This window comes from Streptomyces alanosinicus (genome assembly GCF_014650595.1).
GTDB lineage: Bacteria > Actinomycetota > Actinomycetes > Streptomycetales > Streptomycetaceae > Streptomyces > Streptomyces alanosinicus.
The window spans coordinates 1-57,671 of the sequence record NZ_BMVG01000003.1 but is presented as its reverse complement, the minus strand read 5'-3'; the positions used below and the strand labels follow the sequence as shown (position 1 = coordinate 57,671).

At 70.1% G+C, this 57,671-nt stretch carries 48 protein-coding genes and 6 pseudogenes (1 of these 54 running past the window's edge); 15 read left to right on the top strand and 39 right to left on the bottom strand.

Annotated elements, in window-relative coordinates:
• The 9 genes from pssA to IE277_RS08845 form a co-directional block, all read right to left on the bottom strand.
• Window positions 1-583, bottom strand: the 5' portion of a protein-coding gene (gene pssA, locus IE277_RS08885) for a CDP-diacylglycerol--serine O-phosphatidyltransferase (protein ID WP_189950918.1). It extends 239 nt beyond the left edge of the window; 583 of the gene's 822 nt are visible here — the first part of the coding sequence; its start codon is at window positions 581-583; its stop codon lies off the left edge, out of view.
• 22 nt (window positions 584-605) lie between these two features.
• On the bottom strand, window positions 606-1,262 hold the full coding sequence (locus IE277_RS08880; protein ID WP_067127091.1) for a phosphatidylserine decarboxylase: 657 nt from the start codon (window positions 1,260-1,262) through the stop codon (window positions 606-608).
• A gap of 170 nt (window positions 1,263-1,432) precedes the next feature.
• Window positions 1,433-2,638: an acyl-CoA dehydrogenase family protein gene (locus tag IE277_RS08875; protein WP_189950266.1), complete on the bottom strand. Its 1,206-nt coding sequence runs from the start codon at window positions 2,636-2,638 to the stop codon at window positions 1,433-1,435.
• Between the two features lie 2 nt (window positions 2,639-2,640).
• Complete coding sequence (locus tag IE277_RS08870; RefSeq protein ID WP_189950264.1) at window positions 2,641-3,168, bottom strand: MaoC family dehydratase; 528 nt, start codon at window positions 3,166-3,168, stop codon at window positions 2,641-2,643.
• Between the two features lie 5 nt (window positions 3,169-3,173).
• Entirely contained in the window at window positions 3,174-4,139 is a 966-nt protein-coding gene (locus IE277_RS08865; RefSeq protein WP_189950263.1) for an HpcH/HpaI aldolase/citrate lyase family protein, read from the bottom strand.
• Window positions 4,136-6,163, bottom strand: a complete 2,028-nt coding sequence (locus IE277_RS08860) for an ethylmalonyl-CoA mutase (protein ID WP_189950261.1) — start codon at window positions 6,161-6,163, stop codon at window positions 4,136-4,138. The genes IE277_RS08865 and IE277_RS08860 overlap by 4 nt, the downstream gene beginning before the upstream one ends.
• Window positions 6,164-6,172: 9 nt before the next feature.
• Entirely contained in the window at window positions 6,173-7,510 is a 1,338-nt protein-coding gene (gene ccrA / locus IE277_RS08855; protein ID WP_189950916.1) for a crotonyl-CoA carboxylase/reductase, read from the bottom strand.
• 432 nt (window positions 7,511-7,942) lie between these two features.
• Window positions 7,943-8,782 carry a TetR family transcriptional regulator gene (locus tag IE277_RS08850; RefSeq protein WP_189950259.1) on the bottom strand — a complete coding sequence of 280 codons (840 nt, stop codon included), beginning with the start codon at window positions 8,780-8,782 and terminating at the stop codon, window positions 7,943-7,945.
• Window positions 8,783-8,924: 142 nt separating this feature from the next.
• The gene (locus IE277_RS08845) at window positions 8,925-10,739 is read right to left on the bottom strand and encodes a 3-hydroxyacyl-CoA dehydrogenase family protein (protein ID WP_189950257.1); all 1,815 of its coding nucleotides are present in this window, start codon (window positions 10,737-10,739) and stop codon (window positions 8,925-8,927) included.
• Between the two features lie 421 nt (window positions 10,740-11,160).
• Here IE277_RS08845 and IE277_RS08840 point away from each other — a divergent pair, with 421 nt between their 5' ends.
• Window positions 11,161-11,745 carry an adenylosuccinate lyase gene (locus IE277_RS08840; protein WP_189950255.1) on the top strand — a complete coding sequence of 195 codons (585 nt, stop codon included), beginning with the start codon at window positions 11,161-11,163 and terminating at the stop codon, window positions 11,743-11,745.
• Between the two features lie 87 nt (window positions 11,746-11,832).
• Complete coding sequence (locus IE277_RS08835) at window positions 11,833-12,573, top strand: hypothetical protein (RefSeq protein ID WP_189950253.1); 741 nt, start codon at window positions 11,833-11,835, stop codon at window positions 12,571-12,573.
• Between the two features lie 186 nt (window positions 12,574-12,759).
• On the opposite strand, the gene IE277_RS08830 is transcribed toward IE277_RS08835, so the two are convergent.
• Together IE277_RS08830 and IE277_RS08825 are read right to left on the bottom strand one after the other, a co-directional pair.
• Entirely contained in the window at window positions 12,760-14,322 is a 1,563-nt protein-coding gene (locus IE277_RS08830) for an alpha/beta hydrolase (protein WP_189950249.1), read from the bottom strand.
• Between the two features lie 189 nt (window positions 14,323-14,511).
• Window positions 14,512-15,340 (bottom strand): annotated as a pseudogene (locus IE277_RS08825) (radical SAM protein); the annotation flags it as partial.
• 57 nt (window positions 15,341-15,397) lie between these two features.
• Between IE277_RS08825 and IE277_RS08820 the strand changes: the two are divergent.
• Entirely contained in the window at window positions 15,398-15,592 is a 195-nt protein-coding gene (locus tag IE277_RS08820; RefSeq protein WP_189950248.1) for a hypothetical protein, read from the top strand.
• Between the two features lie 233 nt (window positions 15,593-15,825).
• On the opposite strand, the gene IE277_RS08815 is transcribed toward IE277_RS08820, so the two are convergent.
• The 10 genes and pseudogenes from IE277_RS08815 to IE277_RS08770 all read right to left on the bottom strand — a co-directional run bounded on the left by IE277_RS08815 (window position 15,826) and on the right by IE277_RS08770 (window position 27,120).
• On the bottom strand, window positions 15,826-17,172 hold the full coding sequence (locus IE277_RS08815) for a cation:dicarboxylate symporter family transporter (protein WP_189950246.1): 1,347 nt from the start codon (window positions 17,170-17,172) through the stop codon (window positions 15,826-15,828).
• A gap of 171 nt (window positions 17,173-17,343) precedes the next feature.
• A pseudogene (locus IE277_RS49175) lies at window positions 17,344-17,740 on the bottom strand (peptide-N4-asparagine amidase); the annotation flags it as partial.
• 27 nt (window positions 17,741-17,767) lie between these two features.
• A pseudogene (locus tag IE277_RS49170) lies at window positions 17,768-18,295 on the bottom strand (helix-turn-helix domain-containing protein); the annotation flags it as partial.
• Between the two features lie 250 nt (window positions 18,296-18,545).
• On the bottom strand, window positions 18,546-19,508 hold the full coding sequence (locus tag IE277_RS08800) for a quinone oxidoreductase family protein (RefSeq protein WP_189950244.1): 963 nt from the start codon (window positions 19,506-19,508) through the stop codon (window positions 18,546-18,548).
• A gap of 37 nt (window positions 19,509-19,545) precedes the next feature.
• The gene (locus IE277_RS08795; RefSeq protein ID WP_189950242.1) at window positions 19,546-21,687 is read right to left on the bottom strand and encodes a malate synthase G; all 2,142 of its coding nucleotides are present in this window, start codon (window positions 21,685-21,687) and stop codon (window positions 19,546-19,548) included.
• On the bottom strand, window positions 21,674-22,216 hold the full coding sequence (locus tag IE277_RS08790; protein WP_189950240.1) for a hypothetical protein: 543 nt from the start codon (window positions 22,214-22,216) through the stop codon (window positions 21,674-21,676). The genes IE277_RS08795 and IE277_RS08790 overlap by 14 nt, the downstream gene beginning before the upstream one ends.
• Window positions 22,210-23,349, bottom strand: a complete 1,140-nt coding sequence (locus tag IE277_RS08785) for an alpha-hydroxy acid oxidase (RefSeq protein ID WP_229881042.1) — start codon at window positions 23,347-23,349, stop codon at window positions 22,210-22,212. Before IE277_RS08785 ends, IE277_RS08790 begins: the two co-directional genes overlap by 7 nt.
• A complete protein-coding gene (gene hppD, locus IE277_RS08780) occupies window positions 23,346-24,422 on the bottom strand; it encodes a 4-hydroxyphenylpyruvate dioxygenase (RefSeq protein WP_189950238.1) in 1,077 nt (358 codons plus the stop codon). Before hppD ends, IE277_RS08785 begins: the two co-directional genes overlap by 4 nt.
• 455 nt (window positions 24,423-24,877) lie before the next feature.
• Window positions 24,878-26,068, bottom strand: a complete 1,191-nt coding sequence (locus IE277_RS08775) for an MFS transporter (RefSeq protein WP_189950236.1) — start codon at window positions 26,066-26,068, stop codon at window positions 24,878-24,880.
• The gene (locus IE277_RS08770; protein WP_189950235.1) at window positions 26,065-27,120 is read right to left on the bottom strand and encodes a Glu/Leu/Phe/Val dehydrogenase family protein; all 1,056 of its coding nucleotides are present in this window, start codon (window positions 27,118-27,120) and stop codon (window positions 26,065-26,067) included. The genes IE277_RS08775 and IE277_RS08770 overlap by 4 nt, the downstream gene beginning before the upstream one ends.
• A 202-nt stretch (window positions 27,121-27,322) precedes the next feature.
• Here IE277_RS08770 and IE277_RS08765 point away from each other — a divergent pair, with 202 nt between their 5' ends.
• A complete protein-coding gene (locus IE277_RS08765) occupies window positions 27,323-28,573 on the top strand; it encodes a PucR family transcriptional regulator (RefSeq protein ID WP_189950233.1) in 1,251 nt (416 codons plus the stop codon).
• Window positions 28,574-28,785: 212 nt separating this feature from the next.
• Here the strand turns inward: IE277_RS08765 and IE277_RS08760 are convergent, their stop codons facing one another.
• From IE277_RS08760 to IE277_RS08745, 4 genes are read right to left on the bottom strand one after another with little or no spacing between them, the layout of a single operon-like run.
• A complete protein-coding gene (locus IE277_RS08760; protein WP_189950231.1) occupies window positions 28,786-29,907 on the bottom strand; it encodes an aryl-sulfate sulfotransferase in 1,122 nt (373 codons plus the stop codon).
• Window positions 29,908-29,927: 20 nt separating this feature from the next.
• Window positions 29,928-30,938: an ABC transporter substrate-binding protein gene (locus IE277_RS08755; protein ID WP_229881039.1), complete on the bottom strand. Its 1,011-nt coding sequence runs from the start codon at window positions 30,936-30,938 to the stop codon at window positions 29,928-29,930.
• Between the two features lie 23 nt (window positions 30,939-30,961).
• The gene (locus IE277_RS08750) at window positions 30,962-31,678 is read right to left on the bottom strand and encodes an ABC transporter ATP-binding protein (protein ID WP_189950227.1); all 717 of its coding nucleotides are present in this window, start codon (window positions 31,676-31,678) and stop codon (window positions 30,962-30,964) included.
• Window positions 31,675-32,460 carry an ABC transporter permease gene (locus IE277_RS08745; protein ID WP_189950226.1) on the bottom strand — a complete coding sequence of 262 codons (786 nt, stop codon included), beginning with the start codon at window positions 32,458-32,460 and terminating at the stop codon, window positions 31,675-31,677. The genes IE277_RS08750 and IE277_RS08745 overlap by 4 nt, the downstream gene beginning before the upstream one ends.
• Before the next feature lie 144 nt (window positions 32,461-32,604).
• Here IE277_RS08745 and IE277_RS08740 point away from each other — a divergent pair, with 144 nt between their 5' ends.
• The gene (locus tag IE277_RS08740) at window positions 32,605-33,177 is read left to right on the top strand and encodes a helix-turn-helix domain-containing protein (RefSeq protein ID WP_189950224.1); all 573 of its coding nucleotides are present in this window, start codon (window positions 32,605-32,607) and stop codon (window positions 33,175-33,177) included.
• Between the two features lie 61 nt (window positions 33,178-33,238).
• Window positions 33,239-33,682: a hypothetical protein gene (locus IE277_RS08735; protein WP_189950222.1), complete on the top strand. Its 444-nt coding sequence runs from the start codon at window positions 33,239-33,241 to the stop codon at window positions 33,680-33,682.
• 252 nt (window positions 33,683-33,934) lie between these two features.
• On the opposite strand, the gene IE277_RS08730 is transcribed toward IE277_RS08735, so the two are convergent.
• Together IE277_RS08730 and IE277_RS08725 are read right to left on the bottom strand one after the other, a co-directional pair.
• A complete protein-coding gene (locus tag IE277_RS08730; RefSeq protein WP_189950220.1) occupies window positions 33,935-34,807 on the bottom strand; it encodes an NAD(P)H-binding protein in 873 nt (290 codons plus the stop codon).
• A gap of 7 nt (window positions 34,808-34,814) precedes the next feature.
• Window positions 34,815-34,955, bottom strand: coding sequence for a hypothetical protein (locus tag IE277_RS08725; RefSeq protein WP_189950217.1), 141 nt, complete (start codon window positions 34,953-34,955; stop codon window positions 34,815-34,817).
• Between the two features lie 370 nt (window positions 34,956-35,325).
• Here IE277_RS08725 and IE277_RS08720 point away from each other — a divergent pair, with 370 nt between their 5' ends.
• Window positions 35,326-36,855 (top strand): APC family permease, encoded by a 1,530-nt coding sequence (locus IE277_RS08720; protein WP_189950216.1) that lies wholly within the window; start codon window positions 35,326-35,328, stop codon window positions 36,853-36,855.
• 354 nt (window positions 36,856-37,209) lie between these two features.
• On the opposite strand, the pseudogene IE277_RS08715 reads toward IE277_RS08720, so the two are convergent.
• A pseudogene (locus IE277_RS08715) lies at window positions 37,210-37,470 on the bottom strand (Rv2578c family radical SAM protein); the annotation flags it as partial.
• Window positions 37,471-37,619: 149 nt separating this feature from the next.
• Between IE277_RS08715 and IE277_RS08710 the strand changes: the two are divergent.
• The 4 genes from IE277_RS08710 to IE277_RS08695 all read left to right on the top strand — a co-directional run bounded on the left by IE277_RS08710 (window position 37,620) and on the right by IE277_RS08695 (window position 44,123).
• On the top strand, window positions 37,620-38,063 hold the full coding sequence (locus IE277_RS08710; protein WP_189950214.1) for an SRPBCC family protein: 444 nt from the start codon (window positions 37,620-37,622) through the stop codon (window positions 38,061-38,063).
• Window positions 38,064-38,215: 152 nt separating this feature from the next.
• Window positions 38,216-40,693: an MFS transporter gene (locus tag IE277_RS08705; protein ID WP_189950212.1), complete on the top strand. Its 2,478-nt coding sequence runs from the start codon at window positions 38,216-38,218 to the stop codon at window positions 40,691-40,693.
• A gap of 164 nt (window positions 40,694-40,857) precedes the next feature.
• On the top strand, window positions 40,858-43,326 hold the full coding sequence (locus IE277_RS08700; protein ID WP_189950210.1) for a SpoIIE family protein phosphatase: 2,469 nt from the start codon (window positions 40,858-40,860) through the stop codon (window positions 43,324-43,326).
• Between the two features lie 77 nt (window positions 43,327-43,403).
• Window positions 43,404-44,123 carry a class I SAM-dependent methyltransferase gene (locus tag IE277_RS08695; protein ID WP_189950208.1) on the top strand — a complete coding sequence of 240 codons (720 nt, stop codon included), beginning with the start codon at window positions 43,404-43,406 and terminating at the stop codon, window positions 44,121-44,123.
• A 6-nt stretch (window positions 44,124-44,129) separates the two neighbouring features.
• Here the strand turns inward: IE277_RS08695 and IE277_RS08690 are convergent, their stop codons facing one another.
• Together IE277_RS08690 and IE277_RS08685 are read right to left on the bottom strand one after the other, a co-directional pair.
• Entirely contained in the window at window positions 44,130-44,954 is an 825-nt protein-coding gene (locus tag IE277_RS08690) for an SDR family NAD(P)-dependent oxidoreductase (RefSeq protein ID WP_189950912.1), read from the bottom strand.
• Window positions 44,955-45,077: 123 nt separating this feature from the next.
• The gene (locus tag IE277_RS08685) at window positions 45,078-45,458 is read right to left on the bottom strand and encodes an Lrp/AsnC family transcriptional regulator (protein WP_189950206.1); all 381 of its coding nucleotides are present in this window, start codon (window positions 45,456-45,458) and stop codon (window positions 45,078-45,080) included.
• Between IE277_RS08685 and IE277_RS08680 the strand changes: the two genes are divergently transcribed.
• From IE277_RS08680 to IE277_RS49435, 3 genes are all read left to right on the top strand, one after another.
• Entirely contained in the window at window positions 45,457-45,615 is a 159-nt protein-coding gene (locus IE277_RS08680; RefSeq protein ID WP_189950204.1) for a hypothetical protein, read from the top strand. The genes IE277_RS08685 and IE277_RS08680 overlap by 2 nt on opposite strands.
• Window positions 45,612-46,124, top strand: coding sequence for a hypothetical protein (locus IE277_RS08675; RefSeq protein WP_189950202.1), 513 nt, complete (start codon window positions 45,612-45,614; stop codon window positions 46,122-46,124). The genes IE277_RS08680 and IE277_RS08675 overlap by 4 nt, the downstream gene beginning before the upstream one ends.
• A 1,018-nt stretch (window positions 46,125-47,142) precedes the next feature.
• A complete protein-coding gene (locus tag IE277_RS49435) occupies window positions 47,143-47,223 on the top strand; it encodes a hypothetical protein (RefSeq protein WP_373310761.1) in 81 nt (26 codons plus the stop codon).
• On the opposite strand, the gene IE277_RS08665 is transcribed toward IE277_RS49435, so the two are convergent.
• From IE277_RS08665 to kdpB, 7 genes and pseudogenes are all read right to left on the bottom strand, one after another.
• Complete coding sequence (locus IE277_RS08665; protein ID WP_189950200.1) at window positions 47,216-47,734, bottom strand: hypothetical protein; 519 nt, start codon at window positions 47,732-47,734, stop codon at window positions 47,216-47,218. The two genes, IE277_RS49435 and IE277_RS08665, sit on opposite strands and share 8 nt — an antisense overlap.
• A 103-nt stretch (window positions 47,735-47,837) precedes the next feature.
• Window positions 47,838-49,664 (bottom strand): annotated as a pseudogene (locus IE277_RS08660) (APC family permease).
• 232 nt (window positions 49,665-49,896) lie between these two features.
• Window positions 49,897-50,268, bottom strand: a complete 372-nt coding sequence (locus IE277_RS08655) for a hypothetical protein (RefSeq protein ID WP_229881032.1) — start codon at window positions 50,266-50,268, stop codon at window positions 49,897-49,899.
• A gap of 25 nt (window positions 50,269-50,293) precedes the next feature.
• Window positions 50,294-51,070, bottom strand: a complete 777-nt coding sequence (locus IE277_RS08650; RefSeq protein ID WP_189950197.1) for a GNAT family N-acetyltransferase — start codon at window positions 51,068-51,070, stop codon at window positions 50,294-50,296.
• Between the two features lie 91 nt (window positions 51,071-51,161).
• Entirely contained in the window at window positions 51,162-51,239 is a 78-nt protein-coding gene (locus tag IE277_RS49430; RefSeq protein ID WP_373310759.1) for a 50S ribosomal protein bL37, read from the bottom strand.
• Between the two features lie 31 nt (window positions 51,240-51,270).
• A complete protein-coding gene (locus IE277_RS08645) occupies window positions 51,271-52,080 on the bottom strand; it encodes an SDR family NAD(P)-dependent oxidoreductase (protein WP_189950196.1) in 810 nt (269 codons plus the stop codon).
• A 381-nt stretch (window positions 52,081-52,461) separates the two neighbouring features.
• Entirely contained in the window at window positions 52,462-54,615 is a 2,154-nt protein-coding gene (gene kdpB, locus IE277_RS08640; protein ID WP_189950194.1) for a potassium-transporting ATPase subunit KdpB, read from the bottom strand.
• Window positions 54,616-55,147: 532 nt separating this feature from the next.
• On the opposite strand from kdpB, the gene IE277_RS08635 reads away from it, so the two are divergent.
• Window positions 55,148-56,656, top strand: coding sequence for a GlnX family signal transduction membrane protein (locus IE277_RS08635; RefSeq protein WP_189950192.1), 1,509 nt, complete (start codon window positions 55,148-55,150; stop codon window positions 56,654-56,656).
• 96 nt (window positions 56,657-56,752) lie between these two features.
• Here IE277_RS08635 and IE277_RS47005 read toward each other — a convergent pair whose 3' ends face one another.
• On the bottom strand, window positions 56,753-57,250 hold the full coding sequence (locus tag IE277_RS47005) for a hypothetical protein (protein WP_229881206.1): 498 nt from the start codon (window positions 57,248-57,250) through the stop codon (window positions 56,753-56,755).
• Window positions 57,251-57,257: 7 nt separating this feature from the next.
• A pseudogene (locus IE277_RS08625) lies at window positions 57,258-57,671 on the bottom strand (cation:proton antiporter domain-containing protein); the annotation flags it as partial.

Below are 57,671 nucleotides of genomic sequence, written 5' to 3'. Positions count from 1 at the left end.
GGCTCACCATCAGCCACGCCGTACCCAGGATCGCGAGCAGCGTCGCCACGAAGGGCAGCTCCAGCAGGACGATGGAGACCACCGTGAGCGCGCCGAACGGCGAGGGCATGCCCTGGAACATGCCGTCCTTGATCGTCACACAGGAGAACCGCGCCAGCCGCAACACGACCGCCAGGAGCACCACGATGGCTCCCAGCGCCGCCATTCTCTGGTGCGCGTCGTCCGCGACCATGCCGTAGACGAGCACGAAGTAGGCGGGCGCGAGGCCGAAGCTGATCAGGTCGGAGAGGTTGTCCAGCTCCGCGCCCATCGGCGAGGAGCGCAGCTTCCGCGCGACCAGTCCGTCGAACAGGTCGAAGACGGCCGCGCAGAGCATCAGGATGACGGCCGTGGCGGCGCTGTGCCGCGCCATGCCCGCGGACTCGTCATTGCCTGTCAGGTGCGGGATCAGGATGCCGGTGGTGGTGAAGTACACCGCCATGAAGCCGCACGTCGCATTGCCCAGAGTGAGGGTGTCCGCTATCGACAGGCGCAGCGAGAGGGGCATCTCCTCGTCGTCGTCCACCTCGTCGGCCTCGGGCACCCAGCCCGCCTGGGTCTCCGGATCAATCACGGTCAATGCGAGTCACCCCAGCCACGGTCTTCTGTCCGACCTCGACCGCGACCTCCACGCCCTCGGGCAGGTAGAGGTCGACACGCGAGCCGAAGCGGATCAGACCGATTCGGTCGCCCTGCTCGACCTTCGTACCCTCAGGGATGTAGGGCACGATGCGGCGGGCCACCGCGCCGGCGATCTGGATCATCTCGATGTCGCCGAGTTCGGTGTCGAAATGCCAGACTACGCGCTCGTTGTTCTCGCTCTCCTTGTTGAAAGCCGGAACAAAGCCGCCGGGGATGTGCTCGACGGACGTCACCGTGCCCGCGAGGGGCGCGCGGTTGACGTGGACGTTCAGCGGGCTCATGAAGATCGCGACGCGGGTGCGCCCGTCCTTCCACGGCATGATGCTCTGCACCACACCGTCGGCGGGCGAGATCACCCGGCCGGAGCCGATCTCGCGCTCGGGGTCGCGGAAGAACCACAGCATGCCCGCCGCGAGCGCGGTGGCGGGTACGGCCACGGCCTTGGCCGCGCCGGAGCGGCGGGCCCGGGCCAGGCTGAGGGCTGCGGTGGCGACGGTCGGGAGAAGCCACGGCGATGCTCCGCGCGCGAGGCGTACGCCGGCTCGGCTGTCGCGAGGTGCAGAGGTTTGGCTGTGGGGCATGGATGACCTTCGTAGCGGATGATGCCGCGCAGGACGGGGGACGGCGGCTTTCCGTGGGATCGTACCGGTCGCGGGCTACAACTGGGCAAGCGAGGCAGCGGAGTCGGCGGCCGAAGACCATCTACGGGGTGTGATCTTCTTCTCGAAGAAAACACCCCGTATCCGGACATTCAGCCCTGGAATCGATACTCTTCGAGCAGTCTGCGCCCGATGATCATTTTCTGGATCTCGGCGGTACCTTCACCGATCAGCAGCATCGGGGCCTCGCGGTAGAGGCGCTCGATCTCGTACTCCTTGGAGAAGCCGTAGCCGCCGTGGATCCGGAAGGCGTCCTCCACGACCTCCTTGCAGTACTCGGAGGCGAGGTACTTCGCCATCCCCGCCTCAAGGTCGTTTCGCTCTCCGGAGTCCTTTTTGCGTGCCGCGTTGACCATCATCGCATGCGCGGCCTCGACCTTGGTGGCCATTTCCGCCAGTTTGAACTGAATGGCCTGGTGCTGGGCGATCGGCTTGCCGAAGGTGTGCCGCTGCTGGGCATACTGGACGCCCAGTTCGAAGGCACGCTGGGCGACACCGCAGCCACGGGCCGCCACATTGACCCGGCCGACCTCGACACCGTCCATCATTTGGTAAAAACCCCGGCCGGTGACGCCGCCGAGCACCCGGTCGGCCGGCAGGCGCAGGCCGTCCATGATCAGCTCGGTGGTGTCGACGCCCTTGTAGCCCATCTTGTCGATCTTGCCGGGGATCGTGAGACCGGGGCGGACCTCGCCGAAGCCGGGCTCCTTCTCGATCAGGAAGGTCGTCATCGACTTGTGGGGCGCCGTGCCCTCGGCGTGGCCTTCGTCACTGCGGACGAGCACGGCCACGAGGGAGGACGTACCGCCGTTCGTCAGCCACATCTTCTGGCCGTTCAGGACGTACTCGTCGCCGTCCCTGACCGCCTTCGAGGTGATCGCCGACACATCGGAGCCCAGGCCCGGCTCCGACATCGAGAAGGCGCCCCGGATGTCGCCGGCGGCCATGCGCGGCAGGAAGTGGTCCTTCTGCTCCTGTGTGCCGTGCTGCTTGAGCATGTACGCGACGATGAAGTGCGTGTTGATGATGCCGGACACCGACATCCAGCCGCGGGCGATCTCCTCCACGCACAGCGCGTAGGTGAGCAGCGACTCGCCCAGGCCGCCGTACTCCTCGGGGATCATCAGACCGAACAGGCCGAGTTCCCTCAGTCCGTCCACGATCGCTTGCGGGTACTCGTCGCGGTGCTCCAGCTCGGTCGCGACCGGGATGATCTCTTTGTCGACAAAGTCCCGGACGGTGGAGAGGATCTCCTGCTGGACGTCGGTCAGACCGGCGGTCTGGGCGAGACGGGCCATCGCTACTTCTCCGTGTTCTTTTCCGCGGGTGCGGTCAGCTCCGGGCGGCCCGGCTGCTCGCCGCCGCGCTCCTTGATGTACGTCTCGGTGGGCACCATGACCTTGCGGCGGAAGACACACACCAGGGTGCCGTCCTGCTTGTAGCCCTTGGTCTCGACATAGACGATGCCGCGGTCGTTCTTCGACTTCGACGGCCACTTGTCCAGCACCGTCGTCTGGCCGTAGATCGTGTCGCCGTGGAAGGTCGGCGCCACGTGCTTGAGCGACTCGATCTCCAGGTTGGCGATCGCCTTGCCGGAGATGTCCGGCACGCTCATGCCGAGCAGCAGCGAGTAGATGTAGTTCCCGACCACCACGTTCTTGCCGAAGTCCGTCGTCTTCTCGGCGTAGTTGGTGTCCATGTGGAGCGGGTGGTGGTTCATGGTGAGGAGACAGAACAGGTGGTCGTCGTACTCCGTGACCGTCTTGCCCGGCCAGTGCTTGTACGTCGCCCCGACCTCGAACTCCTCGTAGGTGCGTCCGAACTGCATGACCGTCAGGCCTCCGGGATCTCGAACTTGCTGGTGCGCTGCATGCCGGCGGCCCGGCCCTTGCCGGAGACGACCAGGGCCATCTTGCGGCTGGCCTCGTCGATCATCTCGTCGCCGAGCATCGCGGAGCCCTTCTTGCCGCCCGCCTCGGACGTGTAGTAGTCGTACGCGTCCAGGATCAGCTCGGCGTGGTCGTAGTCCTCCTGGGAGGGCGAGAAGATCTCGTTGGACGCCTCGACCTGGCCCGGGTGCAGCACCCACTTGCCGTCGAAGCCGAGCGCCGCGGCGCGTTGGGCGACCGCGCGGTAGCCCTCGATGTTGCGGATCTGCAGGTAGGGGCCGTCGATCGCCTGGAGGTTGTTGGCGCGGGCGGCCATCAGGATCTTCATCAGGATGTAGTGGTAGGCGTCCGCCGGGTAGCCGGGCGGCTGCTCGCCCACGACGAGGGACTTCATGTTGATGGAGGCCATGAAGTCGGCCGGGCCGAAGATGATGGTCTCGACGCGCGGGGAGGCCTGCGCGATCGCGTTCACGTTGTTCAGGCCCTGCGCGTTCTCGATCTGCGCCTCGATGCCGATCTTGCCGACCTCGAAGCCCATGGTCTTCTCGATCTGCGTCAGCAGCAGGTCCAGGGCGACGACCTGCTCGGCCGTCTGCACCTTCGGCAGCATGATGCAGTCGAGGTTCTGGCCGGCACCCTCGACCACGGTCACGACGTCGCGGTACGTCCACTCGGTCGTCCAGTCGTTGACGCGCACCACACGCGTCTTGCCGGTCCAGTCGCCCTCGTTGAGGAACTTGACGATGGTGTGCCGCGCCTCGGGCTTGGCGAGCGGCGCGCACGCGTCCTCCAGGTCGAGGAAGACCTGGTCGGCGGGGAGGCCCTGCGCCTTCTCCAGGAAGCGGGGGTTGCTCCCGGGGACCGCGAGGCAGGAGCGTCGCGGACGCAGACGGTTGACGGGCGTGGTCATGCGGGGACCTCCAGGGGGTCGAGCTTGTTCGCTTTCCGGATCTCGTCGACGATGGCGCCGATGATTCCGGTGATGTCGAAGTCCTTCGGGGTGAAGACGGCGGCCACTCCGGCGGCCCTGAGCTGCTCGGCGTCACCATGGGGGATGATGCCACCGGCGATCACCGGTATATCTGTGGCACCGGCCACACGCAGCCGCTGGAGCACGTCCGGGACCAACTGGGCGTGCGAGCCGGACAGGATCGACAGGCCCACGGCGTGCACGTCCTCGGCGAGCGCCGCGTCCACGATCTGCTCCGGGGTGAGCCGGATGCCCTGGTAGACCACCTCGAAGCCGGCGTCGCGGGCGCGTACGGCGATCTGCTCGGCGCCGTTGGAGTGCCCGTCCAGGCCCGGCTTGCCGACCAGGAAGCGCAGTTTGCCGACGCCCAGGTCGCCGGCGGTGGCGTCGACCTTGGCGCGGACCTCGGCGAGCGGGGAGCCCGGCTCGGCGGTGACCGCCACCGGCGCGGAGGACACCCCGGTGGGCGCCCGGTACTCGCCGAACACCTCGCGCAGGGCGGCCGCCCACTCCCCGGTGGTGACCCCGGCGCGGGCGCACTCCAGCGTGGCCTCCATCAGGTTGTCCGTGCCCTTCGCGGCCTCCTTCAGCCGCTCCAGCGCCTTGCACGGGCGCGGGTGGTTGAAGGGCGGCTGGTACCGCGAGTCGCGCCAGTGCCGCAGCGAGGCGGTGACACGGGCCTCGACGGCCGGGTCGACCGTCATGATCGCGGTGTCCAGGTCGGCCGTGAGCGGGTTGGGCTCGGTGCCCTCGAAGGCGTTGACGCCGATGATCTTCTCCTGGCCGGACTCGATCCGGGCCCGGCGCTCGGCGTGCGAGGAGACCAGCTGCGACTTCAGATAGCCGGACTCCACGGCGGCCATCGCGCCGCCCATCTCCTGGATCCGGCCGATCTCCGCGAGAGCGTCGGTGACCAGCTGGTCCACCTTCGCCTCGATCACCTTCGAGCCTTCGAAGATGTCCTCGTACTCCAGCAGATCGCTCTCGTAGGCGAGCACCTGCTGGATGCGCAGGCTCCACTGCTGGTCCCACGGGCGGGGCAGACCGAGCGCCTCGTTCCAGGCCGGCAGCTGTACGGCACGCGCGCGTGCGTCCTTCGACAGCGTCACGGCGAGCATCTCCAGCACGATCCGCTGGACGTTGTTCTCCGGCTGCGCCTCGGTCAGGCCCAGCGAGTTGACCTGGACGCCGTAGCGGAACCGGCGCTGCTTGGGGTTCTCGATGCCGTACCGCTCGCGCGTGATCCGGTCCCAGATGCGGCCGAACGCCCGCATCTTGCACATCTCCTCGATGAAGCGGACGCCCGCGTTCACGAAGAAGGAGATACGGGCGACGACATCGCCCATGCGCTCCTGCGGCACCTGGCCGGAGTCGCGCACGGCGTCGAGCACGGCGATCGCGGTGGACATCGCGTACGCGATCTCCTGCACCGGCGTGGCCCCGGCCTCCTGCAGGTGGTAGCTGCAGATGTTGATCGGGTTCCACTTCGAGATGTGGGAGACCGTGTACGCGATCATGTCCGTCGTCAGCCGGAGCGAGGGCCCCGGCGGAAACACATGGGTGCCCCGGGACAGGTACTCCTTGACGATGTCGTTCTGGGTCGTGCCCTGGAGCTGGGTGATGTCCGCGCCCTGCTCCTCGGCGACGACCTGGTAGAGCGCCAGCAGCCACATGGCGGTGGCGTTGATCGTCATCGAGGTGTTCATCTGCTCCAGGGGGATGTCCTGGAACAGCCGGCGCATGTCACCGAGGTGCGCGACGGGCACGCCGACCCGGCCGACCTCGCCGCGGGCGAGGATGTGGTCGGGGTCGTAGCCGGTCTGCGTCGGGAGGTCGAACGCCACCGACAGACCCGTCTGGCCCTTGGCGAGGTTGCGCCGGTACAGCTCGTTGGACGCCTCGGCCGTCGAGTGGCCCGCGTACGTCCGCATGAGCCACGGACGGTCCTTCTGACGCTCTGTCATCTATGGCTCTCAGACGTTGCGGAAACGGTTGATGGCGTCGAGGTGCTTGGCCCGCATCTCCTCGTCGCGCACACCGAGGCCTTCCTCGGGCGCGAGGCAGAGCACGCCGACCTTGCCCTGGTGCAGATTGCGGTGGACGTCGTACGCCGCCTGGCCGGTCTCCTCCAGGGAGTACACCTTGGAGAGCGTCGGGTGGATCTTGCCCTTGGCGATGAGGCGGTTGGCCTCCCAGGCCTCGCGGTAGTTGGCGAAGTGCGAGCCGATGATGCGCTTCAGCGACATCCACAGGTAGCGGTTGTCGTACTCGTGGTTGTACCCCGAGGTCGACGCGCAGGTGACGATGGTGCCGCCCTTGCGGGTGACGTAGACCGAGGCGCCGAAGGTCTCACGGCCGGGGTGCTCGAAGACGATGTCGACGTCCTCGCCGCCGGTGAGCTCGCGGATGCGCTTGCCGAAGCGCTTCCACTCCTTGGTGTCCTGGGTGTGCTCGTCCTTCCAGAACCGGTAGCCCTCGGCGTTGCGGTCGATGATCAGCTCGGCGCCCATCTTCCGCGCGATCTCGGCCTTCTGGGGCGAGGAGACGACACAGATGGGGGTGGCGCCGCCGGCGAGGGCGAACTGGGTGGCGTAGGAGCCGAGTCCGCCGCTCGCGCCCCAGATCAGGACGTTGTCGCCCTGCTTCATCTGGGCGCCGTTGCGGGAGACCAGCTGGCGGTAGGCGGTGGAGTTCACCAGGCCCGGGGCGGCGGCCTCCTCCCAGCTGAGGTGGGCCGGCTTCGGCATCAGCTGGTTGGACTTGACGAGCGCGACCTCGGCGAGGCCGCCGAAGTTGGTCTCGAAGCCCCAGATGCGCTGCTCGGGGTCGAGCATCGTGTCGTTGTGGCCGTCGGAGGACTCCAGCTCGACGGACAGACAGTGGGCGACGACCTCGTCGCCGGGCTTCCAGGCGTTGACGCCGGGACCGGTGCGCAGGACGACGCCCGCGAGGTCGGAGCCGATGATGTGGTACGGCAGGTCGTGCCGCTTGGTGAGCTCGCTGACCTTGCCGTAGCGCTCCAGGAAGCCGAAGGTCGGCAGCGGCTCGAAGATCGAGGTCCACACCGAGTTGTAGTTGACCGAGGAGGCCATGACGGCCACCAGGGCCTCGCCCGGGCCGAGTTCGGGCACGGGCACCTCATCGAGGTGGATCGACTTGCGCGGGTCCTTGTCGCGGGTCTGAAGGTCCGCGAACATCTCCGTCTCGTCCTTGTGCACGGTGATCGCGCGGTACGACTCGGGGAGCGGCAGAGCGGCGAAGTCGGCCGGCGTCGAGTCCGGCGACTGGATCGCGTCCAGGATGTCCTTCACGGTCACGGTGTTGCCTCCGGCGGTGAGCACCCCTGAGGGAGGGGGTGCCTTGAGGGTTCGTCGGTGCTGCGGTGCGTGCTGCTGAGGGTTTCGAGGGTGCCGTCGGTTCGGCTCGGTGGTGCTTCGGCAGCGCTTTGTGGCGCGGGAGGTTGCCTGTGACGCAGGCGTCCGGGCGCGCGGGCCGTGGGCCCTCGGGGACAGCCGGCGAACGATCGGTCTCTGTCCGCCGGCCGCCCGGACAACATCAACGTATGACACCGCGTGTCAGGTGGCAAGGCACTGAGTGCCATGACTTGAGCTCAGGTGAAATCTTTACGTAACAAATGAGCGATGATCGATCGAATGGGGCTTGAAATCTGCTGGAAAACGGGCCCTGACATGGCAAAACGGCCACCCGGGCGGGTGGCCGTCGTCACACAGGGGGAGCGGGTCTCAGCGCTCCTTCAGTGCCTCCTCGATGGTCCGCATGACCTCGTCCAGCGGAGCGTCGGTGCGGGCGACCGTGACGAGCACCTCGCCGTGCGCGGACACCGTCGCCGGGGCGGTGCCGGCGGCGGACCGGGGTGCCGGACCCCGCCCGGCCCCGATACCCGTGCCGAAGGTCTTGCGCACGATCGCGAAGGCGTGGTCCAGCTGCGTCTCGACATCGCCCTGGCCGCCCGCCCGCAGCCAGCGCCGCAGGACGTGGTTGTGGGCCGTGACGACGGCGGAGGCGGCCACCTCGGCCAGCAGCGGGTCGTCGTTGGCGTCGTCGGCGTGCGCGTGCTCGTCGAAGTGGCCGAGGAGATAGCGGGTGAAGAGGCGTTCGTAGCGGGCCACCGAGGCGATCTCGGCCTCCCGCAGGGTGGGCACCTCGCGGGTCAGCTTGTAGCGGGCGACCGAGACCTCCGGCGCGGCCGCGTACATCCTCATGACTTCCTTGATGCCGCGGCACACGGTGTCGAGCGGGTGCTCGTGCGCGGGGGCGGCGTTGAGGACCGCCTCGGCGCGGATCAGCGTGTCGTCGTGGTCGGGGAAGATCGCCTCTTCCTTGGAGCGGAAGTGGCGGAAAAAGGTGCGACGGGCGACTCCGGCGGCGGCCGCGATCTCGTCGACGGTGGTCGCCTCGTACCCCTTGGTCGCGAACAGCTCCATGGCTGCGGTCGCCAGTTCTCGGCGCATCTTGAGCCGCTGGGCGGCGGCGCGACTGCCTGCGGCACTTTCCGGCGCGTCGGGCGTAGCTGGTGTACGTGAGGACTTGGCGGGCTGGGACATGACCTGAACGTACTGCATGTGCGCAGCTCGATGCGCAGGTGTGCCGTTTCCCCCGCCCGGTGGGGGCGGGGGAGAGCCCGGCCGGCCGGGCGGCGCGAGACCGCCCGGATCGAGCAGCCCGCCCCAGTCCGCCTCCGCGTGGGACCAGTCGCCGACGCCGTCAGCGGCGGGCATACTCGCGGAAGCCGCGGCCGGTCTTGCGGCCGAGGCAGCCCGCGGCCACCAGGTGCTCAAGGAGCGGGGCCGGGGCCAGGCCGGGGTCGCGGAACTCGCGGTGCAGGACCTTCTCGATGGCCAGCGAGACATCCAGACCGACCACGTCCAGCAGCTCGAAGGGGCCCATCGGATAGCCGCCGCCGAGCTTCATCGCCGCGTCGATGTCGTCCAGGGACGCATAGTGTTCCTCGACCATCTTGATGGCGTTGTTCAGGTACGGGAACAGCAGTGCGTTCACGATGAAGCCGGCCCGGTCGCCGCAGTCCACCGCGTGCTTCTTGATCTTCGCGCAGACCTCGCGGACCGTCGCGTGGACATCGTCGGCCGTCAGCACGGTCCGCACGACCTCGACCAGCTTCATCGCCGGCGCCGGGTTGAAGAAGTGCATGCCGATGACGTCCTGCGGACGTGAGGTGGCGCGGGCGCAGGCGACGACGGGCAGCGAGGAGGTGGTCGTCGCGAGGACCGCGCCCGGCTTGCAGACCTTGTCCAGTGTGGCGAACAGCTGCCGCTTGATCTCCAGGTCCTCGGCGATCGCCTCGACGGCCAGGTCGACCTCGGCGAAGGCGTCGTAGGACCCGGCCGGGGCGATCCGGTCCAGGATCTGCGCGGCGGCCTCGGCGGTCAGCCGGCCCTTGTCGACAGAGCGCGAAAGGGACTTGCCGATACGGGCCTTGGCGGTCTGCGCCTTCTCCTCGCTGCGGGCGGCCAGGACGACGTCGTAGCCCGCCTTGGCGAACACCTCGGCGATGCCCGAGGCCATGGTGCCGGAGCCGGCGACGCCCACCGAGCGGACGGTGCGGCCGGCGGCCTTGGTGTCCCCCTCCGCCGGGGTCAGCGCGTCCGGCACGACCGTGGCGCTGCCCGGCGCCGCGTAGCTGTAGAAGCCGCGCCCGGACTTGCGGCCGGTCAGGCCCGCCTCGCTGAGCTGCTTCAGGATCGGGGCGGGGGCGTGCAGCCGGTCGCGGGACTCGGCGTACATGGCCTCCAGGACCGTCCGCGCGGTGTCGACGCCGATCAGGTCCAGCAGTGCGAGCGGGCCCATCGGCAGACCGCAGCCGAGCCGCATGGCCGCGTCGATGTCCTCGCGGGAGGCATAGCGGGCCTCGTACATCGCCGCGGCCTGGTTGAGATAGCCGAACAGCAGGCCGTCGGCGACGAAGCCGGGGCGGTCGCCGACCGCGACCGGCTCCTTGCCCAGCTCGATCGCGAGGTCCGTGACCGCGGCGACGGCCTGCGGCGCGGTCAGCACCGAGGAGACCACCTCGACCAGCTTCATCGCCGGCGCCGGGTTGAAGAAGTGCAGGCCGAGCACCCGCTCGGGGCGGGCCGAGTCGGCCGCGAGCCGGGTGACGGACAGGGCGTTGGTGCCGGTCGCGAGGATCGTGTCGGGGCGGACGATGCCGTCCAGCTCGCGGAAGATCTGGTGCTTGGTCTCGTACGACTCCGGGGCCACCTCGATGACGAGGTCGGCGTCGGCGGCCGCGGTCAGGTCGGTCGTGGTGCGGACACGGGCCAGTGCCTCGGCACGCTCGGACTCGGTGAGCCGGCCGCGCTCCACACAGCGGGCGGTGGAGGACTCCAGAGCGGCGAGGGCGCGCGCGGCCTGGGCCTCGCTGACGTCGATGCCGATCACCTCGCGACCGGCCTTCGCGAGGACCTCGGTGATGCCGGTGCCCATGGTGCCGAGGCCGACGACGGCGATCGTCGTGAAGGCGGACAGCGGGGTGCCGGACTGGGGGGACAGGGGAGTGGCCATCGCGGGACTCCAGGAATGAGGGTGACGACGAGGAGCGCGCCGGGTGCGCCGGGCGGCGCACCACGGTGCGGGGAAGGAGTGCGGGTGTTGCCGGGCTGCGAGCGCACACGCCCGGTGCTGCTGCCGGTGCCGCGGGCGTGCACACGCCCGCGAACGGCAGGGATTCCGACCGGCCCTGTCCCGGAGCCGGGTCGTACTGCGGTACACGTCGTACCGAACCGACCGAGTCTCCCATCGCCCCGAGAGGGTGGGAGGTGTCCCCGACGACGACTGCGTCACCAAACCGCCGCCGGTGGAAGTGCGAGTGGGTAACTCGCTCGTCTGAGCTTAACCGGCGAGTAACGAGCGCGCCAGACCTGAGTCGCACCGGACTTTGTGATGTAGCTCCCGCCGCCCCCACGACCCGCCTACGCTGGACTTCGTGGACGAAGAGTTGCGATCGCTCACGGAGCGCTTACGGCAGGAGTCGCGCGGCCCGGCAGCGTTCGACCGGCTGCTGGCGACCGAGGACCACGACGAACTCGCGGAGGTGCTCACCGCGCCCGGACAGCCGCTGTGGGCCAGGGAGCTGGTCGCGTTCCGGCTCGGTGTCGCCCGCGACCGGCGGGCCTTCGAGTCCCTGGTGCTGCTCCTCAACCACCGCGACCCACCGCGCTGCGCCTCCGCCGCCTATGCCCTCGCCCGGCTCGGCGACCCGCGCACGGCCAGGGCGGCGGCAGCGCTGGCGACGAACGAGCTGCGGGTGGCCTACGCCCTGCACCCCGTACGGCTCCTGGTGGAACTGCGCGCTCCCGAGTCCGTCCCCGCGCTCATCACCACACTGGAGCGGCGGCTGCGCCCGCACGACCCCTACCACCGGGTCGCCCTCTCGTGTGTCGAGGGTCTGGGCGCCCTCGCCGACCCCCGTGCCCGCCGTGTCCTGAAGGAGGCCCTCGCCCATCCGGTACTGGCCAGGGCGGCGGTGCGGGCGCTGGCGGGCATCCCGGAGGAGGAACAGGCCAGGTGACCGCCGGTCAGCGGCGCGGTACCGAGCGGGCGGCGCCTCGGGGGCGGGCGGCGGGGCGCTGTTAGGGTGCCCTGCCGTGAGCGATATATGAGCGGCAAGGGCCCGGGCCGCCCGAAGGACCCGGACCCCTCGGAAGAGGAACTGTTCCGCCGCCTGGGCAAGGAACTGCGCTGGCCCGCCCGGTCGGAGCGGGAGCCGCCGCTGCGGCACGTCGTACGGCGATGGTCGCAGCTGCTCGGCTTCGACCTCGCCATGGTGGCGGCCAGCTCTCTCGTCGCGGTGCGGGTGGGGCGCTGGCCCGCCGTCGCCACCTGGGTCGCGTTCACCGTCCTGTATGTCTTCTGGCTCCGGCGGCGGATGCCGCGCGCGCCGGGACACAAGGCCGCCGGCATCCTCGCCGGGCTCGGCTACGCGATACTCGTCGTCGGCGCGGGCTATGCCACTCCCCGGGTCTACCTCGACACCTGGGGCAAGGAGGGCACGGCGACCGTCGTCGACCAGAGCACCTCGCGCACGCGCGGCGGCGGCGAGGCGTACACCTGCACGGTCATCCTGCCGGGCGGCGACACGCGGCGGCTGGAGGCGTCGAGCGGCACCTGCAAGCGCCTGACGCCCCTGGTCGACGGCCAGGTGCCGGTGGTCTACGACCCGGCACATGTGGTCCTCCCGATGGCCGGGACGAAGGGGCAGCTGGGGGTCGGAAAGAGCGTACTGCCGTGCGGGATCGGGCTGTTGCTGGTGGTCGGCGCCGGCGCCCACACGATCCGCCGCACGGCGGTCGTCCAGCGCGGCCGGCCGCACAGTGGACGGCGTGACAAGCGCGGCTAGGGCCTGTCCGGCGGATCAGGTCGCGGGAAAGTGACGGTGCCTCATCGGCGCAGGTGAGCGGGTGTCGCGGGCCACGCCGGCGGGGGTGGCGATCCGGGTCGGTCCACTCATGGAGCCAGGGCTGACGCTCATGGCTCCATGGCGGACCGTCCCACTGACAACGCCCCCGACGTATCACGCGGTCGCTCAGCGGCGCATCCCCAGCAGGGCGTGCAGGGTCTCACCGCCGGAGGGGGCCGTCGCGGACTTCGTGGCCAGCGGCTTCGGATCCGGCGACTTCCGGCACACCGCGTCGGCGACACCCGGGCCACGCGGCACCGTACCGTCCGTCAGATACGCGGCCAGATACGTGTCCAGGCAGCTGTTCTCGCTCAGTGTGATGCCATGGTTGCCGCCGCCGTCCTCGACCACCAGGCTGGAGCGGGCGAGCAGCCGGTGGACCGTGACCCCGCCGGGATAGGGTGTGGCCGCGTCGTTCGTCGCCTGGAAGAGCAGCGTCGGCGGCAGCTTGCTGTTGGCGACGCTGATCGGGCTGTGCTTCGAGGTCGGCCAGAACGCACACGGCGCGTTGTACCAGGCGTTGTTCCATGCCATGAAGGGCGCCTTGCGGTACACCGTCCAGGTGTCCGTACGCCATCGGCTCCAGCCGGTGGGCCAGGAGGTGTCACGGCACTGCACCGCGGCGTAGATGCTGTAGCCGTTCTCGCCCGCGCCGTCCACGGCACCGAACTTCTCGTACGCCTCCAGCAGCGGAGCGGTGTTCCGGTCGCGCACATACGCCGCGAACGCCTCGGCGAGATAGGGCCAGTTGCCGTCGTAGTAGCCGCCCGGGATGAAGGTGTCCTCCAGCTCCGAGGCGCCCACCTTGCCCTCGGCCGGCTTCTTCGCCAGGGCCGCCCGCATCGCGTACCACGCGGCCTCGATCTTCGCGGGGTCCTTGCCGAGGTGATAGGCGGAGTCGTACCGGGCGATCCACGCCATCAGCGCGCGGTGGCGGTCGTCGAAGGCGTAGTCCTGGGCGAGGTTGTCCTTGTACCAGACGCCGGTCGGGTCGACGATCGAGTCCAGCACCAGACGGCGGACCCGCTCCGGGTACAGCTTCGCGTAGACCGCGCCCAGGTAGGTGCCATAGGAGTAGCCGAAGTAGTTGATCTTCGGCGCGCCCAGTGCCTGGCGGATGGAGTCCATGTCGCGTACGGCGCTGACGGTGTCGATGTACGGCAGCACATCGGCGTACTTGCGGGAGCAGGCGGCGGCGAAGGACTTCGCGCGCGCGATGTTGGCCCGCTCCAGCGCGGCCGAGGCGGGCACCGTGTCCGGGCGTACCGTCTTGAAGTGGTCGGGCGCGCAGTCCAGCGCGGGGCTGCTCTGGCCGACCCCGCGCGGGTCGAAGCCGATGACGTCGTACTGCGCGGCGACGTCCGCCGGCAGGGCCGAGGCGACGTATCCGGCGAGCCTGAGGCCGCTGCCGCCGGGGCCGCCCGGGTTGACCAGGAGGGGGCCCTGCGAGGTCTGCGCGGTGTGCGGGACGCGGGAGAGGGCGAGCGTGATCTGCCGGCCCGACGGGTGGCTGTGGTCCAGCGGCACCTTCAGGGACGCGCACTGGAGCGTCGGATAGGCATTGGTGCCGCACGCCTTCCAGACGAGCGGGGCGGCGGGAGCGGGCGGGGCCGCTTGGGCGGGCAGGGCCGTGACGGAGCCCGCCAGCACTGCGGCGGATGCGCACAGCACGGCTGCGCGTGGTGTCATGCGTCCTCCCGGGACGGAGAGGTATCGGCGGACCGTTGAAGTTCACATCTTTCGCCGCATCGTCCCGGCGTCCGCGCCCTGAAGAACGTTTTATAGGCATAGTTGACCCGATTGGGTCGCCCGAAGCCCTCGAACGCCGCTCGGCGGAGGGCGGACGCGGTCTTCAGCGGAGGGCGGGGGCCGCCGCCCTCACAGGAGGGTGAGCTGGGTCGGTTCGGTCGCGGCCGGCGGACCGGCCGGCGGCGCCGGGGGGATCCGGCGGGCCAGACCGGGCCGGGTGGGCCCGATGCCGTACTCCTGGGCCAGCTCGTGCACCTGACGGGTGATCCGGCGCTGGTACCACTTGGGCGCGTAGGCACCCTCCGCGTACAACCGCTCGTAGCGCCGCACCAGATACGGGTGGTGCCGGGCGAGCCACGCCATGAACCACTCCCGGGCGCCGGGCCGCAGATGGAGTGTCAGCGGGGTGACCGAGGTGGCCCCGGCCGCCGCGATCGCCCGTACCGTGGCCCGCAGCCGGTCCGGATGGTCGCTCAGGAACGGGATGACCGGTGCCATCAGCACCCCGCAGCCGATGCCGTGCTCGCCGAGGGCGCGTACGACGTCCAGACGGCGCTCGGGCGAGGGTGTGCCCCGGCTCCACCGTGCGCCACAGCTCGGTGTCGACGAAGCCGACGGAGACCGAGATGCCCACGTCCGTCACCTCGGCCGCCCGCACCAGCAGATCCAGGTCGCGCAGGATCAGGGTGCCCTTGGTGAGGATCGAGAACGGGTTGGCGTGCTCGGTGAGGGCCGTGATGATGCCCGGCATCAGCCGGTAGCGGCCCTCCGCGCGCTGGTAGCAGTCGACGTTGGTGCCCATCGCCACGTGGTCGCCCTGCCAGCGGCGGGAGGCCAGCTGACGGCGCAGCACCTCGGGCGCGTTCACCTTGACCACGATCTGGCTGTCGAACCCGATGCCCGTGTCGAGGTCCAGATAGCTGTGTGTCTTGCGGGCGAAGCAGTAGACGCACCTATACTTCCATGTATGGCCCGTTTAGTAAGGGTGCGTCATACGAGGGCATCAGCAAGGCGGATGAGGGCGACGAAGACGGTGTCATCCGTCCACCGCCACACGTTCCGCACCCGCACCGAGGCCCGGATCCGGATCGCCATCTGGATCACCGACTTCTACAACGCCAGGCGGCTGCACAGCGTGTGCGGGTTCAAGAGCCCGATCGACTACGAACGTGACTACCGAGCCACCCTCGCCGAGGGACTGGCCGCATAGATCGTCTCCATGTTCCGAGGGGATCGACACTGGCGCGGCATCGCCACACGCTTTGACAAGTCGCCCGAGAGCCACGTCGCCGGCCTCGAACTCCGTGCCTCGATGGTCTGGGTCGGAGAGCTCTTGCAGGCAGCCGATCGATCACGACATCACGCAGGCCGTAGTAGGGGCGCGGGGAACCGCGCGAGCAACCCCCACGTACCCGCAGCCCCCACGAAACAACACGCCCCGAGCTACTGGGCGACACGCACCGACGGCTCCGGCACCGAGGCCTCCGACTCGGCAGCGACAGCTGAACCGTCCAGCACCGTCTTCGCCCGTTCCACATCCAGCGTGCCCTCCCAGCGGGAGACGGCGAAGACGGCGACACAGTTGCCGAGCAGGTTCGTCACCACCCGCATCGAGTCCATGATCCGGTCCACGCCCAGCAGCAGCGCCACCGCCCCGGCGGGAATGGCACCGAGCGAGGAGGCGGTCGCGGACAGGGCGAGGAAGGCGGAGCCGGGGATGCCCGCCATGCCCTTGCTGGTCAGCATCAGCACCAGGACGACGGTGATCTGCTGGCTCAGGCTGAGGTCGACGCCGACGGCCTGGGCGATGAACAGGGTGCCGATGGAGAGGTAGAGCGAGGCGCCGTCGAGGTTGAAGGAGTAGCCGGTGGGCAGCACCAGGCCCACGGCGTCGTCGCGGGCGCCGGCTCCGCGCAGCTTCTGCATCACGCGCGGCATGACGGACTCGGTGGACGCGGTGCCCAGCGCGAGAAGCATCTCCTCGCGGATGTAGCGCAGGAACTTCCAGAGGCTGAGCCCGGTGACGATGCGCAGGGCGACGGCAAGCAGCGCGACGAACAGCGCGGCGGCGACATAGCACAGGATGATCAGCTCGCTGTAGGTCTTGATCACGCCGAGCCCGTACTGGCCGATGAGGACGGCCATCGCGCCGAACACCGCGATCGGGGCGAGGCGCATGACGAAGCCGACGATCGCGAAGATGATCTCCTGGGCCTGCTCGACGGCGGGCAGGACCTTCGGCACCTTGGTGTGGCCGAGGTGGAGCAGCGCGGCGCCCACCAGACAGGCCAGGATGAGCACCTGGAGCAGGGAGTTCTCGGCGAACGCGCCGATGAAACTGGTGGGCAGCGCGTTGACGACGAACTCGGTCGTCGAGGGCAGCGCGGCGCCGCCCGTCTTTGCGTCGACCGCCTTGGTGCTCAGGGTGGACGGGTCGACATGCATCGCCGAGCCGGGTTGGACAACGTTGGCGGCGACCAGGCCGATGATCAGCGCCGCGGTACTCGCGACCTCGAACCAGATCAGGGCCTTGAGCCCGATCCGGCCGAAGGCCTTGAGGTCACCGGCCTTGGCGATGCCGACGACGACCACGCAGAACACCAGCGGCGAGATGATCGTCTTGATGAGCCGGGTGAAACCGTCGCCGAGCGGCTTGAGATCCGCGGCGAAGCCGGGCCACAGCTTCCCGATGACGATTCCGAGCACGAGCGCGCAGAGGACCTGCGCGAAGAGAGAGGTACGCAGTATGCGTGCGACGCGTCGCGGCAGGGAGGGTGCAGTCGGCGGCACGGGGCACTCCTAGAGGGGACGTGAACACGCAGAAGCCGGGGATGAGACTTCTGCGATACGGAAAGTGGCTTCCGTGACGATCACTCTCAAGGTGCTCTTGATCCCGCCGGAGACTTCCGCGTTACGGACGCGTAAATCACGCCCGGAGTGACCCATCGCACGCAACCGGCCTCAGCAGCCGTCCCGGTCCTCCGTGAGCACCCCCCTTGACGGTCGCCAGGGAGCGGTCGTAGCGGCACGCCCGGCCCTACAGTCGGTACCGCTCGCTCGTCGTGCCGACCGCGTGCCGCTGGTCGCGCGGGACGCCCGTCGTGTACGTGGCGTGCCCGGTGACCGTGTCGTCCAGCCGCGACCAGCCCGTACGCAGACCACCGCGCGACTCGACGACGGTGGCACGGTCGCCGAGCGTCAGCACGGTGCGCAGGCGGGCGTCGTCGCCGATCGTGGTGGTGCCGTTCATCGTGCACGCGCGGTGCGTGAGCGTCGAACGGGCCGGTCCGCGTCCGTCGACGGTGACCGACTCGTCGTCGCTCCACCCGGCGTCGAGGCCGTCCATGTTCTCGCCGTTCTCGCCGTCGGTCCGGGCATCCTCGAACTGGGAGCGCAGAAAGTCCGTCCAGGTGCTGGAACCCCGCTCGGGTGCCGGGTCGATCCCCGCCTCCTTCAGGATCTCCCACACCGTGGAGGCGGCCACCTGTACGCCCAGAACCAGCAGCTCGCCGTGGATGCGCCGGTAGCTCCAGCCGGGATTCTCCCGCGCCAGACGCAGCACGAGAACGCGGATCGAGTGCACGGTACGCGGCCGACCCGCACGCCCCGGCCGGGAACGGGCCGCGTGGCGGCGCGAGACCAGGTCACGGTGCCAGTGCAGCACAGTGTCCGGGCGCACCAGAAGCCGTGCCCGGCGCAGCACACCGCGCGGGAGCCGGTGCAGTAGCGCGGCCAGGAACACCCGGTCACTCGGGGCGAACCGCCCCCGATCCCGGCCGAGCTGGCGTTCCAGCACGGTGATCTGATGACGCAGCGCGAGGGTCTCCGCGTCTTTGTCCTGGTTGTTCACCGGCAGCAGCCGCAGCAGGGCGAACACATTCGCCACACCCGGATGGGCGAGTCGAAGCAGCACGACAGATCATCCTGCCGGTGCACTCACCAGGTGCCCAGAGCACCCGCCCAGGCGCCCGCGCTCGACACCACCCGTACACCACCCGTACACCAGCCCCCACCAGGACGGATGAGTTTTTCGGCAGGCACAGCGACAACGTACACCTCGGCAACTGCATCGGCCTGCGAAACAGCCCCGAGCATGCCCGCTGACCAAGTCGGCGCACAGGGAAACTCCAAGATCCCCAACAGAGTCAAGCCAAGGTCCACCATCATGCCGGCAGCAGCACGAGTGAACCGGCTGTGGCGCGGGACTCGATCGCCCGATGGGCCTGCGCCGCGTCGCGCAGGGCGTAGGTGCCACCGAACCGTATGCGCAGTATGTCTTCGGATATCGCGCTGAAGACCTCGTTCGCGCGCCACAGCACCTCGGCGCGGGTACGGACGAAGTGCGGCAGCACCGGCCGGGTCACGAACAGCGAACCCAGTTCGGCGAGACGCTGCAGATCGAACGGCGGCACTCGGCCGCTCGCGGATCCGAACAACGCGAGTGTGCCCCGCGGCCGAAGCGCGGCGAGGCTCGACTCGAAGGTGGCCGCACCGACGCCGTCGTAGACGGCGGAGACACCTTCGCCGCCCGTCAGTTCCCGGATACGATCGGCGAGATCGTCACCGTAGCGCAGCACGTGCCAGGCCCCGGCCTCCCGGGCGAGCTTCTCCTTCTCGTCGGTGGACACGGTGGTGATCACCTTGGCGCCTCGCGCCGCGGCCCACTGCACCAGAAGCTGGCCCATGCCGCCGGCACCCGCGTGAATCAGGATCGCGTCTCCCGGCGTCGGTCGGTACACCGACTCCAAGAGGTAGTGCGCGGTCATTCCCTGCAGCAGCGCCCCACCTGCGACCTGCCAGTCGATCCCGTCGGGCACCGGCACGCACTGATCGGCCGGCACGGCCACGAGTTCGGCATAGCCGGCCCTGCCGTACGCCCAGGCCACTCGATTCCCGACGGCGACCTCGGCTCCCTCGCCCGCCGCCACGACCTCGCCTGCTCCTTCGAGGCCGGGAACGGGGAGTTCAGCGGGGTACTCCCCTCTGCGCACGTACACGTCGCGGTAGTTCACGCCGATCGCTCTGGTCCGCACCAGCACCTCGCCCGGCCCGGGAACCGGGTCCGGCATCCGGCGGTAACGGAGGGCATCAGGGCCGCCGGGCTCGGTCACCACTACTGCGTGCACGAGGTCTCCCCTTCTCGCTCTCGTCGGTTCGGCCGCATCACGCTGTCCGGGCCTTTTGTTCGCGGCGGAATCGGTACAGCACCGGTTCGGTATAGCCGTTCGGCGCCGTCGCGCCCCGGATGATCAGTTCGCGGGCCGCCTGCCACGCGAGGGAGGCTTCCCGTGCAGGGAGCAGCGGCCGGTAACCCGGTTCGTCGTGGAGGCGATCGTCGAGGACCGCCGCCGTCCGGCGTAGACCCTCGTCCACATCCCGCACGGTGATCACGTTGTGGTGCAGCCAGTTCGCCAGCAGTTGGGTCGACATCCGTATCGTGGCGCGGTCTTCGAGTACGACGACACCGTCGAAGGCGGGCATCGGGGAACTGGCGACGGCGCGCTCGACCCAGCGCACCGCATAGCCGAGAACGGTGTAGCAGTGGGCGTCCAACTCCCTCCGCAGGTCGGTGAGGGTTTCGGCGACCGGCGGGCGCAGGAGCTCGCCGAGCGAACGTCGCGGTCCGGCCGCCGCGATCTCGCGCTGCACGTCGGCGATGTCCACCTGGTGGTAGTGCACGGCGTGCAGAGTCGCGGCGACGGCGGTCGGCACCCAGGTCATCCCCGCGCCCAGAGAGAGCTGGCCGATCTTGGACGCGAGCAGGTCGCTCATCCGCTCGGGGGTGGGCCACATGCCCAGCCCGATCAGTGCCCGCCCCTGAAGGCCATGGGCCAGGCAGGTGTCGACGTGCCACTGCTCGTACGCCATCTGCCAGTCTTGGGTCTTCATGGCGGCCTTGGGCACCATGGGCCCGGCCGCCATCGACGTGTGGATCTCGTCGGCGGTTCGGTCGAGCAGGCCGTTGTTGGTGGAGACGACTCGATGCCGTACCGCCTCGAGGCACGCCGCCAGGTTGACGGTGGTGCGCCGCTCCTCGTCAAGGAGACCGAGTTTCACCGTGTGATCCGGCAGTCCGAGCAAGCGCTCGATGCGGCCGAAGAGCTCATTGATGAAGGCGAACTCGTCCGGCCCGTGCAGTTTCGGCACCGCCAGATACACCGCGCCGGCACGGGAGTTCACGCGGGAGGTGTCGCCCCGCAGATCGTGCAGCGCCGCGAGAGTGGCGATCACCGCGTCGACGATGACTTCCGGCACCTCGGCGCCCTCGTGGTCGAGGATCGCGTCCGTGGTCATCAACTGCCCGACGATCCGGGCGAACAGCAGTGCCCGCCCGGGCAGCGATATGCGGCTGCCGTCCGGGGCGGTGTACCGGCGATCGGGATGCATGCCGCCACCGTGCCGCGTGGTGTAGCTGCCGCGCATCAGACGCAACCAAGCGCGGTAGACCTCGATCTTGTCCGTGACATCAACGGCAGCGACGCAGTCCTCGAAGTCCATGATCGTGGAGATCCCGGATTCCGGGACCACATCCTGGATGCCGGCCGCGTCGAGACGGCCGAACGCGCCATCCGGGTCGAACTGGATCTCGACGTGCAGGTGATGATGTTCGATCAGTAAGACCGACGGCCGAGCGGGATCACCGCGGAATCCGGCCAGCCGCGCCGCAGGGGCCAGTGTGCTGAACGTACCGTCGGCCACCCGCACGCGCAGCGCACCGTCGACGACTTGATAGCGCGTCGATTTCGCGTGCGAGCCCTCGTCGAGCGGCGCCATCACGTCGAGAAGCCCTCGGGCGAAGTCGATGACCGCCTCGCGGCGTTCACCGGTGTCGCCCTGAGGAAGCACGTCGGTCTTGTACAGGGCGCGATACAGCGACCCCCATCGGGCGTTGACCCCTTCGAGCACGAAGGGCTCGTCGACCACCGGCACCAGCAGCTGCGGACCGGCGATCCGCGTGATCTCCGCGTCCGTACCGGCGGTGTCCACGGTGAAGGGCTCCGGTGTCGCAACCAGGTAGCCGATCTCGGTCAGGTACCGGCGATACGCGTCCGCGTCGAGGTCCTCGCCGCGGTGCTCGGTGTGCCAGGCGTCCACGCTGTCCTGCAGTGCGCGGCGCCGGTCCAGCAGTGCGCGATTGCGTGGCGCGAGGTCGTCGATCAGCTGCTCGAACCCGGCCCAGAACTCCCCGGCAGCCACGCCGATGCCGGGGAGAGCCTCCCGTTCCACGAAATCCCGGAACGCGCGCGCGACCCGCAGGGCCCCGATCCGGACCCGCGCGTCCGCGGCGACGTCAGCGATGCTCATACAGGCACCACACCATCGTCGCCTCCAGCTTCTTCAAGATCTTCAGATTCTCGATGGATTCGACGACGTCCACCGATCCGATGCAGGCATCGACGGCCTGCTCGCTCACCAGCCGTGCGGCTTCCGGCTTCGCCCGCACCGTCGAGACCACCACGTCGACCGGCATGTGCTCGCGCACGAACTCCAGGGTGGCCGGGTGAGACGCCGCCGAGCGGATGTCCGCGATCCCGCCGGAGAAGTCCGAATGGACCGCGACGCACATGGGCTTGGTCGGCGACTCCCAGACCCCGACCATCGTCATCGAACGCAGCTTGCTGAAATGAAGGTCGACCCAGGAGTCGACCAATGACCCGTTGTTCATGTCCAGATACCCGGCGGCGACCAGCGCCCTGCCGCCGCGTGTCTCGGAATCGTCGATGGCGGCGCGGAAGGAGGGGAAGAGCTCGATGTTCTCGCCCCCGATGCGGACGGCCTCCGCGTGCGCGTCCGTCCCCGACGGTCCGAGCGTCTTGATGATGCCCTTCACCATGATGCAGTCCCCGTACTGCTGGAAGCGCTGAATTCGTAGGTTGTCAGGTGGGCGGCCTCGCCGACGGTACGGCAGCCGGACAGGGCGAGATCCGTCTCGAGTTCCTCGCGCAGCAGCGACAGCACGGCGTCGACGCCCGACTCGCCGCCGACGGCGAGCCCGTAAAGGATCGGCCGCCCCAGCAGGACGCCGTCGGCGCCGCGAGCCAGGGCCTTGAGTACGTCCGAGCCTGATCGGATGCCGCCGTCGACGAGTACTTCCACCGTGTCTCCCACTGCGGCCCGGATCTCCGGCAGCACCGTGAGTCCGGGCACGGCTCCGTCGAGCTGACGCCCGCCGTGATTGGAGACCACCAGCGCGTCCACGCCCGAGCGCGTCGCCATGAGGGCGTCCTCGCGAGTCAGGATGCCCTTCACGACGAGCGGCAGCCGGGTGCGCTCCCGCAGCCATTCGATGTCGCTCCACGCCAATGAGGGGTCGAACATCACGGTGGTGTGCGAGGCGACGGCCGAACCTTCGGCCGAGGCCCGTTGCGCTCCGATCGCGGCCTCGCCGCGGAAGTGGGCGGCGTAGACGTCGGGCGGCAGCGCGAAGCCGTTGCGCTGGTCTTTGAGGCGGCGGCCCAGTCGGGGCACGTCGACGGTGAGCATGAGCGCCTGGCAGCCCGCGGCTTCGGCCCGGCTCACCAGTTCCTTCGTGGCGCCCCGGTCCCGCAGCCAATACAGCTGGAACCACAGGTCGGCACCCGACTCGGCGATGCGCTCCACCGGTGTCCCGCTGAGCATCGCCACGGTGAACGGTACGCCCGCCGTCTTCGCCGCGCGTGCGGTGGCCGCCTCGCTCTGCGGATGTACCAGCCCGTGGTAGGCCATCGGCGCGATGGCCACCGGCAGGCTCGCTTCGGTGCCGACCAGGCGGGATGCGGTCGACACATGCGATACGTCCCGCAGCATCCGCGGCGCCACATACAGGTTGTCGAAGGCGCGCAGATTGGCCGCCACGCTCCGCTCGGCACCGCTGCCGCCAGAGATGAAATCCCAGGCGGCGGGCGATATCACGTCGCAGGCCGCGTCGGAGAACTCGGCCACGGATTGCGGCCGACTCGGTTGCCCGGCCTCCGTCACCTCCGTCACCGTTCCTCCCGCTGGCTCCGCTCCGCCTTCCTGGCCTCGAACAACGCCTTGACGTTGCCCTTGCCGAAGGTCTCGGCACCGACCCGCTCGATCACCTCGAAGAAGAAGGTGTTGCGCGGATGCGTGGAGTGCGTGAAGATCTGGAACAACTCGCCGCCGTGGTCCCGGTCGGCGAGGATGCCCAGTTCGCGCAGTTGCTTGAGCTCGTGACGCGCTACGCCGCCGAGGCGGTCCGGCAGCAGGTCGTAGTAAGCGCCCGGAGTGTCGAGGAAGTCCACCCCGCGCCCGCGCAGCTTCTGAACGGCCGTCACGATGTCCGCGCAGCTGAACGCGATGTGCTCGACCCCGGGCCCGGCGTGGTTCTGCACGAACTCCGCGATGAAGTCCAGGGACTGCCCCGGCTTCGCGGCGGACTCGACGATGGTGAACGTGACGTCGCCCGCGGCGTTGCGCACGACCTGGGAATCCATGCCCTGACCGCCGACCATGGTCCGGTCCTCGAAGATCACCGAGAAACCCAGGACGGATTCATAGAACTTCACCGCGTTCCGAAGGTCGCCGGCTCCGACGAGGTAGGCGAAGTGGTCCAGCACACCGAATTCCGCGGGCACTTGCGCTGCAGACTCCGGTGCCGGGACGATGCCCGGCGGCAGTTGGCCAGGTGCGGCATCATCGGGGCGTTCGACCAGGCCGTGCTGGACATCGCCGAACGCACCGAAACCGGCGACCAGCACACCGGCGCGCTCGACCGGCTGAAGCACGGCTTCGGCGCCGTTGGCCACGGCCTCCGCGAAGGCCGCATCGACCGACGGCGTGCGCAGCCAGATGTTGGCCACGCCGTCGCCATGGGTGCGGACCCAGGCGGACACCGGGGAATCCTCGGTCAGCCCCTGGGTGAGCAGGAGCACGATGCCCCCTTGCCTCAACGCAATCGAGCGGTGGGACTGGATGCTCGCGCTCGACGTTCCCGCTATCTGGAAGGCGTATTTCGACACGAGATCTTTGACGGTCGCGTCAATGTCTTTGACATAGAACTCGACGTGATCCAACCGAGCATCACGCAAAACTTGCATGGCAGCTCTCCAAACGCTTTGAAGTCAACCCAAATCAGAGGGGACTTCGAATAAGAAATCCCCCAGAACGCCCTGACCTGCGGCTGACGCACCCTATTGGCAGCCGCGGCTCGGATGAGGAGAGCCGCGGGCCCTTTGTTGCTCGTTCAACTCGAACTTACAGGCCCCTCGGGCGACTTGACAATGGCCGCATTCGGCAGCACAACGGAGTCGATATTAAGTCCTTGTTTCACGGCACATCTTGTCCGCGCCGAGCAGGCAATACGTAATCGCCGGTTGCAGTTCTCGCACATCTGAGGCTTGCCATTCTGTGGATTTCACCGAACGGCGGTGCCAACTCGTCGAAGCCTCCGCGCCCCAGGAGCAACCCTTCACACACCAGAAGCGCCTCCGCATGCGAAGGCGCTTCTGAGTAACTTTCCGGGCTGGTCCCACTGCTCACTCCCGCGTGGTGATCACCGCGGGATCGTCGCGGGCGCCTCGCGAGCCGGCGTCTCGGCCGGTTCCGGAACGGTCCGCCGCACGGAGAGCAGCGATACGCACGCGATCAGCGCAGACAGGGTTGGAACGGCCACCGGTCCCCCCGTCGACAGGGCGAGGCCGCCGACAGCACCGCCGACGGCGACTCCCAGGAACTGCACGGAGAAGTGCACCCCCAGCGCCAGGGACCGCTGCGCGGGCGCCAGGGCGGCGATCCGTGTCTGCTGGGAGACCCCGCCGCAGCACCAGGCGGCACCCAGGCAGAACAGCACCGGAAACGCGGCGATCGCCGCGGTGGTGCGGGGATGCCAGGCGGTGCCGACGGCAATGGCCGCGAGGAGCAGCGCCATCAGCGAGAGAGCCACGCACAGCACCCGTGCCACGGGCACCTTGACCAGGATCCTGCCGATCGTGCGCCCGGCCAGCAACGCACCCGCACCGAAGACGATCATCAGCGCAGCGACACCCTGGCTTCCCATCCCGGTCGCCCGCTCGACGACCGGCGCAAGATACGTGTAGGTGCAGTACGCGGCGAGGAAGACCCCGAAGGTGGTCAGCAGACTCCACCGGACGGCCGGGTTGCGCAGCAGTTCGGCCCGGCCGGTGCCGACGGGAGCCACCGGCACCGTCGGCAGCAAAGCCGCCAGCATCAACGCAGTGACCAGCGCCAGGACCGTGACGAACAGGAACGTACCCCGCCAGCCGAACAGCCCGCCGATCAAGGTGCCGATCGGCGCGCCCAGAGTGAGCGCCAGCGCGTTGCCGCTGGCGGTGACCGCGATCGCGTTGGGCATGTCCTGCGGACGGCACAGCGCCGCCGCGGCGGCGGCGGCCGGCGCGGCCAGCAGGGCCGCGCTCAACGCGGCCAGCACGCGCGCCGCGGCGAGTACGGCATAGTCGAGTGCGCACGCCGCGAGGGCGTTGCTGAGCGCGAAAGCCAGCATGGCCCCGATCAGCACCGACTTCGGCGGCACTCTGCGGAACGCGCCGATCAGCGGCGGCCCGCCCAGGGCGTAGACCAGCGCGAAGACCGTGACCAGCTGCCCGCACACCGACACGGACACATGCATGGAGTGCGCGACCTCCGGCAGCACGCCGGCGATGACATACCCCTCGGTGCCGACGGTGAAAGTGGCCAGGGCCAGCACGTATACCCGGGGATTCATGCCGGTTCCGGCGCGGTGGGAACCGGTGCGGCAAGGCGCCGGCGCGCGAGGTCGTCGGCGGCCTGCGCGGTCGTGATCTTCGTGCGCGCGGCCGTTTCGAACAGGCCGGTCAGCGTGTCGGCGATCGACTCGATACGCTTGACCGCTTCCTCCGGTTCGTCGCCCAGGACTTCGCGGGAGACCGCGTTGACGACACCGCCGGCGTTGGCGATGTAGTCGGGGGCCCAGAGGATCTCGCGCTCCCGCAACAGCTCCGCCACGCCGGGATCGGCCAGTTGGTTGTTGGCCGCGCCCGCCACCGCGCCGCAGCGCAGCCGCGCCACCAGATCCCGGGTCAGCAGGCCGCCGAGCGCGGCGGGGACGAGCACGTCCACCTCGGCGGTGGCCGCCACGTCGGGTGCAGCGAACACCGCGCCCAGTTCCGCGCTGAGGGAGCGCTTCGCCGGGTCGACGTCGCTCAGGATCAGGCCGGCTCCCGCGGCCGCCAACTGCCGGGCGATCTGCTCCCCGACGTGTCCGAGACCGATCACCGCGAATTTCCTGCCCGCCAAGGCCGGCGAGCCGAACAGCGCCAGGCAGGTCGAGCGCAGCGCGGCGACGACGCCCAGGGCCGTGAACGGCGAGGGGTCACCACTTCCGCCGGCGGCCTGCGGCCGGCAGAACACGTGCTCGGTCCGTTCGCCGATGACCGCCATGTCGGCCGGTCCGGTCCCCGCGTCGGGACCGGTCACGTAGGCGCCGCCGAACTCCGCCACGATGTCGCCGACATCGTGCAGCGCCGCGCGGCGTTCGTCCGCGGTGAGGCTCCGCCCGGTGGGAAGGACCACGACCGTCTTGCCGCCGCCGTTCGGCAGTCCGGCGGCAGCGCACTTACGGGTCATGCCCTCCGACAGGCGCAGCGCGTCGCGCAGGCCGTCCTCCCAGCTGTTGTACGCCCACATCCGGCAGCCGCCGACCGCACGGCCGAGAGCAGTGGAGTGCACTGCGACGACGATCGGCAGCCGGCTTCGCCGCCCGCGTCGCACCACGACCGATTCATGACTGAACTCCATCGGAGTCTCCACGCGTCCTCCCGTGCACCCGGATCTTCAGGACCCCTCGCCGGGGGCCAGGCCAGGCCCCTGCGGCGTCCGCTTCCAGCCTGCTGACGGCCGGTCAGCGGGACCAGAACCGAATCCGAGAACTTCCCCGCACCGTTTTTGTGAAGTCCACAAAAGTGCAGCGTGCGAGTTCTTGATCTCCTATCGTCGAGGCGTGGTCGCAGCGCCGCTGCCATGCAATCGCGAGAGAGAGCACTACGAAATCCACATATCGGGAGGGGCCATGGTGGAGCCCGTGACCGAAGGGGCCGGGGCGCAGGGCGACACCGCCGCGGCGTGGCAGCCCGTCGTCGAACTCTGCGCATCACTCGCCGCAGAACTGCCCACGGTGATCCCGAGGATCGTCGACCGCATACGGCTCGAGATCCCGAGCTACAGAATCGTGGACCGCGAGCAGCAGGAACGCGACGTCACCCGTCACTACCAGGGACTGCTGACCGGCGTGGCCGCACGCCGCTCGCCCACCCGCGAAGAGGTCGAGGCCGCACATGCGCTCGGAGCCGAACGCGCCGCCACCGGCCTGCCGCTGCATGCCCTCATCGAGGCCTACCACGTCGGCTACCGCGAGATGTGGAACGTGCTGCTCGCGCGTGCTCAGTCGCACGACACCCGGGCCGGCGCGCAACTCCTGTCGATCGTCGGGATGGTCTGGACGTGGGTGCAGGCTTCCAGCAGCGCGGCCGCCGAGGCGTACGGCGTTGCCGTCCGCGCTGCCGATGCCACGCTCCTGAGGCTGACCCACCAGTTCCTCGACGGACTTGCCACCGCCGCGCCCGCCGGCGTCGACCTCGAGCAACTGGCTGCTGCCCTCACCTTCGACCCTGCCGGCGGGTTCCAGGCACTGTGCTCACCGGCCGAGGCCTGGACCGACGAGCGCATGATGGATCTGCGGCACCGCCGGTGGCCGGGCACGCTGCGCTGCGCGACCCGCGGCAACCTCATGATCGCCCTGGTCCAGGACATCTCGCCGCAGGCCGTGGTCGAAGCGGCCCAGCGGCAGAACCCTGACGCGAGCTTCGGCATCGGCCTGCCGCGGACCGGGCTCCCCGGCGCCGCGATGAGCATGGCGGACGCGAGAGCGGCGCTGCCCCTGACGGATCCGGGACAGGTGAAATCCTTCGCAGACCACTGGCTGCTCGCCACCTTGGCGCCCACGGCGCAACGCTTCGCGGTGCTGCTCGAACCGCGCCGAGAGGCCGCGCAACAACACCCCGACCTGGCAGAGACCGTGCTCAGGTTCGCCGAGAACGGCTTCTCGCTCACCGCGACAGCCCGCGTCCTGCACGTGCATCCGAACACCGTGAAGTACCGCCTTCAGCGCTGGCAGCAACTCACCGACTGGGACGTACGCACCTGGCACGGACTGTCGTCCACCATGATCGCGCTCGGCCTGCCGACACTCTGAAACGCTCCTCCGGCCAGGGCCGCAACTCGGTGACATACCGCTCCGCCACCCCCTGCCTCACCCGGCGGATCAACACCTCCGTCGCACTGCGGCACCCGCGGCTCCAGCCCGCTGCCCGGATCGGCTCATCCGCCGTGCCTCAGCTGTGACGGCACTCGGCCGACGTCTTCACCGCCGGGACATGCCGCGGCGCCGTAGCCCAGGTCCCGGCCTCAGCGTTCCAGCCAGGGCAGCCGGTCCGGCCCGTAGCGGTAGGCGCGGAAGACGGCGTTCTGGGCGCCGCGTGACGATTCCAGGCCGACGCCCGTGCCGAAGGTCCCGAAGTGCGGGACGACGTACTCCCACACGACATCGCCCTCGTGCGTGATCTCGAAGAGGCGGCCGAAGGAGCCCTCGGCGACGAAGGTGTTGCCGTTGGGCAGGCGCTGGGCGCTGGACATGTACGGGCTGTAGAAGTTCTGGGGCGGGTTGTCCTCGTAGGACCAGAGGATCCGGTGGCTGGTCCGGTCGATCTCGATGACACGGCTGTAGGGGACGGACGTGGTGTCCCGGTAGGAGCCGTTGTCGAAGACGAGGATCGTGCCCGAGGACAGTTCGTGCGGGTAGTGCTGCTGGGCGAGGACGTTCGGGCCCAGGGTCCAGGTGATCTCGCCCGTCGGGCGGTCGACGATCACGGTGGTGGAGGCGCTGCGGAAGCCCACCATGATGCTGCCGTCGGCGAGTTCGTTGACGGTGTTGGCCATGGGCCAGTGCTCGCGGGCGAAGTGGGGGTTCAGGGGCGTGTCTTCGAGGGGCAGGTGCTCGAAGGAGGCCCAGCGCCATAGGACTTCGCCGTCCCAGGTCATCTCGTAGATCACGTCTCCCCAGACGTGCCCGCCGGGTGCCTCCGAGCCCGGTACGCCTCCGGGGATGCGTGCGGCGAGGTGGTCGGGGATCGGTTCGACGGCCAGGAGGATCAGGTTGCCGTTGCGCAGCACGCTGGCGTCGTGGTGGTGGAAGGGGTGCCGGGCCTCGCGCAACACCGTGCCGTCGGGGGCGACGAGTTGGAGGATGCCGCCGTGGTAGACCTCCCAGATCGGGAACAGCGGGTCGGTGGCTGTGTCCTTGCCCTGGTAGAAGAGCGTTCCGTCGGGCAGGAGCTGGGCGTGGCGGCCGGGTGGGTGGGCCAGGTGCCATTCGTGGACGGTCTCGCCGTGGATGTCGACGAGGTACACCTCGCCCTCGCCCGCGATGGGCGTGTAGAGGGTGTGGCCTCCGTAGGAACGTGCGGGGTCGTGGGCGCGCAGGCCGGTCCCGCGGCGGCGCAGGGTGTTCTGGTCGATGTCCGACGTCATGAGTGCTGTCCTGTTCTCAATCACTTCGCGGGGAGGGTTACGGCGGTGGCGGCGGCCGCGGTGAGTGGGGCGCGGTCGATGTGGTTCAGGAAGGTGGCCCGGTCGGGGGTGCCGGGGAGCTTCTGCGTGGACTTCGCCCAGGTGCCTTCGTCGAGGAGGAGGTCCAGCAGCGGCCTGTCGAGGGTGACGTCGTAGTCGTAGGAGGCGAAGTGCCGGTTGACGAAGGCGGGTTGGACGGCTCCCGCGGCCTGGGTGATGACCGCCTTGCGGGCCGCGGAGGGGTCTTTGGCGGCGGCTGCGGTGGCGGCGGTGAGGGTGCGCAGGACGGCGGTGGAGGTCGAGGTGTTCGCGCCGGGGCCGGCGATGAGGAGGGTGCGGAACGGGTAGCCGGCGTAGCGGAGTTCGCGGTACTTCGTGCCGAGGGTCGTCCCGGTGGCGTCGTAGAAGCTGGGGAAGGTGAGGCCGGCGTCGATGTCGCCGCGGGCGAGGGAGGCGGTGATCTGGTTCGGGGCGAGGTTGACCAGGGTGACGTCGGCGGGTTTCAGGCCGGCCTCGGTGAGCATGCCGGTCAGTGCGTACTGGACGTTGGTGCCCTCCGGCAGGCCCACCTTCCTGCCCTTGAGGTCGGCGAACGACGTGATGCGCGCGGATGTGGTGGTCAGCAGCCGCCAGTCGGTGAAGGAGGACAGGGCGGCCAGCACCTTGATGTCCCGTCCGCCGAGGATCGCCGAGACGGCGGGCAGGTCGCCGACCACTCCGTACTCGGCTTGGCCGCCGAGGACGGCGTTGAGGGCGTCGCGGCCGGTGGCGAACGACTGGAGGTGCGAGGTGAGGCCGTTCGCGGCCCACCTTTTGTCCTGGGCGGCGGTGTAGACGGGGGCGCCGCCGAGGTAGTCGCTGCCGGCGATGGTGACCGGGGTGGTGGCGGTCGTCCTGTCGGCGGCGCCGGTGGATGTTCCGCAGGTGGTGAGGAGGAGCGCCGGTAGGACGGCGGCCACCGTGGTGAGGAATCTGGGCAGGCGGAATTGCACGGTAGCTCCTGGGCAGGGGTGGGTCATCGGGGTTCGGTGTCGAGCTGCGCGACGATGCGGGGCCGGGTGTCCTCGGGCGACGCGGTGCCGTCGTCCATGCGGTGGTCGGCGATCACCCGGCCGGGCCCGGCGGCCATGACGACGATCCGCTGGGACAGGACGAGCGCCTCGTCGACGTCGTGGGTGACGAGGACGACGGTGGTGCCGGTGCGCCGCCACAGCTCGGCGAGCAGCTGCTGCATCCGGCGGCGGGTGATGGCGTCGAGCGCGCCGAACGGCTCGTCCATCAGCAGGACTCGGGGTTCGGCGGCCAGCGCGCGGGCCAGCGCGACCCGTTGCCGCATGCCGCCGGACAGCTGTGCCGGGTACTTCTCGGCGGCGTCGGCGAGACCGACGTCGTCCAGGGCGCGCAGGGCATGGGCGCGGCGTTCGGCGCGCGGCAGGCCGAACCGCTTGAGGGCGAACTCGACGTTGCCGCGGGCCGTGAACCAGGGCAGCAGCGCGTAGTGCTGGAAGACCATGCCCCGGTCCGAGCCCGGACCGGTGACCGGCGCGCCGTCCATCAGGGCGCGCCCGCCCGACGGCGGTACGAACCCGGCGACGACGTTCAGGAGCGTGGACTTGCCGCAGCCGGTCGGCCCGAGCAGCGAGGTGAAGGAGCCCTGGGCGAACTCCAGGTCCGTGGCGGCCACGGCGAGTGCGTCGCCGTACCGCACCTCCACACCCTCCAGGCGGATCATGAGGTGCTCCAGTGGATGAGTCGGCGGCCGGTGAGGGCGATGAGGGCGTCGGCGGCCAGGCCCAGCAGACCGAGTTCGATGATTCCGACGAACATGTGGTCGGTGCGCAGGAACTGCCCGTCCACTTGGAGCCGGTAGGCGATCCCGCTCTGCGCCCCGCCCAACTCGGCGGCGACCAGGGCGAGGAACGCCAGTCCCGCGCCGTGGCGCAGTGCGGTCACGACCGACGGGGCGGCAGCCGGCAGCAGTACCTCCGTCAGCCGGCGCCATGCCGGGACACCGAGGGTGCGGGCGGCGCGCCGGTAGTCCGCGGGGATACGGGCGACGCCATCGTGGACGTACAGCCACACCGCGAGGAAGACGGCGTACGCGATGACGAGGTGCTTGGCCTGCTCGCCGATGCCGAACCAGGCGGTGATGAGCGGGACGAGCGCGATGGCCGGGATCGGCCGCAGGAACGACATTACGGGGGAGACCAGGGCCGCGACGCGCGGCCGGTGCCCGGTCAGGAACCCGAGCGCGACCCCGGCCGTCGCCCCGTAGGCGAAGCCCTGCCCGGCCCGCGCCAGGCTGGCCCGGAGGTCGGCGGCCAGGGTGCCGTCGGCCCACATGGCGTGCGCGGCCTTCAGCGTCTGCCAGGGCGTCGGGACCAGCCCGTCGCCGAGGACTCCGGCGCGCGCGGCGGCCCACCACAGGAGGAGGAGCAGGCCCGCGGAGACCAGCGGTGGTCCCGTGGACGCCGTCTTCCCACGCCTGACGGACGGCGCTGCAGCGCGAGCCATGACGTGGCTCCTCTCACTCACCCGAACTCTCGATATTGACGACGTCAATAATTCGCGTGGTTTATTGCCGCAGCATGTCAGCGGCATGAAACGTCCACCGGGCGCCACCGGCAGTGGATGCCCGACTGCGCTACCGTCGCTTGCGTGCGCCGCCCCGACCCCACCCCGGAAGCCCTCGCCGTCGGATCCGTGATCCGCGGGCACCGCAAGCGCCTGGGCGTCTCCATGGCCGAACTCGCGGCCCGCTCAGGCCTGTCCCAGCCATTCCTCAGCCAGCTGGAACGCGGGCTGACGACCCCCAGCCTGACCTCGATCTACCGCATCGCCGAGGCCCTCGGCCTCCCGCCGGGTATCTTCCTGCGTCCCTCCAGCACCGCCGACACCGTGGCCCACGAGGACGATCCACAGGTCATCCGCGTCAGCGAGAGTGCCGGGCAGATCGCCCGCGTGCTCATCCCCGGCGGCCGCAGCGACGTCATGGAGGCGTACGAGCAGCACTTCGCCCCGGGGCAGGGCGAGCGCCCGTGGTTCGAGCACACGGGGGAGGACTTCGTCTACGTCCTCGAAGGCGAGGTCGACCTCGAACTGCGCGGCCAGGAAGCGATCCGCCTCAAGGCCGGCCAGAGTGCCCACCACCGGGGCGACATCCCCCATCGGTGCCGCCTCACCGGCGACTCACCCGCCCGCACGCTGCTGGTCGTGACGCTCGCCGGCTGACGCGACGGACCCTCGCTCTAGCACATTCCCCGGCTGTCGGGAAGAGTCTTGCGCACTCCGCTTGCTGCGCGCGCTGCCCGCCGACGAGCGGGCGGTTCTGCTGGCGCACGAGCACTCCCACCTGGCTCACCGGCACCACCACTACAACGCCTTGGGCGAGATGGCCTGCGCGCTCAACCCGGTCCTGCGGGGTCTGCGTGAAGAACACGGCTTCGCGCTGGAACGCTGGGCCGACGAGGACGCCGCGCACACGGTGGCCAGCCGCCCGCTCGCGGCCCGTTCTCTGGCCCGAGCCGCCCTCGCCGGCACCGGCCGGGGTCCCGCAACGGCGCTGGCCTACCTGCGCCACCAGGCCACCGCCCGGCTCCGCGCCCTGCAGGGTGCTCGCCCGGAAAGCCGCCGCAGCGCCGTGCTGCTTGCCGCGTTGATGGTGACCGTGACGGCCCTCGCGCTGGCTGATGCGACCTCGGCACTCGGCCGGTTCCTGGAGGTCCTGCACCCGTGACCCGGCAGACCGGGGCGACACCGTCATAGGCACGACATCCGGGAGGTATTGTCAAGACCTGTGGATCAAGGGTTCTGACATCTCAGGATGCGGTGCCGAGCTTCTTCCTGTTCGGGGTGGATGAATTTTCTGGAGGCCAGCATGGCGTACTCAGGTCTCCATGCCTCGGCGTATTCCGGGTCGCCGACGAACGGCAGCGCCAGGGACCGTACAGCCTGGCAGGGCCATGCTTCGGCGTAGTAGTAGAGCGAGTCAGGTGGCAGCAGTTGACAGCAGGTGCTCTTCCGCCCATGATCGGAACGTGCGCGCTGGCGCTCCGGTGATCTCTTCCACCGCAGATGTGATCAAGTTCGATTCGGGTCGCGTTTCAGCGCTGGCCAACAGTGCCTCGACGAGGGCGGGTGGCCTGCCGTCGACGAGCATCTGCTGACGTGCGACCTCTACCGGGACCCTCTCGAAGCGGGTCGGGTGGCCGATCGCTTCCCCGATCGTGTGTACCTGCTCGGCTCTGCTGAGTACCTGCGGGCCGGTCAGGACGTGCTTCATACCTGAGTGCCCGTCATCGGTCAACGCATGTACCGCCACGGCCGCGACATCGCGCTCGTGGATCACCGCCGTGGCGGCGATGTCGGGTCCGCGAACGACGTGCGTGGTGCGGATCTGCTCGGCCCACCCTCGCGCGTTGGAGGCGATGGTGTTCGAGCGCAGGAAAGTCCACTCCATGCCGGATCTTTCGATGAGGCGCTCCATGTCGGCGTGGAGCTGGCTGATCGGGTCGGTCTGGCGTTCGGTGTCTTCGTTCACACCCGACGATGAGAGATAGACGATGCGGCGGGCATGCTGTCCAATCGCCTTCAGTACCGCAGGGGCGCCCTCGGTCGTAAGGAACGGCCAGATCAAGAACACCGTGTCGCTCCCAGCCAGTGCCCCCTCCAACGTGTCCGGCTGGGACAGGTCCCCGCCTACGACCTTGACTCCCTCCGGTAGCTCGGCCAGTTCGGGATCACGCGCCAATGCACGCACGGCGGTACGTGTGGCCAGAAGTTGGACAACAACTTGTCGGCCGACATTGCCGGTTGCGCCAGTCACAAGAATCTCACTCATGATCAGGTAAGCCTCGGCCATGCTCAGGCTATTCCAAGAAGGCCCCGATCTGCTCCATGACGCGGTCGAACTGCTGCCGCAGCCGCGCGGGGTAGGGGCTGTACCTGCCGACCGGCACGTTCGGCCCGATGAATTCACGCTCCTCGTCCGGCAGTTGCACTCGCGTCACGCAAGAAGATCTATTGGTCCAGGACCCATCACGAGGGCGACTCCCGCAGATTGATCACGACTCGATACGCGCCCTAGTCGACAGTGTCCTCCCACCTCGCCACCGCGACCGTTCGGATACCCATGGCCTTGACGGGACAATCGTTCTCCTGCTCGTAAGCGCAGCGCTGGTCGTCAAGCGGCGCGCCGCGGATCGGCCTCCGCTCGGCGAAGCGGTCCCTGCCTCCATTCCCGTGTTTCGGTGCGGTTTCCGTCGCTTTTCGGGTGGATAGGTGATGGTCAAGAGTTAGACATGAACACTTGTGTGCTTTTGAGGTACGGCTGATCATTGGCCGCACCCCGCCCCTTCCACACGCACGCAGGAGCTCCCGGTGGCCGCTGGTCAGACAACCTCCGAGCCTGCCGACACGCCGGCAGCAGCTCTCGCGGAGCGGCAGAAGCTGCGCAAGCACTTCGGCCGCTTCGACATCCTGTTCTTCCTCCTGTGCACCATCGTCGGCGTGGACACCATCGGCACCGTCGCCTCGAAGGGTGCTGAAGCATTCACCTGGCTCATCGTGCTGGCCGCGGTGTTCTTCGTGCCGTCCGCACTGCTCACCGCCGAACTGGGAGCCGCGTTCCCCGACGAGGGCGGTCCCTACATCTGGACCAGCCGGGCCTTCGGGCGGCTCGCCGGTGCCGTCAACAACTTCCTGTACTGGATCACCAATCCGGTGTGGCTGGGCGGCACGCTCTCCGTGTCCGCCGCCACTGCCTACACCACCTTCTTCAACGACGGGAAGAACCTGAGCACCTCGGCCTTCTACGCCTTCACTCTCGTGTTCGTCTGGGTGGGCGTGCTCGCCGCGATCCTTTCCTTCGACGTCGGCAAGTGGATTCCCACCATCGGCGCCTGGAGCCGTTTCATCCTCCTCGGACTGTTCACCGTCACCGTCGTGGTGTACGGCATCCAACACGGCCTGCATGGATTCGGTGTCGGCGACTTCTCCCCGACCTACGCGGGATTCGTCGGACTGGTACCTGTCCTGATGTTCAACTACGTCGGTTTCGAGCTGCCCAACACCGCCGGCGACGAAATGACCGACGCCCAGAAGGACGTGCCGTTCGCCATCTTCCGCAGCGCCGGCCTCGCCGTACTGCTGTACGCGCTGCCGATCCTCGGCATCCTGCTCGTCCTGCCGGTCAAGGCCATCACCGGTCTCGGCGGTTTCGTCGACGCCATCCGGCAGGTCTTCACGGTGTACGGCGGCCATGTCGTCGCCGACGGCACAGCCACGCTCAGCGGCGCCGGCCGCCTGCTCGGAGACCTCGCCGCGATCATGTTCATCCTCACGGTGCTCTCCTCCGGAGTCACATGGATCATGGGATCCGACCGTGCCCTCGCCGTCTCCGGCTACGACGGCGCGGCACCCCGCTTCCTCGGCGTCATCTCCAGCCGGTTCGGCACCCCCGTACGGGTCAACATCCTCAGCGGTGCGGTCTCCACGACCGTCCTCATCCTGGCCCACCAACTGACGGGCGGCAGCGCCGGCAAGCTCTTCGGCGCCGTCCTCGGCCTCGCCGTCTCCACCACCCTCGTCAGCTACCTGGGCATCTTCCCGGCGCTCGCCGTACTGCGCCGCAAGGCTCCGGACTTCCCCCGCCCCTACAGGGCGCCCATCCCTCGCACCATCAGCACGGTGCTCACCCTGCTCATCCTGTTCGCCAGCGTGCAGCTGGTCGCCCCGGGACTCGGCGACCACTGGTTCGGCTCCGGCTACGCACCGGCCGGCTGGAGTTACGGCGAGCGCTGGAGGTACCTGCTCACGGAGGCCGTCCCGCTGGTCGCCTTCATGCTCCTCGGCGTGCTCTTCTGGGTGCTGGGCAGACCGACCCGCAACTCACCTGCCACCGGGGAGTAGTACGCCGGGATCTCGCAGGCCAGGGTCGGTACAAGGCCGTCCGCGTGTCCCGCGGCCAGGACGGAGGACCGGAAGGCCGACGACGTCCGCCGGCCGCGAGGCGGACCTTCGTGGTCAGTCCGTCGCGGGACCGGCCGACGGCATGGTCTTCCGGTTCTTGATGCGACGCCGTCACCAAGGCCGTGTCCTGCGCGAACGAAAGTGACAAGACGTCAGCTGCGGCAACGGCCTCAACGACGCCTACGACAGCGCGGTCTCCGCGGTCATCTACAGCGAGGACCCGTGCGGTCGCGCAGCAGCAGCCACTGACTCACGTCGGCGCCGCCTGAGCGCGCAGCCGGAGGGTCATGGGAAGTACACGCACGCGTGCGTGCAGCCCCGATAGGGGTTGACCGTCCACTCGAACGGCATCCGCGAGGCACCCGGCACCCGGTTCAGCACCGAGCGCGCCCGCACCTCGTGGAAGGTGATCCCGCGGAACTCGGGCGTGTCGAAGGTGCGCGTGGTCACGGCGTCCGCGCCGAACAGCGCGGCGTCGGCGGCCCGGCCGTGCTCGGCGCGCTCCCCGCTCGCCCCGGCCGCTCCCGGCTCGGCAGTGAGGTTCTCCCAGCGCATGACGCCTCCTCGGTAGTACTGCGCCATAGAATAGAACAACTGTTCTCATGATCGTGCGGCCTGGCGGAACGACCCCCGATTTGGGTGGCCGGGCACCGGGGTGGTTGGCTTTCCCCAACCCCGAGAAACGCAGGTCCTGGAGGAACGCAATGGCGCAGGTCGAGGCCACTACGGAGCGGGTCGTCGCGGCGGACGCGGAGAAGGTGTTCGACGCCCTCGCCGACTACCGCGGCACGCGGCAGAAACTGCTGCCCGAGCACTTCAGCGAGTACGAGGTCCGCGAAGGCGGCGACGGCGAGGGCACCCTCGTCCACTGGAAGCTCCAGGCCACCAGCAAGCGGGTGCGCGACTGTCTGCTGGAGGTCAGCGAGCCCACCGACGGCGAGCTGGTCGAGAAGGACCGCAACTCCTCCATGGTCACCACCTGGCGCGTCACCCCCGCCGGCGAGGGCAGCTCCCGGGTCGTCGTCACCACCACCTGGAACGGCGCCGGCGGCATCGGCGGCTTCTTCGAGAAGACCTTCGCGCCCAAGGGCCTCGGCCGGATCTACGACGCCGTGCTCGTCCGTCTCGCCGCCGAGGTCGAGAAGTAGGACCAAGCTCCCATCGGTGAAGGGGTGTTGTGCCCCTTCACCGGTTCGAGTGGATCTCCCGGCCCTCCCCAACCCTGCCGTAACCCGCCGCAGTTGTCAGTAGTTGTCGCCTTGTGCGGGACTTGTGACAGGTGTGACGAGGGGAGCGGTACGTGGGCGGGACGACTCTGGTGACGCACGAGCCGGCCGCGCCACCGGCACCGGGGGAGGGCGACACCCCGGGCGAGGAGAGCGCCGAGGCCCCGCCGCCACCCGCGGCGGCCGCCGGACTCGGCCCGCGCCGCGTGTGGCTGGTGTTCTTCGGGCTGATGCTCGCCCTGCTGCTCGCGGCGCTCGACCAGATGATCGTCGCGACCGCGCTGCCGAAGGTCGTCGGCGAACTGCACGGCCTGGACCGGATGTCCTGGGCGATCACCGCCTATCTGCTCACCTCCACCGTCGGCCTGCCGCTGTACGGCAAGCTCGGGGACCTCTTCGGGCGCAAGGGCGTCTTCCAGTTCGCCATCGCCGTCTTCGTCGCGGGCTCCGCGCTCGCCGGCCGGGCCCAGTCCATGGACCAGCTGATCGTCTACCGCGCGATCCAGGGCGTCGGCGCGGGCGGACTCATGATCGGTGTGCAGGCGATCATCGCCGACATCGTGCCGCCCCGGGAACGCGGCCGCTACATGGGCCTGATCGGCGCCTCCTTCGGACTCGCCTCCGTCGCGGGCCCCCTCCTCGGCGGCTACTTCACCGACCACCTCTCCTGGCGCTGGTGCTTCTACATCAACGTCCCCTTCGGCCTGCTCACCCTCGCCGTCGTCACCCTCGTCCTGAAGCTCCCGAGGCCCGCCGGCCGCGGCCGCCGCGGTCGCTTCGACGTCCTCGGCGCGCTGCTGCTCGCCGCCGCCTCCACCTGCCTGGTGCTGCTGACCAGCTGGGGCGGCACCGAGTACGCCTGGGGCTCCCGGCAGATCACCGGCCTCGGAGTCGGCGCGTTCGCCGCCGTCGTCCTCTTCCTCGTCGTCGAGCGCTTCGCCGTCGAACCCCTCATCCCGCTCCGGCTGTTCCGTGACTCCGTCTTCAACATCAGCGGTCTGGTGGGCCTCGTGATCGGCGTCGCGCTGTTCGGCGCCGCCAGCTATCTGCCGACCTTCCTGCAGATGGTCGACGGGGCCAGCGCCACCGGGTCCGGGCTGCTGATGCTGCCCATGATGGCCGGGATCGTCGGCGCCTCCGTCATCGGCGGGCAGCTCATCAGCCACACCGGCCGCTACAAGATCTACCCCGTGCTCGGCGGTGCCGTCTCCGCCGTCGGCATGTGGCTGCTCTCCCGCCTCGAAGTCGACACGCCCCGGCTGCAGTACAGCATCTGGATGGCCGTCCTCGGCGCCGGCATCGGCATGGTGATGCCCGTCCTCGTCCTCGCCGTGCAGAACTCCGTGCGGCCCGCCGACCTCGGCACCGCCACCAGCGCCAACAACTACTTCCGGCAGATCGGCGGCAGCGTGGGCGCCGCGGTCTTCGGCACCCTCTTCGCGCACCGGCTCACCGACGCCCTGCGCAAGGAGCTGCCGCCGCGCGCCGGGGCCCGGCTGCCCGACCCCGAGTCCATCACCCCGCAGCTCGTCCACGCGCTGCCCGCGGCCCTGCGCGACGCCTACATCCGCGCCTACGCCGACGCGATGCCCCGGATCTTCCTCTACCTCGTCCCGGTGCTCGCCCTCGGCCTGCTCCTCGCCTTCTTCCTCAAGGAGAAACCACTGGTGTCCCACCACACCGCCGAAACCGAGCCCGAACAGGAACCCGAGACCGCGAACGCCCTGATCCCGCAGGCCCGCACCCAGCCCCCGGCCGAGGGGACCACCGGCGCGCCCCGCTCCTCGCACGCCGCCGGGATCCCCGTCTGCGGCACGGTGCAGCACCCCGACGGCACCGTGGTGCCCCGCGCCGCGCTCACCCTCATCGACGTCGCCGGACAGCAGATCGGGCGGGGCGCGAGCGGCGAGGACGGGCGGTACGCGCTCGGCACGCCCGGTCCGGGGGCGTACGTACTGATCGCCGCCGCCGGCGGCCACCAGCCGCAGGCCGTCTCCGTGACCGTCGGCGAACGGCCCGTCGAGCTCGACGTCGTCCTCGGCGGCGCCGGCCGCCTCGCCGGCGGTGTCCTGACCGCCGACGGCACCCCCGTGCGCGACGCCACCGTCACCCTCACCAATGTGCACGGCGAGGTCGTCGCCACCACCCGCAGCGGCCGCGAGGGCGGCTATGTCATCACCGAACTGGTCGCCGGCGAGTACACCCTCGCCGCCAGCGCCCCCGCCTACCGCCCGGCCGCGCTCCCGGTCACCGTGCAGGCCTCCCGGGAGACCCGGCAGGACGTCGAACTCGCGGGCGGCGCCGTGCTGCGCGGCACGGTCCGGGCGAGCGGCGGACGGCCCGTGGAGGACGCGCGTGTGACGCTCCTCGACGCCGCGGGCAACGTCGTCGACACCCTCACCACGGGAGCGGACGGAACCTTCCGGTTCGTCGACCTCTCCTCCGGGGAGTACACGGTCATCGCCGCCGGTTACCCGCCGGTCGCCACCGTGCTGCGGGTCGCGGGCGGCGGCCGCAGCGAACGGGATCTGCAACTGGGGCACGAAGACTGACAGAGCGTCGGGCGAGGCGCCCGCAGGGCGTTGAGCTGCGCGCCGGTGCGATCCGGTGAAGCCAATTCCAGGATTGCCACACATCGCGACCGGACGCCGCCGTACCGTAGTGACGGGCGGCACAGATCGTTTGCGTACAGCCGTGGGGAGAGAGGGCCTGGGCCATGGACCGTGGCAGCGAGCGGGACGCAGCTCCCGGGCGCGAAGCCGACAGCGGGGCGGCCGGGCGGATTCCGCTGGCCGTGGTCGTCGTCGACCGAGACGGCATGGTGTCGCACTGGAGCAGCGGCGCACGGCGCCTGTTCGGCGCGAGCAGGGAGGACGCCGTCGGGCACGCCGCGGCGGATCTGCTGCCGGTCTCCGGCGCCCTGCCCGAGGACCTGTACGGCGCTCCGACGCCGGACACCTACGCGCAGTACGACGGGCTCGGCCCCGACCTGGAGGCCTCCCTCGGCGGCCACACCGCCTACGCCACCGCCGGCCGCGCCCGTCTCGTCCCGCACGGCGCTCTCGCGGGCGACGAGCGGCTTGATGTGCTCTGGTGGGCCTATCCGCTGGTCGGGCCGGGCCCGTCCCGGCTGCTCGTGCTCGCCGCGGACGCCACCCGGCTGCGCGAGGAGCGCGGCTACGACGACGAGACCGCCGAACGCATCTCACCCGGCTTCGCCCGCCACACCGAACTGCCCGCCTCCGACGAACTCGAACGCCGGCTGCCCGAGATCCTGCCCAACATGGGCCCCGGCCTGAGCGGCCGGATCGTCTCCCAGGTGCTCGAACTGGGCTACCCCGTCCTGGAGTTCAGCCAGTCCGACCGGGTGCCCGTCACCCCGTACTGGGGTGTGCCTCGCCGTCCCGGCCGCCGGCGCACCGAGCCCGTCGTACCGCAGCGGCGGCGGCCGGTGGCCGCCGTGATCCCGGAAGGCGCCGAGCAGGACCTGGAGTACGCCGCCGTGCGCGAGCGGCTGGAGTTCCTCAACGAGGTCAGCTCCGGCATCGGCACCTCCCTCGACCTCGGCGAGACCATCCGCGAGGTCACCAGCGCCGCCGTCCCCCGGTTCGCGGACTTCGCCGGCACCCATCTGCGCGCCGCCGTCCTCGCCGGCGAGGGCTTCCCGGACGGACCGCCGGACGCCACCACCGTGATGTTCCGGGTGTGGGTCGAGCACAACGACGAACCGGGCCGCTGGGACGACACCGTGCCCGTCGGTGAGGCCTTCGCCTTCCCCGAACACACCCCGTTCTACACGTGCATGAGCACCGGCGAGCCGGTCCTCGTCCCGAGGGTCACCGAGGAACTGAGCGAGCGCATCTCCGGCGAGTTCGAGAAGCGCGACCTGAGGCCGCTCATCGGCGGCCGTTCCCTGCTGATCGTGCCGCTCAAGGCGCGCAACGTCGTCCTCGGCTTCATGGTGCTGATGCGCCGCCCCGACCGCCCGGCCTTCGACGACATGGACCGCACCACGGGCGCCGAACTCGCCGCCCGCGCGGGCCTCGTGCTCGACAACGCCCGTATGTACACCTACCAGGAGAACGTCGCCGACACCCTGCAGGACAGCATGCTCCCGCAGGTCACCCCGCGGATGGCCGGCTGTGACATCGCCACCCGCTATCTGCCGGGCACCCGGCTCGGCAGGATCGGCGGCGACTGGTTCGACACCATCAAACTGCCCGGCTCGCGCACCGCCCTCGTGGTCGGCGACGTCATGGGCCACGGCCTCAACTCGGCCGCCATGATGGGCCAGTTGCGCACGGCCGTACAGACCATGGCCACCATGGAGACCCCGCCCGCCCAACTCCTGCGCAACCTGGACGACTTGGCCCGCCGCCTCGGCGACAACTACCTCGCCACCTGCCTCTACGCGGTCTACGACCCGATCCGCGGCGAACTGCACCTCGCCAACGCCGGACACATCCCGCCCGTCCTGGTCCGCGCCGAGGACGGCAGCAGCGAACTCCTGGAGCTGCCCACCGGCGCGCCCATCGGCGTCGGCGGCGTGCCCTTCGAGGCCACCCGGGTCGAGGTCGCGCCCGGCGACCGACTGGTGCTCTGCACCGACGGACTGGTCGAGGTGCGCGGCTGCGACATCGGCGAGGGCCTCGCCGCGCTCTGCGAGTCCGCCGCGCACCCCGCCGCCTCCATGGACGCGGCCTGCGACACCATCATCCGCGCCCTGAACACCCACGGCGGCCGCAAGGACGACGTCGCCCTGCTCATGGCCCGCCTCAACGGCATCCCCGACGACCATGTCGCCGAATGGCGGCTCGACCCCGACCCGCGCGAGGTCCGCCGGGCCCGCCGGCTGGTCCGCGACCGGCTGCTGCGATGGGGTCTGCCGCAGGCCGTGGAGACCGCCGAACTGCTGGTCAGCGAGGTCGTCACCAACGCCGTACGGCACGCCGGGAGCGAGCCCGTCGGGCTGCGCGTGGTCCGCACCGACGCGCTGCTGTTCGAGGTCACCGACGACGAACCCGCCCTGCCCGCCATGCTGGGCGCCGGTCCCGGTGACGAGACGGGCCGGGGTCTGCGCGTGGTCAGCCGGCTGGCCCGGGAGTGGGGCGCCAGCGCCACCGGGCACCGTAAGACCGTGTGGTTCGAACAGGCCGTCGCGGTCCAGGTTCCATACATCCGGTGAAGGTGGCCTCCGGCCCCTTGCCTCGTCGCGGGCCCCCGCGATATCCCGATCGCGGAACCGAACCGTGGGGAGATCGCATGAACGTCTCGGACAAGTACCGCAACGCCTGGGAGAGTTACTGGAGCGAGACCTCCGACGCGCCGGGCGAGGCGATCTGGGACTCAGACCCCTCGCTCACCGCCGAGCCGCACAGCGCCCTGCTCCTGCCCCATGCGGACCCGGCACGCACGATCGTCGACCTGGGCTGCGGCAACGGCACCCAGACCCGCTATCTCGCCGCCCGGTTCGCCCGTGCCGTCGGTGTCGACCTCTCGCACGCCGCCGTCGAGCACGCGCGTCGTGCCACGCAGGACGACGCCATCGAGTTCGAGCAGCTCGACCTCACCGACATCGACGCCGTACGCGCCCTGCACCAGCGGCTGGGTGACGCCAACGTCTATATGCGGGCCGTCATCCACCAGAGCGAACCCGAGGCGCGGCCTTCGGTCGCCGCGGCCGTCGCCGAGATCATCGGCAGCGCGGGCCGCGCGTTCGTCGTCGAGCTCACCTCCGGCTCCCGGGATGTGCTCAGGCAGGCCGCGTCCCAGCCGAGCGGCCCGGGACCCAAACTCCAGCGGGTCTTCCACCACGGGCTCAAGCCCGCCGACGCCGACGACACGGAGATCCCGCGCGTGCTCGTCGAAGCCGGTCTGAAGATCCTCGCCGACGGCCGGACGACCCTGCCGCAGACCGAGTTCCTGACCGACGGCACCCGCATCGACCTGCCGGCCCGCTGGTTCGTCCTTGCCGGCGCATAACAGCGTTCAGGCCCTGTCGTGGCCGTCGCGGGGTGCGATGCGGTAGTCGAACGCGAGGGTCCCCGGGTCCAGGGCCGTCGCCCCGCCGTCCACGGTGAGCGTCGCACCGTTGACGTACGAAGCCGCCGGGGACAGCAGCCAGCCGATCGCCTCCGCGACCTCGCGCGGCTCGCCCGGCCGTCCCTGCGGCAGCAGCCGGGTCGCCTCCGCGTAGGCGGCCTCGGCGCCGCCGTCGCCCAGGCGTGCCTCCTCGGCGAAGCGCCTCATGCGCCGGTCGGCCATCTCCGTCCGTACCCAGCCGGGGCACACGGTGTTGGCGCGCACCCCCTGACGGCCGTAGTCGGCGGCCACGGAACGGCACAGCTGGACCAAGGCCGCCTTGGAGGTGGCGTAGGGCGCGTTGCTCGTGCCGGGGAGCAGCGCGGCCACGGAGGCGACGGCGACCACGGCCCCCCTGGTCTCCAGAAGGTGCGGGATCGCCGCGCGTAGCAGGAGCAGCGGGCCGGTGAGGTTGATGCGCATCACCTCGTCCCAGTCCCGCAAGGACATGTCCCCCACGGCTCCGCCGCGCCCGATGCCCGCGTTCAGCACCACCCCGTCGATGCGCCCGTACGCCTCCAGCGCCGCCCGGACCAGCCCCTCGGCCGCGTCGGGCTCCCCGGCGTCCGACGGATGCGCCAGCGCCCCGGTCTCCCGCGCCAGGCGCCGCAGGGGTTCGGCCCGCCGACCGGAGGCGACCACTTGATGGCCCCCTTCGCGGAGCAGCCGAGCCGTGGCCTCCCCGATGCCCGAGCCCGCACCGGTCACGATGACAACCCGCTCGTCCGCCACTGAAGTCAAGCCTCCCTCACCCGTACGTCCAGCGCGTCCGACTCTAGATCCGGGAGCCCGAGCGGATGACGAATTCCGGCCAGGGCAGAAGCGCTTGATGTGCCGGTCTCACATGGCCGCCGCTCAGGCGGGGGCGCGGCGGGCGTGCGCGGCCGGTGTCGTCACCGCACGCGGCGGCCGGTCCGGCAGGGGCCGGGGGTGGACGGCCTGTTTCATCACGATGGTGGAGTTGAGGCCGCGGACTCCCGGCAGATGGACGAGCACGGACTCGTAGAGGTGCTGGTACGACGGCAGGTCGGCGGTGACCACGCGGATCAGGTAGTCCGGTTCGCCGAACAGCCGCTGTGCCTCGATGACCTCGGGGATGCCGGCGACTGCCGCGTCGAACTCGGTCACCGCGTCGGGCCGGCTGAGCGTGGCGAAGAGCAGGACCTCGAACCCGTACCCCATGGCCGCGGCGTCGACGACCGCGCGGTAGCCGCGGATGATCCCGGCCGCCTCCATGGCAATCGACTCCGTCTTCGACACCGTCGTGGACCGCAGGAGCAGCAACTCGATGAAGTGGGCCTGCGCCCGTCAGTTCCTGGCGGCCGACGAGGCCGCGGCCGACCCGCTGCCGATGTGGGTCGCCGACACCGACTTCAAGGCCCCCAGGCCGTGATCGACGCGCTGCACCAGGCCGTTGACCACGGCGTCTTCGGATGTCCCGGCGGCGCGACCGACAGCTATCTCGACGCCGTGACCGGCTGGCAGGCCCGGCGGTTCGGCTGGGACATGCCGCGGGAGCTGGTGACCGCGTCAACGGTCGTGATGGTGGTCTTGCCGGTCTTGCGGTCGGTGCGGCGGCGCTTGATCTGGATGGCCTGGCGGGCGCCGGGGAAGAGCAAGTTCACGGTGGCGACCTTGACGGGGGCGCTCGCGGCGGCCGTCGGGCCCCTCGCCTGGAACGCCGTCCTACGGGCCGCCCACTCGGACCAGTTCCTCACAGACGGACCCGTGCCCGTCTTCCCGATCAGCTGGCAGGACACCGGCTCCGGCGTTTTCACCCTGGCCGCCGCGTCCCTCGGCTACGGTCTCGGACCACTGGCCGCCCAGCCCGCCCGCGTCAGCATCCGCTACGCACTTCTCGCCGCTGTCGCGGCCCTGCTCGTCGGCATCTACTTGTACTGAAGGGCGCGGACAGCATGCCGCCGCCCGCCACGAATGGGCGGCGGCATGCTGTCCGCGCCGCTCATCGCCCACCCCGGGAGAGTCCGCGCATGGCTCGTCGCCTCAGCCCTCGCACCCTGATCGCCCTCGCGGCCGGACTGGTCGTCGCCATCGCCGCCGCGGTGGCCGGCGTACTGCTCACCCGGGGTGACGGCGAGCCACCCAAGACGGCGCTTCCGCTCCGGCCAGTGACCCAGATCGCCCTACCCGGCGACAACTCCCGCTTCGACTACGCGAGCCTCGACCCCGGCCGTGGCCTGCTGTTCATCGCCCACCTCGGCGCCGGCGAAGTCATCGAGGTCGACGTTCGCACCAACCACGTCGTACGGGTCATCGGCGACCTGCCCGGCGTACACGGTGTCCTGGTCGTCCCCGCCCTGCATCGGGTGTATGCCACCGCCAGCGACGCCAACCAGGTGGCCACCATCGACGAAACCACCGGCTCCGTGCTGCACCGCAGCCCCACCGGCGACACCCCCGACGGGCTCGCCTACGACCCCGTGCACGGCACGGTATGGACCACCAACGAGACCGGCGGCTCGGAGACCGTCGTCGACGCCACCACCGGAGCCGCCCGCGGCACCGTCACCCTGGGCGGCGAGGCGGGCAACGTCGCCTACGACCCCAGTACCCGACAGATGCTCGTCGACGTCCAGACCCGTAACGAGCTGGCCGTCATCGACCCGGCCACCCTGCACATCACCCGCCGCGTCCCCCTGCCCGGCTGCGACCACGACCACGGCCTCACCCTCGCCCCCGCCGACCGGCTCGCCTTCGTCGCCTGCGACGGCAACGCCCGCCTGCTCACCGTGGGCCCTGACCACCTGGCACATCACCGGCAACGACCAGGTCGGCCAGGACCCCGACGTCCTCGCCTACGACCCCACCGCCCGCCACCTCTACGTCGCGGCGGAATCCGGCTGGGTCACCACCGCCGACAACGAAGACGTCTCGGTCCGGCGCGGGCAAGACCACCCTCCTGCGCCTCCTCAACCGGCTCGAAGAACCCACCACCGGGACGGTCACCTTCCAGGACTGCCCCCTGCGCCCGGTCAGTTGAGCCCTGATGCCCGGAGGACTGCCTGCAGTGTCTCGTCGTCGATGTGGTGGCCCAGCCGGTCCAGGACATCCGCCCCCTGCCGCAGCGTCCCGCGTTCCAGGGAGCGGCGGACACCCGTGTCGAGTTCGTGCCAGAGCGGGGGGTTGGCCGCGAGGGTCCGGGGGTCGAGTTCCAGGCGATGGCCGTGGATGTCCCGCAGGACCAGGTGGGAGGATGGGCCGTCGTACTGCCGTACGGAGATCAGCGCGTCCGTGTGGACGATGCGCCGGCGCCAGGGTGTACGCACCGCGAGCCAGCCGGGGCCGGCGCTCACCCGGGGCGGCAGCAGGACGGCGCCTACCGCGACGGACAGGGTGACCCACAGCAGGGCGCGCAGGGGCGTCAGGCTCCCTGCGTCCCAGTCGACCAGCAGAGCCATGGCACAGAACAGCAGGGCACAGCTGACCGCGAGCCGGGCGCTGCCGCGCCAGTGGCGGTCGCCGGCCGGGCCCGCTGGTCCGTTCCGCTGCACAGAGCCGACGCTAGAAGGCCCTGCCGGGTCCGGCGACCGACGCTGACGGGGCCCTAACGCCGAACGGTTGAATCTTGACGGGATCCTGACGCCACTGTCTGCTTCAGCCGGTGTGGACGCGGGGGCGCCGCTCCCGGTTCGGTTCCGTCTCGCGCAGGACCTCGCGGGTGACCGGGGCGACCTCGCCCTGGCCGAGGAGGAAGAAGCGCAGGAAGTCGGCGAAGGGGCCGCCCTCGGTCCACTCGAAGTAGATGTGCGGCGTGCAGCCGGTGCTGTCGCGGACGTGGAGGAGGAGTGCGGCCAGGGCGTTGGGGATGGAGGCGGACTCCAGGGTGAGGACGCGGTAGCGGTCGTGCAGGACCTCGCTGCGCACGGTCAGGCTCGCCTCGAACTCGGAGGGGTCGGTGACGGTGACCTCGACGAAGACGAAGTCCTCCTGCTCGGGCATGTCGTTGTCGGCGCGGATCTGCTCGATCTTGTCGCGGTACTCGGCCTTGTCCCGCAGGCCCGGATCGTTGGCGATGAAGCAGGCACCGAATCTTCACACCGTCGGGACGCTCGATGACGTTCACGACGGTCGGGTGGAGGAACACCGCCGCGATCACGCCGAAAGCGATGGTCCAGTTGCGCTGCCCGGCCTTGCGCGCCGCTATGGTCACCGCGATCGCGGCCGAGCTGATCAGCACCAGCACACCGGTGGCGTAGGCGCCGCCCTGCGCGTCGACGTCGGCGTCGAAGATCCAGGTCACCAGGAACCCGACCAGCGTGAAGACGATGACCATCGGGCGGACGGCGCGCGCCAGTGGGGAGCCATGCCGTAGCGGGGAAGGTAGCGCGGCATGAGGTTGAGCAGGCCGGCCATGGCCGAGGCGCCGGCGAACCACAGGATGGCGATGGTCGAGATGTCGTAGACCGTGCCGAAGGCGCCACCGAGGTACTCGTGGGCGAGGTAGGCGAACGCGCGGCCGTTGGCCTGACCGCCGGTCTTGAACTCCTTCTCCGGGATCAGCAGCGTGGTGATGAAGCTGGTGGTGATCAGGAAGCCGCTCATGATGACGGCGGCGCTGGTCAGCAGCTTCTTGGTGGCACGGATCCGGCCGGTCGGCTTCTCCTCGGTGCCGCCGTCGTCGCCCTGGACGTGGGGCATGACGGCGACGCCGGTCTCGAAGCCGGACAGGCCGAGGGCGAGCTTGGGGAAGACGATCAGGGCCACGCCGACCATGACGAAGATGTTGCCGTGCTGGGCCGTCAGGGCGCTGCTCCAGTCGCTGACCACATGCCCGGCGGTGACGATGTGCCACACGCCGACGATCACGACGACGACGTTCAGGGCGAGACAGACGCCGACCAGGGCGACCGCGACACCGATCGCCTCCATGAGGCCCTTGAGGAAGACCGCGCCGAGCAGGGCCACCAACAGGAGGGTGATCAGCATCTGGTGGCCGTGCAGGGTGCTGGTGAGGTGCGGGTTCTCCACCAGGTGGGTGGAGGCGTCGGCGGCGGAGAGGGTGATGGTGATGAGGAAGTCGGTGGCCGCGAAGCCCAGCAGGGTCGGGACGAACAGCTTGCCCTGCCAGAAGGAGAGCAGCCGCTCCAGCATCGAGATGGAGCCCTCGCCGCGTGGGCTCTCCTCGGCCACCCGCCGGTACACCGGGAGGGCACCGGCGAGGGTGACTATGACGAGCACGATGGTCGCGATCGGGGAGAGCGGACCGGCTGCCAGGGCGGCGATGCCCGGCTGGTAGCCGAGGGCCGAGAAGTAGTCGACGCCGGTCAGGCACATCACGCGCCATCAGCGCTGGCCCTTGTGCGCTGGCTCCGGCGCGGCATGGGGTCCGGTGTGACCGCCCTGCTTGCCCATGTCGGACAAGCCCTCCAGCATCCACGTCCGCAATCGGCTCGGCGTCGGTTGTTCGGTGGTGGTGGCCATCGACGTGCTCACCTGATGTGCGGCTCAGCGGGGGAGTTTCCGGCCATCACGCGGACGGAGGCAGCAGCCTGAGCAGCAAGTGACGCATGAGCCCATGAGCGATTCCACCGAGCGCGTCGAGCTTCCGTCAAGACCGGCCGGGTGGATGTCGGCGGCACATCAGGATCAAGAGGTAACCATTGCCCAGGCCCGGATCGGGCTGTACAGGGGTAACGCGCTGGCCGGAACGAAGTCAGGGGCGGAGGGCCAGCGTCATGTCGTACGACGTCTCCTTGCCGCCGCGCAGCCATGTCATGCGGACCCGCAGGCTGCTGGCCTCCGGATGCAGGGCCGGGTGCCCGCTGAGGCTGCCGTCGGTGCAGGTGCCGTCCGGATGGGTGCCGTAGGCGCCGCCGCGGTCGTCGTATGTGTTGCCGAGGTCGTCCAAGGCCTCCAGGACCGGCAGTACGGGGGTCTCGCTGCCGGACTCGGGCAGCGGTGGCGTGATCCGGTAGTGGAGGGTGAAGGAGTCCTCGCCGCGCTTCAGCCGGGTGACCGTGAGTTCGTGGCTGCCTTCGAGGATCGGGAGGGTGAGGAGCGGGGCTTTCCTGGTCTTCTTGGACACGGGCGTATCCCTCTTCAAGTGCTCGCTAAGCGCTGAGCCGATGATGTGCCACCGGGCTTCCTACCGCGTAGTGGACGTATTCGCCTACCAGCCGGAAACCGGCGTTCCAGGCCAGGAGACGGCTGGCGCGGTTGTGGAGCGAGCAGTTCCAGCTGGGCGTGTGGCCGCGGGAGGTGATGTCCGCGCACAGGGCAGTGACGCAGGCCAGGGCGATGCGGTGGCGTCTGTGGTCGGGGATGGTGTAGACGGCCACGTCCTCGTGGCCGGTGCCGCGGAAGTAGGTGCAGGCCACCGCCAGGACACGGCCGTTGCGGGCCATCGCAGCCCAGGCGTGGCCGGAGGCGGCGAGTCCGGGCGGACCGCCCCAACTGGCCGAGAGCCAGGACGCGTCCGGGCCGAGGGCGTGCACCGCGTCGGTGTCCGCCGGCTCCAGACGCCGTACGGTCACCGCGTGCGGGACGGTGGCAGGCTGGGGCGTGGCCTGGAGCGTCCAGATCATGCGTTCCCAGGGAGTGAGCCGGTCGAAGGCGGCGCCCAGCGCGGGCAGGAACCGGGCCGGGGCCTCCACCCGGTTGCCGGCCAGCGGCGCGAGGAGAGCGGGAGTCAGTTCCTCCGGGCTACCGCGCAGTACGACGTGGCCGGCGCAGGAGACGGCCGCGGTGCTCGGCTGCACGGGCCGGTCGGCCCACCAGCGACCGATGCCGGTGGCCAGCACGTGCTCGCCGATCATGGCGGGACCGGGGGAGTGTGTGGGGAACCAGCGCGCGAGCGCCCGTGGGTCCGGCGGAGAGATCTCGATCATCAATGCCTCGTGGGTGGGGGAGATGGGATACGGATGGGCGGGCGACCGGGAGAACGTTGTTCCCTGTCGCCCGCCCTACTGCCGTGGTCGGTCAGCTCTGGCCGGCCTTGCTGCCGTGGTTGGCCTTCTTCTTGCGGCGGTCCTTCTTCTTGCGGGCGCGCTTGGACATGTACATCAACTCCTGTGACGGTGGGGGTTCTTCAAGCGGTGCGGCCGACCAGCAGGTCCGCCAGCTTGTTGAGACGCTTGACCGTGCGGTCCTCGGTCGCGGCCGGGGCCGGCTCGACGCGCTCGTCGCGGTCGTAGTAGGCGCCGTTGACGATCTCGACGGCCGGGTCGCAGAGCCGGACCACGTGCGCGGCGCCTTCAGCGGGGGAGACGCCCTCATGGGCGTAGAGGGGAAGCAAAGTTGTGTCGCAGACGCCCGGGTGGACGGATACGGCGGTGACGCGCGGGTCGGCGGCGAACACCGTGAGGGCGAGCTGGGACTGGGCGTAGGCGGCGAGGCGGGAGTAGCGGCGGGCGCGGTTGGGATCGGCCCACTGGATGGACCCGGTGCGGTGCAGGGACGAGGAGACGTTGACGACCCGGCCGCCCGGATCGCTGGTGAGCGCGGGTTCCAGCAAGCACGTCAGCAGGTAGTGGGCGAGGAAGTTGACCTGGAAGGCGATCTCGTTGCCGTCGGCGGTCACGGTGTGTCGTTCCGGGGCCGCCATGCCCGCGTTGTTGACGAGGACGTCGAGGTGCGGTCGCTCGGCGACCACCGTGCGGGCGAGTGCCTCGACCTCCTCCAGGTGGGAGAAGTCCGCCCCGTACGGTCGCAGTTGGGCGGGCTGGATGCCTGCCGTGGCGACCAGGCGGTCTGCCGCCGCCTGCGCCTCCTCGGCCGTACGGCCGTGCAGCAGCACGGTGGCGCCGCGCTCGGCGAGCTGTCGGGCCGTCTCGTGGCCGATGCCGGAGGTGGCGCCGGTGATCAGGACGGTGAGGGACGAAAGCGTTGAGTCGGGCATGATCCCATCCGGGTTGCGGGCACGCAGATGCCGCCCGCGAAGGGCGGTGGGCGTGCGGTGAGGAAGGTGGGTCGAGGGGCGCCGGAGCTGATCACGGCGCCCCTCGGGGCACGGAAAGCGGCGTCGGCGGGACGCGGCGCCAGCGCGGCATGGCGTCGGCGGGACGCGATACCGGGTGGCGCGGGCGCTTCCGGTCAGCGCGGCTCACGACGCGACGGCCGAGCGGGACTCGGAGGTCGGTCGAAGAGGAGCCAGGCGCTGTTCACACCGTCCATGGAAGCCGTCCCGCACCCGCCGGGCAAGCCGGGACCCCGTTCTCTGACGGGGCTCTGACGTGCGCATACGGCTCCTTGACGGGCGTGCCAGGCCACTGGGCGCGGCTCAGCCAAGGCCGGGCACCTGCGAGATGAGGAGGTCGATCAGTTTGATGCCGACGAAGGGCAGGACGAGTCCGCCGAGGCCGTAGACGAGGAGGTTGCGGCGGAGCAGGTCGTGGGCGGAGGCGGGGGTGTAGCGCACTCCGCGCAGGGCCAGTGGGATCAGGGCGATGATGATCAGGGCGTTGAAGATGATCGCGGAGGTGATGGCCGAGGTCGGGCTGTGCAGGCCCATGATGTTCAGCGCCTCCAGGCCGGGGTACGTGCCCGCGAACATGGCCGGGATGATGGCGAAGTACTTCGCGACGTCGTTCGTGATGGAGAACGTGGTCAGCGCGCCCCGGGTGATGAGGAGTTGCTTGCCGATCTCGACGATCTCGATGAGCTTGGTCGGGTTGGAGTCGAGGTCGACCATGTTGCCGGCCTCCTTGGCGGCCGACGTACCGGTGTTCATCGCCACGCCGACGTCCGCCTGCGCGAGCGCGGGCGCGTCGTTGGTGCCGTCACCGGTCATCGCGACCAGCTTGCCGCCCTCCTGTTCCCGCTTGATCAGGGCGAGTTTGTCCTCCGGGGTGGCCTCGGCGAGATAGTCGTCGACGCCGGCCTCCTCGGCGATGGCCTTCGCGGTCAGCGGGTTGTCGCCGGTGATCATCACCGTGCGGATGCCCATGCGGCGCAGTTCGGCGAAGCGTTCGCGGATGCCGTCCTTGACGACGTCCTTGAGCTGGATCAGGCCCAGCACGCGCGGCCCGTCCCAGTCGTGCACCGCCACCAGCAACGGCGTTCCTCCCGAGGTTGCCACGGCGTCGGCGTACCGCCGTGCCTCGGGCGGCACGTGGCCGCCGTACATCTGCACCCAGTCGATCACCTGCTGGGCAGCGCCTTTACGGATGGCACAGAGGGCGCCGTTCGGCCAGCGCAGGTCGACCCCGCTCATCCGGGTCTGCGCGGTGAACGGCACCCAGCGGGCGTTCGCCAACTCGCCCTGGGCGGGGGCCCGTAGCCCGTACCGGTTCTTGGCCAGGACGACGACGGAGCGGCCCTCGGGGGTCTCGTCGGCCAGCGAGGACAGCTGGGCCGCGTCGGCGAGCTGCCGTTCGTCGATGCCGGGCAGGGGGACGAAGGCGGCGGCCTCGCGGTTGCCGAGGGTGATGGTGCCGGTCTTGTCGAGCAGCAGGGTGCCCACGTCACCCGCCGCTTCGACCGCGCGGCCGGACATGGCGAGGACGTTGCGCTGGACCAGGCGGTCCATGCCGGCGATGCCGATCGCGGAGAGCAGGGCGCCGATGGTGGTCGGGATGAGGGTGACGAGCAGGGCGACCAGCACGGTCGTGGACTGGGCGGCGCCCGCGTACTCGCCCATCGGCTGGAGGGCCACCACGACCAGCAGGAAGATGATGGTCAGGGAGGCCAGCAGGATGTTCAGCGCTATCTCGTTCGGGGTCTTCTGCCGGGCGGCGCCCTCGACCAGCGCGATCATCCGGTCCAGGAAACTGTGTCCGGGGCGGGCGCTGACCCGGACGACGATCCGGTCGGACAGCACGGTCGTACCGCCGGTGACGCCGCTGCGGTCTCCGCCCGCCTCGCGGATCACGGGTGCCGACTCGCCGGTGACGGCGGACTCGTCCACGGCCGCGACCCCGTCGATGACATCGCCGTCCGCCGGGATCATCTCGCCCGCCTCCACCAGGACGACGTCCAGCGGCTTCAGGTCGGTGGCGGCGACGGCCTCGGTGCGGGCGGCGGCGAGATTCGTGCCGTAGCTCCAGTGTTCGAGCCGCAGTGCCACCGTGTCCGTGCGGGCCCTGCGCAGCGACTCGGCCTGTGCCTTGCCGCGGCCCTCGGCGACCGCCTCCGCCAGGTTGGCGAAGACCACGGTCAGCCACAGCCACAGGCTGATGACCCAGGTGAAGACGGCCGGATGCAGCAGCGCGGACAGGGTGGTGAGGACCGCGCCGACGGAGACGACGAACAGCACCGGGTTCTTCACCAGGACGCGCGGATGCAGTTTGCGCAGCGCCTCGGGGAAGGAACGGACGAGCTGGGCAGGCTCGAACAGCCCGCTCGGGGCGCGCCGCCTCGGCTTTCGCTCCGGTCCGCTCCGGGCTCCGTGCTCGGGGCGTGACGGTGGGGCCTTCTCGGGGGCAGCGGGAAGCATGGACACCTTCGTGTCTCGATGGGTGACAGGGACGGAGGGCTGACGGGGACGCGGCCACGGGACCGTGCGGTGCCGAGGCCCCGGCACCGCACGGCGGCGCGCAGATGCCGGCGATGGGACGACGACAGACGCCGTGCGCCGGTGCCTGCCCCTCGGACACGCACCGAACCGCCGCCGCGCCGCTTCGGAGTAGGGACTCCGGAGGAGTGGGGGCCGCTGACGTCCGCGGCCCCCGTCGGCGGCCGACAGCGAATCTAGCCCTGTTCCCCGTCGCGACCGCCCTGCTCGGCGGGGAATTGGCGGCACTCATACGGCCCGTGTGGCCGCGCCGTCAAAGTGCCGTCAAACAAAGCCGAGAAACCATCAGGGACCCGTCAACGTGAGCCATCGATGGCCGAATCCCGTCGCAGACTGATCACCAACGGGGGACGGGCGACCGTCCGTAGGTGGTGACGTTGGAGGGACCGTGACTCTCACGGCCGGATCAGCGCAGGGTCCTCGGACCGAGCAAGGGGCACCGCCACGGAAAGAGGTGGTCGCCCCGCCCGGGGGCAGCCCCGGACCGGGCCAGCGAGGGGGTTCGCGGACGGCCGGACCGGGTCCGGGGCTGCGCCTGTGGCAGCGGACCGAGGCCGCGCGGGCCGCTCTGCGCCGCCGCTACTGGGCCACCGTGCCCGCACGGCTGCGCCTTCTGCGCGCGGCCACGGTCCTGCTCACCGCCGGCCTCGTCACACTCCTGCTGGTTGCCGGGCTCGCCGCCCTCGGTACCTGGAGCAGCGTGGCCGACCGCGACGCGCCCCGCACCACCAGCGCCGCCGACCTCAACCTGGCTCTGAACGACATGGACGCCCAGGCTGCCAACATCCTGCTGTCGAGCGGCGATGCCGGTAAGGGGCGGCTGCAGACGCCGTACACGAAGGCCGTCGGCTTCTACGGCGACGCCCGACGCGAGATCGGCCATGATCTGCGCACCCTCGCCGTCGCCGCGCAGGGCAGCAAGGCAGACGAGAACACCGTGGAGTCGCTGACCGACGACTTCGCCGAGTACCAGGAGCTGATCGGCCGAGCCCTGGAGAACGACGGCCACCACGGTGGCAAACCCGCCGCCCTCGCCGACTACCGCCGCGCCACGGACCTCCTACGCACCCAACTCCTGCCAGCCGCCAGCAATTTGGTGTCTTCCAACGATGCGGCCTTCGAAGTCGAGTACTCCTCGGCGCGCTCCACCCTCTCCGCGCAGCTCACCGCCGGCCTCGCCCTGGGTGTGCTCCTGCTGGCCGTGCTCGGCGTCCTGCAGTGGTACCTCGCGCGCAGCTTCCGGCGCATCCTCAATCCTGGTGTGCTGGCCGCCACCGTATGCACCCTGCTCGCGGTGATACTCGGCTCCGAGATGCTGTCCGCCTCCGCCGATCACCTGCGCGTGGCCAGGCACGATGCCTTCGACTCCGTCGTCGCCCTCTCCCGCGCCCGCGCCATCGCCTACGACGCCAACGCCGACGAGAGCCGCTACCTGCTCGACCCGGAGCGCCGGGACCAGTATGAAGCCTCGTTCCTGGCCAAGTCCCAGGAGCTGTACGGCCTGAAGGGTGCCACGCTCTCGACGTACGACTCGGAGCTGGCCACCACCTGGAAGGCGTACCGGGCCGACCACCGCGACCTGCGCTTTACCGGCGAGTTCCGCCGCGAGCTGGACAACATCACCTTCCCCGGCGAGCGGACCGCGGCGGAGAAGACGGTGGACACCTACGCGGTCTACCAGCGCGACGACCGGAAGATCCGCGCGCTGCTTACGGCCGGCAAGGAGCGCGAGGCGGTCGAGTTCTGCATGGACTGGCAGCCGGGGACGTCCAACGCCCACTTCGAGGCTTGGATGGCGGCACTGGACAAGGTGACGGCCATCAACCAGTCCCACTACGCGTCCAACGTGTCGGCGGGCCGCGCGGCGGTGAACGACTTGCTGCCGTGGGCGGGCAGTGCCCTGCTGGCGGCGATGGCCCTGACGGTTTTGGGGGCGCGCCCGAGGCTGGTGGAGTTCCGGTGAGGAAGAGCGCCTCGAAAGGGCGCGGGGCTGTTTCGATGTGCGGCTCCGCCGCGTAGGCGGGATCAACCACAACACACCTGCACCGAAAAGCCGGCCTCACGCGTCGGACAGGCGCGCCTCTTCCAGGTCCAGCGACCGCTGGAGGCGTCGGCGGGTCGTGTCGCTGATCGTGTGGGCGTCGTAGAGCCGCTGCAGTTCGCCGGTCTCGACGGCTATCAGGTCGCGGCGGAGTTGGCGGTAGACGCGGTCGGCGGACTCCGTGGCCTGGCCGCCGGTGGCGCCGTCGCTCTCGGTGAGGCGGTCGCGGGCGTCGTCGAGGCGTGCGGTCAGGCCGCGGCGGAGGCGGTCCAGGACGACGTCGGGTACGACCTCCAGTTCCGCGAGTTCTTCCAGGGCGTGTTGCGAAGTCCCGTCGTCCGCCCGGAGGGCGGGCCGAGCGGCGTCTGGTGCGTGCTCTGGGGGTCCCCCCGGCCGGAGGCTGGGGGAGTGCCGGGCGGAAGCCCTCGTACTGGTTGTACGTGGGTTTTCGCCTGGTGCGGCGAGAGTGCGTGCCAGGCGTCGGGCGGCAGGCGGCAGGCGGGACTTTCGCAACACGCCATAGGCGGGCCAGGCCGGCGTGGGCGAGGTGGGAGCGGGCCTGGGCTTCCTCGCGGGCGGTGTGCGCGGGTTCCAGGGCGATGCCGGAGGCGCGGACGACGGGGGCGAGGGTGAAGCCCTGGACGACGAGGGTGACGACCACGACCGAGGTGGTCAGGACCAGGACCAGGGGGCGGTCGGTGAGCGGGGTGCCGTTCTTCGCGGTCTCGGGGATGGACAGTGCGGCGGCCAGCGGCATCACGCCGCGGGTGCCCGCCCAGGTCAGCACCATCGGGATCCGCCAGTTCAGGCGGCCGAGGCCGCCCTTGCGCTGGACGACCGCCGACAGCGGCGCCAGCCAGAACAGCCGTACGGCGACGAGGGTGGCGGCGACGGCGAGGGCGTACAGGGGCCAGGAGCGGTCGCCGTCCGCCAGGGC

Bases quoted from the DNA above. Each gene is read 5' to 3' on its own strand.
- IE277_RS08695 (WP_189950208.1), top strand. From the start codon at position 43,404: ATGAACGTCTCGGACAAGTACCGCAACGCCTGGGAGAGTTACTGGAGC.
- IE277_RS08850 (WP_189950259.1), bottom strand. From the start codon at position 8,782: ATGCAGTACGTTCAGGTCATGTCCCAGCCCGCCAAGTCCTCACGTACA.
- IE277_RS08820 (WP_189950248.1), top strand. From the start codon at position 15,398: ATGAGGGCGACGAAGACGGTGTCATCCGTCCACCGCCACACGTTCCGC.
- hppD (WP_189950238.1), bottom strand. From the start codon at position 24,422: ATGCAAGTTTTGCGTGATGCTCGGTTGGATCACGTCGAGTTCTATGTC.
- IE277_RS08790 (WP_189950240.1), bottom strand. From the start codon at position 22,216: ATGGTGAAGGGCATCATCAAGACGCTCGGACCGTCGGGGACGGACGCG.
- IE277_RS08875 (WP_189950266.1), bottom strand. From the start codon at position 2,638: ATGGCCCGTCTCGCCCAGACCGCCGGTCTGACCGACGTCCAGCAGGAG.
- IE277_RS08770 (WP_189950235.1), bottom strand. From the start codon at position 27,120: ATGGAGTTCAGTCATGAATCGGTCGTGGTGCGACGCGGGCGGCGAAGC.
- IE277_RS08845 (WP_189950257.1), bottom strand. From the start codon at position 10,739: ATGGCCACTCCCCTGTCCCCCCAGTCCGGCACCCCGCTGTCCGCCTTC.
- IE277_RS08775 (WP_189950236.1), bottom strand. From the start codon at position 26,068: ATGAATCCCCGGGTATACGTGCTGGCCCTGGCCACTTTCACCGTCGGC.
- IE277_RS08750 (WP_189950227.1), bottom strand. From the start codon at position 31,678: ATGATCCGCCTGGAGGGTGTGGAGGTGCGGTACGGCGACGCACTCGCC.
- IE277_RS49430 (WP_373310759.1), bottom strand. From the start codon at position 51,239: ATGTCCAAGCGCGCCCGCAAGAAGAAGGACCGCCGCAAGAAGAAGGCC.
- kdpB (WP_189950194.1), bottom strand. From the start codon at position 54,615: ATGCTTCCCGCTGCCCCCGAGAAGGCCCCACCGTCACGCCCCGAGCAC.
- IE277_RS08795 (WP_189950242.1), bottom strand. From the start codon at position 21,687: ATGAGCATCGCTGACGTCGCCGCGGACGCGCGGGTCCGGATCGGGGCC.
- IE277_RS08650 (WP_189950197.1), bottom strand. From the start codon at position 51,070: ATGATCGAGATCTCTCCGCCGGACCCACGGGCGCTCGCGCGCTGGTTC.
- IE277_RS08860 (WP_189950261.1), bottom strand. From the start codon at position 6,163: ATGACAGAGCGTCAGAAGGACCGTCCGTGGCTCATGCGGACGTACGCG.
- IE277_RS08760 (WP_189950231.1), bottom strand. From the start codon at position 29,907: ATGACGTCGGACATCGACCAGAACACCCTGCGCCGCCGCGGGACCGGC.
- IE277_RS08870 (WP_189950264.1), bottom strand. From the start codon at position 3,168: ATGCAGTTCGGACGCACCTACGAGGAGTTCGAGGTCGGGGCGACGTAC.
- IE277_RS08830 (WP_189950249.1), bottom strand. From the start codon at position 14,322: ATGACACCACGCGCAGCCGTGCTGTGCGCATCCGCCGCAGTGCTGGCG.
- IE277_RS08730 (WP_189950220.1), bottom strand. From the start codon at position 34,807: ATGGCCGAGGCTTACCTGATCATGAGTGAGATTCTTGTGACTGGCGCA.
- IE277_RS08745 (WP_189950226.1), bottom strand. From the start codon at position 32,460: ATGGCTCGCGCTGCAGCGCCGTCCGTCAGGCGTGGGAAGACGGCGTCC.
- IE277_RS08880 (WP_067127091.1), bottom strand. From the start codon at position 1,262: ATGCCCCACAGCCAAACCTCTGCACCTCGCGACAGCCGAGCCGGCGTA.
- IE277_RS08865 (WP_189950263.1), bottom strand. From the start codon at position 4,139: ATGACCACGCCCGTCAACCGTCTGCGTCCGCGACGCTCCTGCCTCGCG.
- IE277_RS08710 (WP_189950214.1), top strand. From the start codon at position 37,620: ATGGCGCAGGTCGAGGCCACTACGGAGCGGGTCGTCGCGGCGGACGCG.
- IE277_RS08685 (WP_189950206.1), bottom strand. From the start codon at position 45,458: ATGGAGGCGGCCGGGATCATCCGCGGCTACCGCGCGGTCGTCGACGCC.
- IE277_RS08680 (WP_189950204.1), top strand. From the start codon at position 45,457: ATGGCAATCGACTCCGTCTTCGACACCGTCGTGGACCGCAGGAGCAGC.
- IE277_RS08645 (WP_189950196.1), bottom strand. From the start codon at position 52,080: ATGCCCGACTCAACGCTTTCGTCCCTCACCGTCCTGATCACCGGCGCC.
- IE277_RS08835 (WP_189950253.1), top strand. From the start codon at position 11,833: ATGAGCGGCAAGGGCCCGGGCCGCCCGAAGGACCCGGACCCCTCGGAA.
- IE277_RS08700 (WP_189950210.1), top strand. From the start codon at position 40,858: ATGGACCGTGGCAGCGAGCGGGACGCAGCTCCCGGGCGCGAAGCCGAC.